Source organism: Cobetia sp. SIMBA_158 (assembly GCF_046566945.1).
Taxonomy (GTDB): Bacteria; Pseudomonadota; Gammaproteobacteria; order Pseudomonadales; family Halomonadaceae; genus Cobetia; species Cobetia amphilecti.
In genome coordinates, this window is the sequence record NZ_JAWJYL010000003.1 from 230,685 (window position 1) to 287,968 (window position 57,284).

A 57,284-nucleotide genomic window follows, 5' to 3' on the forward strand; every position below is an offset into this window, starting at 1 on the left:
TTATCCGACATCAGCTGCATCACGTTGGTGGTGATGAACTGCTGATGCTCATCGAGCTGAGCGAACACCGAACTGCCCCAGTCGATCAATGCCACCTGTTCCCGCTCGACATCGAAGACCAGATTCGACGGCTTGATGTCACCATGCACGACCGGTGGCGTACCCGCTCCCGTGGATGACCCGCGCAGCGACTTGAGAATGTCGGCCAGCTGACTGGCGATCTTGACCACCAGACGCGGCGACATGCGCCCGTGACGCAGTGAATATTCCTCGAGATTGATGCCCGGCGCGCGCTGCATGACCAGAATCGACTGCCGCCGTACCCGCTGATAGCTGACCAGACGCGGAATCAGCGGGTGGGCGACCTGGTCGAGCATGTAGGCCTCTTCCTCCAGGCGGTCCTGCAGGGCCTGGGGCAGAGTCACCCGTGTGAACTTGAAGACATGTTCTTCACGCGTGCTCCGGTCTTCGCCCAGGCGCCAGCCTGCGAATACGAAACCGTAGGCGCCTTTACCGACCAGATGGATATCCCGGTAGCCCAGCCCCTCGAGCTGAGCGATGCACAGCGCCACCCAGTCCTTGAGCTTCTTGGCATCATGATGCGAGAGCAGATAGATCGACTGCTCTTCCGGGATATAGAACTGTTGCAGGCGCTCGTGGGCGCGCGCATCACTCATACAGGATGCTCTCTAGCCGGCCCCTGGATCAGACAGCGCCTCATGACAGCGACAGCAGCATTTCATCAGGGTGCTCGAGATAGTGCTTCCACAGATTACTGAAGCGCGCGATGGTCCCGCCGTCGATGATGCGATGATCCCCCGCCCAGGTGATGGTCATGATGTCACGCGCACAGACATTGCCCTCGCCATCGAAGCGCGGCAGACGCTGAGTGCGCCCCAACGCGACGATGGCGAACTCCGGCTGGTTGATGATCGGCGCGGCATAGGTGCCACCCAGAGCCCCGATATTGGAGATCGACAGGGTGCCGCCCTTGAGGTCCGCCTGGGCAACGCGCCCGCTGCGTGCAGCTTCGGTCAGCCGCCCGACCTCACGCGCGATCTCGAGAATGCTCAGACGTTCGACGCCCTTCACGTTCGGCACCATCAGCCCGCTGGCACTGTCCACCGCCATGCCGATGTTGCAGGCGCCCTGATAGAGAATCTCGCTCTCATCCTCACTGAGACGCGCATTGAGAATCGGCTCCTCGATGACCGCCAGCGCCATGGCCTTCATGATGAACGGCATCAGGGTCAGACGAATGCCCTGCTGCTCGGCGCGCACCTTGAGGCGGGCCCGCAACGCCAGCAGGTCAGTGATATCGAGCTCATCGCCGTAATGGAAATGCGGGATCTGAGTGCTGGACTGCACCATGCGCCGAGCCATCACCGCCGCGACTCCCTTGAGCGGTACCGCTTTCGACTCAAGGCGTGACGATCGCACCTCGTCACTGGCCACAGCACACGCCTGGGCAGGTGCCTTGTCGGCCTCGGCGGCCTCGGCGATCTTGTGAGAGTCATCAGGTGTCACGTCAGTCTCGTGAGCCTCGGATTGCTTGAGATATGCCAGCACATCTTCCTTCAGCACCCGGCCGTTACGCCCCGAGCCTGCGATGGCCCGGATATCGAGCTGATGTTCGCGCAATAGACGGCGCACGGCAGGGGTCGCGGGTATGCGAGGCCGGCTCTCCGCGTGACGCCCGTCTTGCCCACTCTTGTTGTCGCTCTTGTCGTCGCCCTCCTGGCGGTGCTCCGCCAGACGCTCTGGCTGAACCTGCTTGTGTTCAGGCGCGGTGATGTCGCTCTCAGCGCTTTCAGCCTCTGCCTCTTCATCAGGGACGTAGGCATACAGCGGCGTATGCACTCGGGCATTTTCGCCCTGGGCGTAATGGAAGCGCACGATACGCCCGGGCTCCGAGGCGGTGATCTCGACCAGCGCCTTGTCGGTCATCACATCGACGATCGTCTGGTCTTCTTCCACCGTGTCGCCTTCCGCGACGTGCCAGGTGACCACCTCACATTCGACGATGCCTTCGCCGATATCCGGCAGGATGAAATCACGCGAGCGTCGCTCAAGGGCCGCGGCTGTCGGTGTGGCGGCTGCCCCATTGGTAGCTGCCGCCGCAGAAGCTGACGCAGTGACATCCGACTGACTGCTGGTCGCCTGGCTGGCAGCTGACTGAGTCTGTGCCGTCGAGCGAGCAGGCGCTGCAACCGTCATCACATCGCCGGCGTGGTCATCCTCACGCTCGCCGTGTCCGGTCTTTTCACTATCACTGTCACTGCCATCATCCACCGCAAACAGCGGCGCATGGACACGGGCAATCTCGCCTTCCTGACAGTAAAGCTTGACCACGGTGCCGGCGTGGGGCGCGGGGATTTCCACCAACGCCTTGTCTGTCATGACCTCGGCCACCGGCTGATCTTCCTCGATCACGTCGCCTTCCTTGATCAACCACTTGACCAGCTCGCACTCGACGATGCCTTCGCCGATATCGGGCAGGATGAAATCATTCATGGCGCGCATCACTCCCTGTCATCAGTAATTCAAGCTTTGCTTGATGGCCTCGTAGATCTTGAGCTCGTCCGGCAGATGCTCCTTCTCGAGCACCAGCGGGAACGGCGTATCAAGGCCAGTGACGCGTCGGATCGGCGCCTCGAGATACAAAAAGCAACGCTCCTGCACGGTGGCGGCAATCTCGCTGGCAAAACCTCCCGTCAGCGGCGCTTCATGACTGACCACCAGACGCCCCGTCTTGAGCACCGAGTCACACACCGTCTCGATGTCCCAGGGCAGAATGCTGCGCAGGTCGATGATCTCGCAGTCGATGCCATCCTGCTCGGCGAGCGCGGCGGCCTTCTCGATGACCTCCATCTGAGCGCCCCAGCCGAGCAGCGTGATATCGCGGCCTTCACGAATGACGTCGGCCACGCCCAGGGGCAGTTCGTAATCGGCTTCTGGCACCTCGCCCACCGAGGCTCGATAGAGCCGCTTGGGCTCCATGAACAGCACCGGATTGGGGTCGCGAATCGCCGCCAGCAGAAGCCCCTTGGCCTGGTGGGGATTGCGTGGCATCACGATCTTGAGGCCCGGGGTATGCGCGAAATAGGCCTCGGGCGACTGGGAGTGATAGAGCCCGCCTGCGATGCCGCCACCATAGGGCGTGCGAATCGTCAGGCCGCCGACATCGAACAGATCACCGGAGCGATAGCGGAACTTGGCCGCCTCGTTCACGATCTGGTCAAAGGCGGGGAAGATGTAGTCGGCGAACTGGATCTCGGCCACCGGCGTCGAGCCCTGCGCCGCCAGCCCGTTGGCGAATCCGATGATGCCCTGCTCGGTGAGTGGCGTATTGAAGCAGCGCTCTCGACCGTATTTGTCCTGCAGGTGGCTGGTGGCCCGGAAGACGCCGCCGAATACCCCGACGTCCTCCCCGAACAGCACCACACGGGGATTGGCGGCCATGGCGATATCCAGCGCATTGTTGATCGCCTGCAGCATGTTCATCTGTTTCTTGCCCGAGGCCGAGGCTGCTGCATCCTTGCTGCCTGTCGCCGCAGGCGATTCTTTCGCAGCTGAACCCACCGTAGCTGAGTCGCTTGCAGCTGAGTCTGTCACTGGCGTTTTCTCCAACGGCTGTTCACTCATCTGCTCGCTCATGATGTCTGGCCTCCATCTACCGGCTGATGGCTCTGCATGCGCTGCTGACGTTCCTGATACGCCTTGCGACTGTCTTCCAGCTCCTGCGCAGTGAACCCCATGCTGGCGGCGCCCTTGGGATAGGCATGCGGATACTTGCGAATATGCTGTTTCACTTCTTCGAGCTGCTGCGTGAGCAACGGCGTCGGCGTGTCGTAGACATCGCTGATCAGGGTGTCCAGCGCCGGTGGCGCCAGTTTCTCGGCACGCTTCATGGACTCAAGCACTTCGCGACGCAGTTGATCGCCAGTGGCCTTTTCCTCCTCCTCGCTCCACCAGCCTTGCGCCTCTAACCAGTTGCGCATGCGCAGGATGGGGTCCTTGTCACGCCAGATGGCCTCCTCCTTCTTGCTGCGATACCCGGAGGGGTCATCCGACGAGGAGTGCGCCGCCAGACGGTAGGTCATCGCCTCGATCAATACCGGCTGATTGGTCTCGACCGCGATCTTGCGCGCCGCCAGGGTGGCTTCGTAGACGGCGATCACGTCATTACCATCCACCCGGATGCTCTGCATGTGATAGCCGAAGGCACGTGGCGCGATGCCATCGGCGGCGAATTGCTCGCACGACGGGGTGGAAATGGCATAGCCATTGTTGCGACACAGGAAGATGCACGGCACCCGATGCACGGAGGCCATGTTGAGAGCGGCATGGAAATCGCCCTCGGAGGCGGCCCCTTCACCGAAGATGGTGATGGTGCACTGCCCCTTGCCCGCCAGCTTCTGGCCGTAGGCATAGCCGGTTGCCTGGGGAATCTGGGTCGCCAGCGGCGAGGAGATGGTCATGTAGTGCAGGTCACGCGACCCATAGTGGATCGGCATCTGACGGCCCTTGCCGTAGTCGCGCTCGTTGCCGAACATCTGGTTCATGAATTCGTCACAGCTGAAGCCGCGCCAGGCCAGCGCCCCCTGCTCACGGTATTGCGCCATGATCATGTCATCGTCTTGAAGCGCCGCCGCACTGCCGATCACCGTGGCTTCCTCGCCGGTGCATTGCATGTAGAAGCTCAAGCGCCCCTGGCGCTGGGCGGCCAGCATGCGCTCATCCAGCACCCGGGTGAACAGCATCGTCCGGTAGATCTTGAGCGCCGTGTCGCGCTCGATCGGATCGCGGTCGATGGGCGAACTGTCCTGCGACGACTGGCCTCCCTGATAGTCATCTCCCTGCCCCTGTGGCGCATCGACGGGATAAAGGGTGCCGTCCTGACGCAGGCGCTTGAAGATCGGGATGCAGAGCTCATCGCCGGTCATGAAGGCCAGGTGATGCAGCACCGTCGGCCCCTGCGGCGCGATCTGGTCTGCCGTCGGCATGGCGGTCAGGTCATCGAGCTCTGGCTGTGAGCCATCGGGCGGCGCGGTCCCCGGGGATACGGGTCCGCGTGTTGTTGTATCGGACATGCTCAGCGTCCTCTCTTACCGATCAGGCGTTTGAGGGATTACCCAGCCCTCGTGAGGCCGGGCAGGCAATGGCGTACCTTCATGAATGTCGAACCGGAAGCTGTCGAACCGCAAGCTGTCGATTCGGCGATGACAACAGTGCTTACCATCAGACTAGTGGAAAGTCGCTCTGGCGGCCTAACAGTTAACGTTAACGTCAAGGTAACGCAAAGACAGACGATATGCCTGCCTGACAACTACTTCTTTGGTGGAACCTTTTGCGGCATGAGCTCATGCGCGCCCGGCATGGAAAGCTGAATTCGCGTGAAAGGACGATTTTTTGCGACTAAAGGTGCAGAGGGTGAGTGCAGGCTGACTGTTAATCTTCCCGCACCAAAAAAGTGCTTAATGCAGTGCGCAATCGTGACAAGGCATCGAGACGACAGACTCGGGCGCGCCCTGAGCATCATCAGCGATGATCATCGCTAGACACCTAAGGACAGTTCCATGAGTGATTCCTCCCGCCCTAACCTGTGGCGCCGTTTGCCGTTGTGGCAGAAGATCCTGGGCGGCCTCGCCCTGGGGGTACTCGCTGGTGCCCTGATGGGAGAAAGCGCCAGCATGTTCAAGCCGCTGGGCGATATCTTCATCAATGCGATCAAAATGCTGATCGTGCCGCTGGTCTTCAGCACCCTGGTGGTCGGTATCACCTCGATGCGTGACCCGCAGAAGATGGGCCGCATCGGCGGCAAGACCATCGCCCTCTACCTGCTGACGACCGCCTTCGCGATCGCCATCGGCATGCTGGCCTCCAGCATCTTCCAGCCGGGTGCCGGCTTCGAGTTCAACTTCGACAAGGCGATGGAAACCAAGGACGCGCCTTCGCTGGTGCAGATTCTGGTCGACCTGGTGCCGAGTAACCCGATCGATGCGCTGGCCAACGGCAACATCATGCAGATCATCGTCTTCGCCATCGGGATCGGCATCTCGCTGATCATGATCGGCGACAAGGGCGAGCCGGTCGTGCGCGTCTTCGATAGCTTCGCCGAAGTGATGTACAAGCTGACCGAATTCGTGATGGCCTTCGCGCCGTTCGGTGTCTTCGGCCTGATGGCGCATGTCTCCGGCAACTACGGCCTGGATGTGCTGCTGCCGCTGGCCAAGGTGATCGGCGTGGCCTATCTGGCGAGCATCGTGCACGTGCTGGTGGTCTACTCCGGCCTGCTGGCGACGCTGGGCAAGCTGAACCCGGTGCGCTATCTGCGCGGTATCGTCGATGCACTGGTCGTGGCCTTCTCCTCGGCTTCAAGCTCCGGCACCCTGCCGATCTCCATCCGCTGCGCCCAGAAGAATCTCGGCGTCTCGGAAGGTGTCTCCGGCTTCGTGCTGCCGGTCGGCGCGACCATCAACATGGATGGCACCGCCATCTATCAGGGCGTGGTGGCACTGTTCATCGCCCAGATGACCGGCATCGAGCTGTCGATGATGGATTACGGCATGATCGTGCTGACCGGTACGCTGGCCTCCATCGGCACCGCCGGTGTGCCGGGCGCCGGCCTGATCATGCTCTCCATCGTGCTGAGCCAGGTAGGCCTGCCGCTGGAAGCCATCGCGGTGATCGCCGGTATCGACCGTATCCTCGACATGGCGCGCACCACCGTAAATGTCGCGGGCGACCTGATGGTCACCACCCTGGTCGGCAAGTCCGAGAACGAGCTGGACCTCGAGGTCTACAACGCGACCCAGCCCAAGAAGGACGCCTGACGCCAGGCGCAGGCATTCTCGCCAGCGCCTTGCCTTGAAACACGAACGCCCCGCTCAATGAGCGGGGCGTTCGTGTTTCAAGGGCTATGATTCAGGGCTGTGTATACCGTCTGTGATTACGATTCGTGCTTCGGGCTGTCACACAGGGAGAAAACAAAGGCAAGGTCAGGCAGATTCCGGCGGAGAGTCGCGCAACTCACGTCTGAGCACCTTGCCGACGTTGGTCTTGGGCAGCTCGTCGATGAAGACCACCTGACGCGGCACCTTGTAGCTGGCCAGTTCCTTGCGCGACCAGTCTCGCAGCGCATCCGCCTCGAGCTCTGCGCCGTCCTTGAGCACGACATAGAGCTTGATCGCCTCACCACTGCGCTCATCCACCACCGAGACGGCGGCAGCCTCGAGCACGTCCGGGTGACGCACGATGACGTCCTCGACCTCATTGGGATACACGTTGAAGCCGGAGACGATGATCATGTCCTTCTTGCGATCGACGATGCGCATATAGCCATCGTCCTGGAAGACCGCGATATCACCGGTGCGCAGGAAGCCATCGGCAGTGAAGCTGTCTTTCGTCGCCTGCTCACGCTGCCAGTAGCCCTTCATCACCTGCGGCCCCTTCACGCACAGCTCGCCCGGCTCCCCCATCGCGACCAGCGCGCCCTCATCGTCATACAGACGCACCTCGGTGGAAGGCATCGGCCGACCGATGGTGCCGAGCTGAATGGCATCCAGCGGGTTGAACGACACGATCGGCGAGGTCTCGGTCATGCCGTAGCCCTCGGAGATATCGCTGCCGGTGACCCGCTTCCACTCTTCTGCCGCCTTGCGCGTCAGCGCCACGCCCCCTGAGGTGGTGATCTTGAGCTTCGAGAAGTCCAGTGCCTGGAAGCCGGGGTTGTTGCACAGCGCCACGAACAGCGTATTGAGACCGACGAACATCGTGAAGTCGTGCTTTTGCAGCGTCTTGACGAAGCCCGGGATATCGCGCGGATTGGGAATCAACAGGGTGTGATTGCCTTCACTGAGCATGCAGGCCAGATGAATGGTGAAGGCGTAGATGTGATAGAGCGGCAACGGCGCCACCAGCGTTTCATGGCCGGGGTTCAAGCCCTGCGTCAGGGCCATCTTGCCTTGCAGCATGTTGGCGAGCAGGTTGCGGTGGGTCAGCATCGCGCCCTTGGCGACCCCGGTGGTGCCGCCGGTGTACTGCAGCACAACGACATCATCGAGTGCCAGTGTCGGCCGCTCCCAGCGCTCGGCCTTGCCCTGCGAGATGGCCGTGCGCAGCGGGATGGCGTCGGGCAAGTGATAGCTCGGCACCAGTTTCTTGACGTGCTTGACCACGGTGTTGATCAACAGCCGCTTGAAGGCCGGGTGCATGTCGCCCAACTCACAGACCAGCACGTACTCGAGGCCAGTGCGCTCCCGCACGCGTTCGACCTTGTCCGCCATGTTGGCCAGCACCACCAACGCTCGTGCGCCGGAATCATTGAACTGATGCTCCATCTCACGTTCGGTATACAGCGGGTTGGTATTCACCAGCACCAGGCCTGCACGCAGCACGGCGAAGGCCACCACCGGAAACATCAGCGTATTGGGCAGCTGGATGGCGACCCGATCGCCCGGCTTGAGGTCGGTCTCATGCTGGAACCAGTCCGCCAGCTGACGACTGGTGGCATCCAGCTCCGCAAACGTCATGGTGCGGTCCATGCAGGTAAAGGCAGGACGCTCGCCATGCGTCGAGCAGGCCTTCTCCAGCATGTCCATCAGGGAGTCGTAGCCGCTGAAATCCACCTCCTGAGAAGACCGCAGGCACGACATGCCGCTCATGTCGCCTGCCGCTGGCTGTGCTCTCGAAGCGTCGGGCGAGGCATCTGCCACGTGGGAAGGCGCTGTATTGGAATCGGCAGTGGTATCGGTAGTGGACTTGCCTGACTCATCGGGTCGAGCCGCTAGGGGATCATGCATGGCGTTGCTCCTTGATCAGTACGTGGGGCGCTCGGCGTCACTGCCCCCGCTACCTTGTTGTTGTAGACGTCGTTGCAAGACGTCGTCATGAGACCAGGTCGAAAGACATCGTGGTGAGATGCGTGGTGAGGCGCTGTCGGGACTCCGTCGGGTGGGTGTCAGCCTGTGGGCCCTTCACTGTCGACAGCATAGCCGCAAACCGATGCTGCGCGCCGTTGGCGGAATCGATGGACCTGCCAGCATTGGAACATACGTACGTTTGATATTGCCTTGCGACCTTGGTGACATGCGCAGGCCTGCTCTGGAGCAGGGAAACAGCCCTGAGTCCAAGAAGGGAAACAGCCCTGAGCCCAAGGAGGTAAACAGCCCTGTCCCGAAAGCGAGAAACAACGAGGCCCCTGCCCAGGGGGCAGAGGCCTCATGTCTTGCACACCAGACGCATACGTCTGGCAAACGGCAACTCAGGAGAGGTCGCGGACCTCGTTCTCGATCATCTTGCGGATATGCTCCTCGTTCTCGATCATCGATTCGCCATCTTCGCGCAGCGATTTCAACAACCCGATCATCATGGCGATCAGCACGAAGGTGAACGGCAAGGCGCCGGCGATCGAGGCAGCCTGCAGGGACTTGAGCGCCTGATCGCCCCCCAGCAACAGCAGGATCAAGGTCACGGCGCCCAGCATCATGCCCCAGATGATGCGTTGCTGCACCGGAGGACGACGACCGAAGGCCAGCAGGCGTCCCAGCACCAGGGTGCCGGAATCCGCAGACGTGACGAAGAAGATGATCACCACGATCAGCGCGGCCACCTTGGCCACGGTTGCGGCAATGCCGGGCGTGAGCACCTCGAACGAGTGGTAGAGGGTGCCGGCGTAGTCCCAGTTGGTGACCGCAGCCGTGTAGATGCCCATGTCGGCCCCGTACAGGGACTGATAGATCCCCGCCGAACCGATGACGCCGAACCAGACCAGCGCGACGATGGAGGGGATGACCATCACCCCGAGGATGAATTCACGGATGGTCCGGCCGCGCGAGATGCGGGCAATGAACATGCCGACGAAACCGGCCCAGGCGATCCACCAGCCCCAGTAGAAGATGGTCCAGCCGCCCTGCCACACTTGCTCGTCCGGCGTGCGCGCCGTCCACAGTGTCATCGAGACGCCATCGGTGAGGTAATCCCCGAGCGCGGTGATGGAGCTCGCGATCAGATAGTTGGCGTCGCTCACCAGCAGGAAGTAGGCAAGGATGCCGAGGCAGACCCAGGTATTGAAGGTGGAAAGCAGCTTGATGCCACGTGCCACGCCGCTGGTCGCTGATAGAGTGGCGATGACGCTGATCAACACGATGGAGACCACGGTCACCATGCGCGACTTCTCTTCGATGAGGCCCAGTGACATCAGGCCGGAGCCGATCTGCTCGACGCCCAGCCCGAGCGTGGTAGCGATGCCGAAAATGGTACCGAACACGGTCAGGATATCGACGGTGTGCCCGATGGGCCCGTAGATCCGGTTGCCGATCAGCGGATAGAGGGCCGAGCGCATCGAGAGCGGCAGCCCCTTGCGGAAGGCGAAATAGGCCAGTGACAGCCCGACGATGGCATACATGGCCCAGGCGATCGTGCCCCAGTGGAAGACGGTGAGCTTGATGCCACCGGCGGCCGCTTCCGCGACGCGGCTGTCAGGCACCGGGAAGCCTTCGTCCCCCGGCATGAGCCCACTCGCCAGGGCGGCCTGCTTGGCCTCGAAGAAGGCAGCGACGGCCGCCTTGACGTCAGCACTCAGAAACGGATTGCCGCCGCTCCAGTCACTCGCGAAATGGATCATGGGCTCGGACATCGAGAAGAACAGCATGCCCGCGCCGGTCCCGCAGCCGAACAGCATCGAGAACCAGGCAAAATTGCTGAACTCGGGACGCTCATCGTCGCGCCCCAGCCGAATCTTGCCGACACGCGAACACATCACGTAAAGACAGACCACGAAGGTCGAGAACATCACCAGCACGTAGTACCAGCCCAGGGTGCTCTCTATCCAGGACTTGATGCCCAGAAACTGATCGCTGGCCGTCTTGCCCAACAGAATCGCATAGAGAATGAAGAACACGGTCATGGTGATCGCGGTGATACCGAGCGTCGAGTTGAGTCCCTTCAGGACACCTCGCTGCTCGATGAGTGCATCCAGTTCCTTTCCTTTCAACATGTTTCTACCTCGTGACGGGTTTTTATTATCATTTTTCATGATGCCGCTATCGTCGTTCGTGACATTAGTACCGTCGTTCGTGACATCGGTACCGTCGTTCATGACAGCGGTATCGTTGTTCATGACTGCGGGTGCCGGGGTTCAAGGAACCTCAGTCGTCATGGGGACATTGCGGGCAGATCGCGTTCACCTTCGGCCAGTCATGGGCGGGAACCTTGGCAGACGACAACACTAAAGCATGTCATCTGCCCCCCAGCCGATATGCGACTTTGTGGGGAGAGTCCATGCTATAGGCCCCCCGCTTGCGAGACCAATAAGATCTCGACGCCGCCTGGATAAGCAGCGCTAATGCCTGAGCCGAGAAAAAGAGGCCTCACATTGCGGCGTCTTTCGACAGGGGTCCTATCCAGGCCGGTTCCTTCAGGGAACCTCATCCAGACAGACAAAAGCCCCCGGCGGATCTCTCCACAAGGGGCTCTTGCGTCATGGCGATGCGTGAAGCGTCACTGACTGCCCGCTCGGATCATTGACCGACGGACTGACTCAGACGCAGCTGGTGCAGGTAGTGCATATGACGCTCGTACTGCTCGAGCAGATCATTGATGACCTGGTCCTTGCTGTAGCCCATCAGGTCATAGGATTGGCCGCCTTCCTTGAGGAAGACTTCGGCACGACAGTAATCCTCTTCATCCCCCTCGTCTTCCTGATCCAGATTGAGGTCCGGACGCAGGTGAGAGCGAATGCGCACGCCGTAGATGAAGTCATCTTCCTCACCGTGGCGTGCATTGAAGTAGACGCGATCACGACTGGTGGTGACGTCGACTTCCAGCCCCTGGCTGCGCAGCTCTTCGGCCAGTTCCTGCATGCCTTCCGCGACAGTGCCGCGCAGGAAGCCACGTACCATGGCGCGCGTCGGGAAGCTCATCAGGTGCTGGGCACGCTTGCGCCAGTTGCCCTTCTCGCCCATCGGCGTCGCGGCTGCGGTGTTCACCGACAGCGAGCGGCGCTTGACGGACTCGAGATTGAGCTGACGCAGCAGACCGAAGATCGCGGCCAGCAGGATCATGCCGAACGGCAAGGCGGTGGCGATGGTGGCGGTCTGCAGCGCCCCCAGCCCACCGGCCAGCATCAGCACGATGGCCAAAAGACCCACCGCGAAGGCCCAGTAGATACGCTGCCAGGTCGGGGTGTCTTCACGACCACCGGAGGCCAGCATGTCGACCACCATCGAGCCGGAATCCGCCGAGGTGACGAAGAACACGATGACCATCACCAGCGCGATCACCGAGGTGATGGACGACAGCGGCAGCTGCTCGAGGAAGGTGAACAGGGCCAGCGAATAGTTGTTGTTGACGGTATCGACCAGCGCCGTGACGTTCTGCTCCAGAATCATCGAGATGGCGGTGTTGCCGAAGATGGTCATCCACAGAAGGGTGAAACCGGCCGGTACGAACAGCACGCCAATGACGAATTCCCGGATGGTACGGCCACGCGAGACACGCGCGATGAACATGCCGACGAACGGAGACCAGGACATCCACCAACCCCAGTAGAGCAGCGTCCAGCCACCGATCCAGTCATTGGGTTCGTAGGCGTAGAGCTCGAAGGTCTTGCCGACGATATCGGCCATGTAGAAGCCGGAATTCTGGACGAAGGCCTTGAGCAGGAAGGCGGTCGGGCCGAGCAGCAGCACGAACAGCAACAGCACCACGGCGAGGCCGAGGTTGATCTCGGACAGGATGCGGATGCCCTTGTCCAGGCCGGTCACGACCGAGATGGTGGCAAGGCCGGTGATCACGACGATGATCGCGACCTGGGTCCAGTCGTTGTTCGGCATGCCGGTCAGGTGCGAGAGCCCGGCATTGACCTGTGCCACACCGTAGCCCAGCGTGGTGGCGACACCACAGACGGTGCCGACGATGGCGAAGATGTCCACCGCATGGCCGATAGGGCCGTAGATGCGCTTGCCGATCAGAGGATACAAGGCACTGCGCAGCGTCAGCGGCAGGTCATGGCGATAGCTGAAGTAGGCCAGAATCAGCGCGACGATGGCGTAGATCGACCAGGCATGCAGCCCCCAGTGGAAGAAGGTCAGCTTCATCGCTTCACGCGCGGTCTCGACCTGCTCCGGGGTACCCGTCGGCGGGTTGAGGAAGTGCATCACCGGCTCGGCCACACCGAAGAACATCAGGCCGATGCCCATGCCCGCCGAGAACAGCATCGCGAACCAGGTGACGTTGCTGTAGTCCGGCAGTGAGTGGTCCGGCCCCAGGCGAATCTCGCCATGGCGTGAGAAGCCGACATACACCACCGAGATCAGCACGATGGCCACGCACAGGATGTAGAACCAGCTCACGGTGTTGGTGATCCAATGCTGGACCGACTCGAACACGGACATGGCCGTGTCCGAGAACACCGCGGTGAAGATCACCAATAACAGGATGATGGCATTCGCGCCGAAGAAGACCGGCGGGTTGACCTTGGCAAACAAGCCGGTGCGCGGCTCGGCACTGGCATCTTCGCCACCGCCCGCTGCAGGGGTATTGCGCATGGAGATTTCCTTGTGAGTGTCCGGGAGAGACGCCGTGAGCTGTCTCGGCGCCCTGCTGGCAAACAACACTATAATGAAAAAACATGATCAGATTGCGCGCGGATAATATCACCTAATGCCTACATGACCAATGTCTTGTCCAACTACCGTCCAACTTCTCGGCACACACATGGCGCAGGATGCCATTTGTTTTCTTGATGCTTGCACGCTGGCACCCAACGTCATCGGCACACTCAAATGCCATGCTGGTCACACAGGAGTAAACGCATGAGTCGCAATCGTCATTCCGGCAAGGGCCCCCTGCGCTATCTCGCGCTGTCTCTTGCCCTGTTGAGTGCCCTGCCGACCACTTCCGCCATGGCGGGCCCGGGGCATGGGCGCTTCGATGGGCCGGGCTACATAGGCCCCGACATCGTGATCGGGCATGGTGAGCTCGGTCGGCTGATTCGCTGGGCACCGGGTGGCCCTGGGCACGGTCATGGCCTGCCCGCAGGGGCGCGCGGTGTCTGGGTGGGCGCTACGCTGTATTTCCTGGCGGCAGGCACCTATTACCTGTGGGAAGAGAGCCAGCAGCAGTATCTGCCGGTCCAGGCCCCCGCTCAGGCGACACTCACGGCCGCGGCGGTCGATGTCATCGCCTACCCCACCAAGGGCCAGAGCGAAGACCAGCAAGCGCGTGATCGCTATGAGTGCCATCGCTGGGCCAATCAGCAGAGTGGCGCCGAAGCCAATTCCGCGGCGCCGCCCGTGACCGCCAGCAACGCAGACACCTATCGCCGCGCGCTGAGTGCCTGCTTCACCGGTCGCGGTTACAGCGTGCAATAGTCAGCTTGAGCCATGAGCATGAAAAAGCCCCGCCAGCTCGCGATGATTGCGGCCTGGCGGGGCTTTCTTGTGTCTGTCTGCTGGTTGCGGATTTGCCTGCTTGCGGGATTTGCTGCTCGTGGCGATCAGCCGCGCCGCTTCTGGTGCCGTTCGCGATTGTTGTCACGCGCCGCGCGGGATTTGCGCAACATCACCAACGTCGCCCCCAATCCACCATGGCGCGGCGTGGCACTGCTCCAGGCCTGCACCTCGGGCATCTGCTCCAGCCAGTGCACCAGGTAGGCACGAATCAAGGCCGCATGCGATTCGCTGTCACGCCCCTTGCCATGAATCACCAGCAGGCAACGCAACTCGCTGCGCCAGGCGTCCTGGATGAAGCGATGCACCTCACGGCGACACTCGATGAGCGGACGACGCATCAGATTGAGCTGCGCCTCGGGTGGGTAACCGCCCTGTCGCAAGCGCTCCAGCACACCGGTCTGGATGCCATCGCGGCGAAACTCGACCGGGTCATGCGGCGAGAGATGCTCCACGTAGCTGTCGGACAGCCCGTCCAGCTCATTGCCCAGGGTCTTCTGCGCGTCTTCACGCCGTGCCAGCTGAGCCTCGCTGGGGCCCTTGCGGGCCGTGGTGACATCGGCGCGGTCCTTGCCGCGCGTCAGGGGAGCAACGCCTTGCATCTCACGACTGAACAGATCATCCGCCTCGGCACTGCTCAACTCACGGGCATGCGCCGCCGACATCATTGCAGGGGAAAAACGTGACATGGCACCCTCCAGTCTTCACCAGGACGTGTCAATTACGTGGAGCGCGCAGCCAAGGTCGACAAACGACGACGCCCCGAGACAGAGCATGCCTCGGGGCGTCGGTTCAGCTCAAGTCGCTGACGTGATTTCTTGCGTCATCACGCCTCAAGGGCAGGTCAATGCCCGGTCTTGAGCTGCTCCCAGTACTTCTGATAGATCGACAGCGCATCGCCGACATCGGTCTGGAATTCGCCGCGGGCGAGATCCTGCTGAGTCGGGAAGACCACCGGGTTGTCACGCACTTCCGGGTCCATCATGTTCTTGGCCGCCAGGCTCGGCGTGGTGTAACCCACGTATTCGCTGATTTCCTTGCTGACTTCCGGGCTGATCAGGTAATCGATGAACTGATAGGCCGCATCGACGTGACGCGCGTTGGACGGAATCGCCATGGTGTCCATCCACAGGATGATGCCTTCCTTGGGATAGACATACTCGACCGGCACGCCTTCCTGGTTGGCCTGATAGACCTCACCGTTCCAGATCAGGCCGGCATCGACCTCACCCTGCATGAAGGGCACGCGCGCCGCATCGGAGTTGAAGGCACGCACGTTAGGCATCAGCTGGGTCAGCTTCTCGTAGGCCGCCTTGATCTCGTCCGGGTCCGTGGTGTTGCCACTGAAGCCGAGGCTTGCCAGTGCGACATGGAAGACTTCGCGCATGTCGTTGGAGAGCAGCAGCTTGTCACGATACTTGTCATTCCACAGATCGTTCCAGCTGGTCAGTGCGCCCTCTTCGACATAGTCCGGGTTGTAACCGATACCGGCGCTGCCCCACATGTAAGGCACGCTGTACTGGTTGCCCTTGTCGAAGTCACGATCGACCAGGTTGGGGTCGAGATCCTCGAAATGGTCGAGCTTGCTGACATCCAGCTTCTGCAGCAGACCTTCACGCGCCATCTTGTCGATGTAATAGGTCGACGGGAAGACGAGGTCGTAGCTGTTGTCGCTGTCCAGCAGCTTGAGCTTGGCGTACATCGCTTCGTTGGAATCGAAGGTGGAGTAGACGACATCGATGCCGGTCTGCTCTTCGAAGCGCTCGATGACCTCATCGGGCATGTACTCGGTCCAGTTGTAGACGTAGAGGACCTTGTCGCTGTCATCCGCGGCCAGAACGGGAGCGGATATGGCCACGGAAGCCAGGCTGACGGCAGCCATCAGGCCAGCGGCGCGCAGCGGGAAACGGGTACCTTGCATGTTATTTTTTCTCCTTGAGCAACAACTGTGAAATCAACAGCAGACAGAGCGACAGCCCCAACAGCAGGGTTGCCAATGCATTCACTTCAGGTTTGAGCCCCAGTCGCACCATCGAGTAGATGCGCAGCGGCAGCACCTCGAAGGTCGGCCCGGTAACGAAGGTCGAGATCACCACATCATCCAGCGACAGGGTGAAGCTCAGCAGCCAGCCGGAGGCGATCGCCGGCATCAGCGCCGGTACCAGCACGTGCCAGACGGCGCGGGCTTCACTGGCACCAAGATCACGCGCCGCTTCCAGCAACTGCGGGTTGATGCCCGTCAGGCGGGAATAGACGGTGATCACCACGAACGGCAGACAGAAGGTGGCGTGCGAGACCAGCAGCGAGAAATAGCCCAGCTGGATACCCAACGCAATGAACAGCGCCAGGAAGGCGATCGCCATCACGATGTCCGGCATCATCATCACCGTGAACAGCATGCCATTGAGCAGCGGCTTGCCGCGGAAGCGATAGCGATAAAGCGCGGTGGCCGTCAGCGTGCCGATCAGGGTCGCCAGCGTCGCCGCCGTCACCCCGAGCCACAGCGTATTGAGCGCAGCCTCCATCAGATTGCCATTGCCCAGCAGCTTGTCGTACCAGCGCAGGCTGAAGCCGCCCCACACGAAGGGGTTGCGTGAGTCATTGAACGAGATGCCGATCAACACCAGGATCGGCACATACAACAGCGTGAAGATCAGCGTCAGATAACAGCGGCTGAACCAACGCAGCGCGGCGCTCGCCTTCATAGGGTCACCTCACGCTTGAAGAGCTTGACGCTGCGGTAATAGGCCAGCAGCAGGAACGCCATCACCAGCGTCAGCATCACGCTGATCGCCGCGCCGAAGGTCCAGTTGTTGGCCTCCAGGAACTGGCCCTTGATGATGTTGCCGATCAGCGGATGGCGCGAACCGCCCAGCAGGTCCGAGACATAGAACATGCCCATCGCCGGCAGGAACACCAGCAGCACGCCCGCGATGATGCCCGGCATGGTCAGCGGCAGCACGATATGGCGGAAGGTGGCCAGGCCATTGGCGCCAAGGTCGCGGGCCGCCTCCAGCGTCGGGCGGCTCAGCTGCTCGAAGACGGCATACAGCGGCAGGATCATGAACGGCAGCAGCATGTAGACCAGCCCCACGATCACCGCCTCCTCGGTATACAGCAGCCGCAGCGGCGCATCGATCAGGCCGAGATTCATCAGCACGTCGTTGAGCAGCCCGCGCGTCGCGATCAGCGTGCGCAGGGCATAGATGCGGATCAGCGAGTTGGTCCAGAACGGAATGATCACCAACAGCAGCAGCAAGGGCTGCAGGCGCGGGCTGGCCCGCGAGATCATCCACGCGAAGGGATAGCCGAGCAGCAGACAGATCAGCGTCGTGATCAGGCCGATCCACAGCGAATGGCCGAAGACGCTCAGGTACACCGGACTGATCATCTGGCCATAGTTGGTCAGAAAGCCCTGCCACAGCGTGCTCAGCGACAGCTCACCGCCCAGCAGCTGGCCGGTGTTTTCCGGCATCAGACTGACCAGCACCACCAGCAGCGTCGGGGCCAGCACCAGCACGATCAGCCAGCCCCAGATGATGGTCAGGGTGGCGGTCTTGAAGGGATTGCGCACCAGACTCATGCACCCGCCCCCGTCACGGCCGGCTCATCATCGGGCAGGATGATCTCCCAGTCCGGCACCCAGCTGACGCGCACGCGCTCGCCGAGGCGGTAATCGAAGTCAGGGTCATCCTCGTCGAAGAACTCGCTGGCCAACAACTGCTGACCGCTGTCCAGCTCCAGCACCGTGTCCAGGGTCATACCCTTGTAGTTGCGCTCGATGACACGCGCCGGGAAGCCTTCGCTGTCCTCGGCGCCCTTGAGTCGCATGTCTTCCGGGCGCAGCAGCACCTGCACCGCCTCTCCGCCCTGATAGGTGCGACCATGGCTGCTGAGTTCCAGCGTCTGACCGAGCAGCGTTATCTCGATGCGCCCGGCCGTCGCCGCAGGGCGCACGACCTGCGCCGCCAGCTGGTTGATCTCACCGACGAAGCGCGCCACGAACAGCGTGCTCGGCGATTCATAGACCTCACGCGGCGTACCGATCTGCTCGATGCCGCCTTCGCGCATCACCACCACGCGATCGGACATCGACAGCGCCTCTTCCTGATCGTGGGTGACGAACACGAAGGTGATGCCCAGGCGACGCTGCAGGCGCTTGAGCTCGTTCTGCATCTGCTTGCGCAGCTTGTAATCCAGCGCCGACAGCGGCTCATCGAGCAGCAGGACACGGGGACGCTTGACCACGGCGCGGGCAATCGCGACGCGCTGCTGCTGCCCGCCGGAGAGCTGGTCCGGGCGGCGGTCCGACAGATGGGCCAGTTGCACCATCTCCAGCGCTTCGCGCACCCGCTCATGAATCTCGGCCTTGGCGACCTTTTCCATGCGCAGCCCGAAGGCCACGTTGTCATAGAGGTTCATGTGCGGAAACAACGCATAGCTCTGGAAGACGGTATTGACCGGGCGCTGGTGAGCGGGACGCTCATGCAAGGCCGTCGACTCGAGCGTGATGGTGCCGCTATCCGGCGATTCGAAGCCGGCGATCATTCTCAGCACGGTGGTCTTGCCGCAACCGGACGGGCCCAGCAGCGTGACGAACTCACCATCGTTCAAATCCAGGTCAAGGCTGTCCAACACCTTGCGATCACCAAAGGTCTTGGAAATGCCACGCAGCTTGACCAGCGGGGCCTTCTCAGGAGCAGAGCTTTTCATCGGCGGGTTGTCACCTCCAGCGGGCGCCGCGAACGGCACCCTCATGCATGTCAGGCGCGCCAGGGACTGGCACGCCACATCGTCAATTCCATCGTGCCTGGCCACCGGACTGCCAGCTCTCGCCTCGCCGCTCGCTTTGGCGCTGGCGCACAGGTCGCGCAAAGGTCACATCAGACAGCGGGAAGGCGCCGTCGCCAGTCTGGCATGCCAACCTTTCACTTGCGTGTCTGTCCGGCGAGCCGCCGCCAGCTGACCTGCCTTACTCATGCCTCGCCCTTACCTCGCTCATCCCTCAGTCAGGCTCTTCAGCGGGCAGGCCGAATTGCGGCAAGACAGGCGAGCGGTTCCGGGTCATGTGCGCGAGACAAAGGAAAAGGCCCGAACAGGTGTCGGGCCTTTTCATTGGCGTCATCGCTTTCGATATCGGGGCATCGGCATCCGCCTCAACCCCCGTCGGGGTGAGCAGACGGCACAGGGTGCGCATTCTGCCCATTCGGCATCAGACTGTCACCTTGCAATCGCGTTCCAGTGCCGCTCAGGAAGTCGCAAGTCGCGGATCTTGCGGGTCTTTTTCCTCCTGAGTCATGGCCTCATCACCCACCTCACCGACACTGGGCAGCACCTCGACCAGACCGCAGGTCATGCGCTCCTTCTCGGCGGCACGCGCACGCGCCAGCGCCTCACACAGGGGTTCCAGACGCGGATGCGGCGCTTCGCCCGCCTCGCCGGCCGGCAATTCCCATGGCAAGGCGTGCGCCATCTCCCACAGCGAGTATTGACTGAGATCACGCCCGAGCACCCATTGGCCATCCTGGGTCTGGCTGGCGATGTTCTCGGCGATCAGCGGCTTAAGCACACGACGATAACGACTGCCCAGCACTTCCGTGAGGCGATCATCGGACAGCGGCTCACCGCGCTCATGGGCATCCTTGAGCAGCATCACGGCGCCGAGGGTCTGCCAGAACGGCGGCCAGCGATGCCAGTCAGCATTGGAGCGCTCGCCCATCCAGGCCGCGACTTCCGCCCCCAGCAGCACGATGCACCAGGATAGGAACACCCACAGCAGGAAGAGCGGCACGGCCGCGAAGGCACCGTAGATGGCCTGATAGGACGGGAAATGCGTCACGTACAGCGAGAAGCCCGCCTTGGCCAGCTCCAGCGCCAGCGCCGTAGTCAGCGCGCCGACCGCGGCGTCACGCAGGCGTACCTTGCAGTTGGGCACCGCGGCATAGATGAAGGTGAAGGCCGCAGCGCTCAACAGCGGCGGCAACAGACGCAGCAACAGGGCCTTGCCGCCCAGCATCTCGGCGGCCGAGTCGAAGAAGGACAGCGAGGTCAGAAAGGACGACAGCAAAAAGCCCGAGCCCAGCATCAGCGGCCCCAGCGTCAGGACGGCCCAGTACATCAGGAAGCTCGACAGTCCCTTGCGCCCTTCCGGCACCTGCCAGATGGCATTGAAGGCGCCTTCGATGGTGATCATCATCATCACCGAGGTCACGAACAGGAAGATCAGACCCACCGAGGTCAGATTGCGCGCCTGACCGGAGAACTCGTTGAGATACTCGAGCACCGTGGCGCCGGTCGAGGGCAGAAACTGGGAAAACACCGTCGTCTGCAGTTGATCGCCCACGCCGTCGAAACTCGGAATGACGGCGAACATCGCATAGATGACCGTCATCAAAGGCACGATGGCGAACAGCGTCGTATAGGTCAGTGCCGACGCGGTCTTCTTGCCGTCGTGATAGTTGAAACGTGATACCAGCTTGAGGATGACGCCGATGGCGGGCACGACCCGCGAGATCCCTGGCAGTTGTGGCATTCTTGTGCGCCCCTCTACAATGCGTGCCTGATTCATTCGCCACCGCCGGCCATGGCCAGTAGCGCTTGCGTGAAACCCATCACCTGTCCGGAAACGGAGACAGTCATGTCAATATTGAAACTCTACCATAACCCACGCTGCTCCAAGTCACGGGAAACACTGGCGCTTTTGACCGCGCGGCTCGAGGGCGATGCCTTCGAGACCGTCCGCTACCTGGAAGATCCGCTCGATCGTGAGCAGCTCGAGGCCCTGGCCGCCCGAGTGGAAGGCGGCGCGCGGGCTCTGACCCGTGAGAACGAAGCCGAGTGGAAGGCACTGGGCCTTGTAGACCCCAGCGATGCGCAACGCCTTGACGCGATTGCCGCAACGCCGAAATTGATGCAGCGGCCGATTCTCGATGACGGCACCCGTGCCGTCATCGGTCGCCCGCCCGAAAATGTGCTGGTGCTGTTGAGCGACGCCTGATCCCCTGATGACAGAGTGTGCTCACGCAAGCCCCGCTTGCCCCTTTTGATAGATTGTCATCCACCTGAGGAAGCTCATGTCCGCAACGACCTCCGACGCGACGCCGTACGTCCTCGTCCTCTATTACTCGCGCCATGGTGCGACCCGCACGCTGGCCGAGCAGATCGCCGCCGGCATCGAGTCCATCAGCGGTGTCGAGGCACGCCTGCGCCGGGTGCCCGAGATCTCGGCCACCTGCGAGCAGACCGAGCCGGAAATCCCCGACAGCGGGGCCATGTATGTCGAGCTGGACGACCTGCGTCACTGTTCGGGCCTCGCGCTGGGCAGCCCGACCCGCTTCGGCAACATGGCGGCGCCGCTCAAGTACTTCCTGGACTCCACCAGCGAGCTGTGGATGAACGGCGCCTTGATCGACAAGCCTGCCACCGCCTTCAGCGCCTCAAGCTCTCTGCATGGCGGTCAGGAAACCACGCTGATCACCATGCTGATCCCGCTGCTGCATCATGGCATGGTGTATGCCGGTGTGCCCTACAGCGCCACCGAGTTGCTCGAGACCACCCAGGGCGGCACGCCCTACGGCACGACCCACGTCAGCGGCAAGCGTGGCGACAACGATGTCGATGATAACGAACAGCGCCTGGCACTGGCGCAAGGCAAGCGTATCGCTCGCCTGGCACTGGCCATGCAACCTCTCAGGGAGACGAAATAGATGCGCGCCTGGCTTGAACGACTGGAACGTGAGCAGGGCCTCGATACGCTCGAAGCCAAGAGCCGTCGCGGTGTGATCGCAAGTTTTGCGGCCGTCGCCCTGCTGCTGTTGATCGGCGGCATTCAGCTGATGGCACAGAGCGAGAACAGCGGCCTGCTGCCGCTGTTGATCCGCCTGCTACCCATCGCACTGTTTCTGCCCGCCATCTTCACCCGCCGGGCACGTGGTCATGTCTGGCTGGCGTTCGTCAGCCTGCTCTACATCATGCAGGGCGTGATGCTGGCCGGTGTGCCTGGCCACGCCGTCATCGGCGTACTGGAAGCACTGGCGGCGCTGGGGCTGTTCATTTCCAGCATGGCTTACGCCCGTTTCCGCTCGCGCAACCTCAAGCGTCACCCGCAGGCCTGATCAAGCCTTGGCCTCTCCATTGCCCGCCCTTCTCGTCGTGCCTTGTTCGGCTAGAATAGCCGACTAAAATAGGCGACTAGAATAGCCGTAAAATAGCCGACTAGAATGGCGGGTATCGGTTTGCGCCTTCCCACGGCGGCTTGCCGCTTTCCCCGCCGCTACCCACTGCTTTTCCCAGCGTGTCTCCTCAACCATCGCGAGCCGCCCATGCTGTATCGGCTTTGCGAGTTGACCACAGCGAGGCTTTGCCATGATCGGCCTGACAACACACTTGTCTTTTCCGCGCCCTGCGGGCGTATCGCGCAACACCCTGACCACTGGCGTGCTGGCGGCTGGCGTGGTGCTTGCCAGCCTGTTGGCGTCGCCAGCGGCACTGGCTGACAAGACGGAAGATGCCATCCAGTATCGCCAGGCAGTCTTCCAGACGCTGGCATGGCAGTTCAGTCCGATGGGCGCGATGGTCAAGGGCAAGCAGGATTATGATGCCGAGGAGTTTCGCACTCGCGCCGAGCGACTGGCGCTGTTGGCGCAGATGCCATGGGAGGGCTTCATCGCCGGCTCCTACGACGGTGATACCGACGCGCTGAGCAAGATAGAGAGCGACCGTACAGGCTTCGACAAGCGTGCAGAGGCGCTGATGACCCAGAGCCGGGCATTGGCCGACGCCGCCGCCAGTCAGGACCTTGACGCCCTGCGCAGCCAGTTCGTCGAGACAGCCAAGACCTGCAAGGGCTGTCATCAGCAGTATCGCGCTGACTGAGATAGCCAAAGCTCCGTCAAGACGCAAAAGCGCCGCCATGAGATTGCTCGTGGCGGCGCTTTTGCGTCTTGGCATACTTGAGGGCGAAAGTGAGAGTAAAAGTCATAGCGAAAGCATGAGTGAAAGCAAGCAGAGCTTACGGCAACTGCGCCCCCTGCCAGATGACCAGAACGGCAATGCCGATCGCCAACCCCAGCGCGAGCCACTTAGGTGTCCGTGAAGGTGATACTGGCTCGCCCTCATCCACTACCGATTCATCGCGCCTGAAATGCTTGCGGCCATGCACCATCGCCCAGATCAACCACTCACCGCGCAGGCCGTGCCAGACGATGGCCATCAGATGCAGGGCGATCAGCCCCCACAGCAGCGTGATATTGGTGTGATGCACCCAGGCCAGCCCCTCGGCGACACTCGCTGGGACCCGATCATGCAGGGGGCCTTCGAACAGCAGATCATCGGTGAGAAACAGCCCGCTCGACCCCTGAATCGCCAGCACCAGCATCATGGCCAGCGTCATCCAGCCACCCAGGGGGTTATGGCCTGCATGACGTGGCGCGCGCCCCGCCAGAAAGTCACCGGCGTAGCGCCAGGTCATGCGCGGTGACGCCACGAAGCGGCTGAAGCGAGCATGCCCGCTGCCCACCAGCCCCCAGATGACGCGAAACACCACCAGCCCGATCACGCAATATCCCAGCCGTGCGTGCCAGACCATCGGAAAATCGAGCCCTGCGCCCACCTCGGCGGTGTACCACATGCCGATGATCGCCAGAATCAACAGCAGGTGAAACAGCCGGATGGCCAGCCCCCAGATCACGACACTGCGCAGCGGCGAAGACACGCCCTGATCAAGAAGCACCGTCTCAGACGAGGACTTGCGGGATCGGTTCGAACTCATCCTGATGACTCCCTCAGCGAATGGACCTTTGATGGCACGACACGTGGCAAGGCAGCGATAGGCAGCCAATACGTGGCTACAGGCCAGTATAGGTGGACTCGGTCTGGCGACTCACGGTAAATCAATCCATCGCAGCGCCATGAAACATGTGAAATATCAGCAATGGTGCGCTGATTCAGCGCTTTCCACTGCCAGCTGCCACCTTGGCAGCATCGCCTGACGCTTGATGACATTATATGCTGCGTAGATTGTCTGCGGCTTGCCGGGACTCGGCCTCTTGAAGGCCCCCTGCATGTGTCGCCCATCTTCACCCCGCCTGCGCAGAACGGAACTCTCGCCATGTCATCGCCTTCCACGGCCAGTACCTCGCACGCCTCCCGGGGCTACACCGCCGGTGCGGGCTCGCCCCCCCGGCATCCCGTCAGCGGTCGTCACCTATGGCAACAGGCACTCAACCAGACCCTGCCAGTGATGTTCGGCTATATCCCGCTGGGCGCTGCCTTCGGCGTGCTGTTCACCCAGCTGCCGTTGAGCCCCTGGCTGGGCCTTCTCATGTCACTGGTCATCCTGGCCGGGGCCGGCCAGTTTCTGGCGGTGGCATTGCTCGGTGCGGGCGCCGGCATCACCGAGGTCTTCGTGGCCACGCTGCTGCTCAATTCGCGTCACCTCTTCTACGGCCTGTCGCTGCTGGAGCGCTTCCGCGCGGCGGGCCTTGGCAAGCTCTACCTCATCTTCGGGCTGACCGATGAAACCTACTCACTGCTGGCCAGCCTGCCGCGCAGCGGCGAGCGCGATGATCCTGTGGCGCGCCGTGATGACCAACGCCTGATGTTGCGCATCACCTTCCTCAACCAATCCTGGTGGGTACTGGGGACGCTGCTGGGTCTGGCAGCCGGACAGCTCAGCTTTGACAGCAGCGGCATCGAGTTTGCGTTGACGGCGCTGTTCGTGGTGCTGGGCATCGAACAGTGGTTCGCCCTGCGCGAGCGCTGGCCCTTCATGCTCGGCCTGCTGGTCACGCTCGCGGGCCTGTGGCTGCTGCCGGAAGACCAGCTGTTGCTGGGCAGCATCGCGGCAGCCTGCGCTCTCCTGCTCGGGCAATATCATTACCAGCGTGGCAAACAACAGCCACACGTCACGCCTGCCTCGCGTGACGATCATCACCATCAAGGCAAGTCTGGCGCGTGCCAGACTGAGCACAATCAAGCCTCGGAGCACACCACCCCATGACGACCCTGCAGGCCTTGCTGTTGATCGCCGTGTCAGCCGTTGCGACCTTCGCCACGCGCGCGCTGCCCTTCGTGTTTCTGTCCCGCCATTCGGCCCATCCGCTGATTCTGCATATGGGCCGCTATCTGCCGGCCATCGTCATGGTCGTGCTGATCATCGTCTCGCTGTCGGCCATGCAACTGCCTGACATGTCAGAGTCCGCGCACCGCATCTCGGCCTGGCAAAGCTGGCTTGAGAGCGCCGAGGGCGCCGGCATGCTGGTCGCGGCCTTCTGCGTGGCGGGACTGCATCTGTGGCGACGCAATGCGCTGCTCTCGATTGCCGTCGGGACCGGGCTTTACATGGCGTGGCTGCAGCTGGGCGGTGTCTGAGGCTTGCGATCCAGCACGTGAGCGGTCACAGTCATGTCATTACATGAGCAATTCATCAAGGGAGCCCACCATGAACCGCGATATCGCCGATGTGCGCAGAACCTATTCCGGTGATGGCCTGAGCCTTGCGCACACACCGCTGGAGCCCTTCGAGCTGTTTCAGGAGTGGTTGACCAGCGCCCTGTCCGCCGATGACAACGACGCCAATGTCATGACGCTCTCCACCGTCGACAGCCAGGGCAAGCCGCATGCGCGCATCGTGCTGCTCAAGGGCTGCGACAGTGAAGGCTTCATCTTCTATACCAACTATCAGAGCCACAAGGGCAGCGAACTGGCCAATGTGCCCTTCGCCGCGCTGACCTTCTGGTGGCCCGCGCTGGAGCGCCAGGTGCGCATCGAAGGCAGCGTCGAGAAGGTCGCGGATGCCACCTCCGATCAGTACTTCGCCTCACGCCCCAAGGAAAGCCAGCTGGGCGCCTGGGTCTCGCAACAGAGTGTCGAGATTCCCGATCGCGAATGGCTCAGCGAGCGCCAGGGTCGCTTCGAGCAGGTCTATGCCACCACCGAAGTGCCGCGTCCGGAGCATTGGGGCGGCTATCGCGTGGTGCCGGAAATGATCGAATTCTGGCAGGGGCAGCCCTCTCGCCTGCACGATCGCGTACGCTACCAGCGCCTGGACACCGAAGACGGCGAATGGCACAAGCAACTGCTGGCGCCCTGACCCGTTAGCCAGGCTGCACCGATAGCCAGTCTGCGCCAACACAGCGCTCTTCTCGAGGCTCCGCTCATGCGGGGCCTCTTGCGTTGCCGTTCGGGTTACCGGCCGGGGGCCGTCCGGGTTGCCGTTTGTGTTATCGCTTGCGCTATCCATTGAGACCCCACGGTGCAGTTTCACGCGGTCAGCGGCTTGCTCTCGCCGGGCACAAGCCGGACAATGGCCGCCCTTTCGGCCTCTCGAACGCCAGTCAGCCTGCGCCCTTCATAGCGCATCCGACATGGCCTGCGATGCCAGACACGCTCAGATTGGAGGCTTCATGGCCTGGGATGACAGCGGCACCCCCAAGGTGGCACGTCAGACACTGGTAGACCGTCTGCTGGCCGGTTATACGCCGTCCGACAGTCATGGCATCTCGCTGGTCGATCACGCCGTGGTCGGCAATGTGCTGTATACCGTGCTGGAACACCCTCACGGCCATACCTTCATTCGCCAGCACCTGATGCAGGCCCCCAAAAATGGTGACCCCAGCCGCTGGGAATACCATATCCGTGACGAGGGCACGCCAGACATTCCGCTGCAATGCCCGGAAGAGCTGCTTGAACAGTCGACGGCGCCCGGCGAGATTGCCGCCCAGTGGCGCGCCGACACCCGCGCGGCGCGTGATGCTGCCGCAGCACGCAAGCGCAAGATCAAGAAGCTCAAGAAGGGTGAGCTGCTGACCGCCCTGGATGGCAGCCGGGTGATCTTCGTACGCGCATTCACCGCCAGCCTCTTCATCGGTCGTGCGCCAGAGGATGGTGAGGACGACGAGTACGAGTATCACTGGCAGGATATCTTGCTCTAGACCACGCCAGCGCTTGCGCCCACTTGCCGTTTCGCCCCGCCCCCCCTTTACGTCACTGACGAGCCTTTATGCAGCCACAAGCCGACCCGTTCATCGTTCCCGTCTGCCACGAAACCTACGCGGTGCTGTACGCCGACGATGACATCCTGCTGATCCACAAGCCCAGTGGCCTGCTCAGCCTTTCCGGCAAGCATCCGCTCAATCTGGATTCGCTGCATCATCGCCTGGTCAAGGAATACCCCAGCGCCAAGTTGCTGCATCGGCTGGATTTCGGTACCTCCGGCATCATGCTGGTCGCGCTCAACAAGCCGGCCAACGGCAACCTGACCCGCCAGTTTCAGGACCGCAACATCGGCAAGTCCTACACCGCGATCCTGCATGGCCATCTGGAGGAGGACAGCGGGCGCATCTCGCTGCCCATCGCCAAGGACGTCGACCAGTTCCCGCTGCAGAAGATCTGCCACGAGACCGGCAAGACCGCCATCAGTGATTTCCGCGTCATCGAACGCCTGGAGAATCCGGCGCGCACGCGAGTGGAGTTCACGCCGGTGTCAGGTCGCACGCATCAGTTGCGCATCCATAGCCAGCAGATCGGCCACCCGATCCTGGGCTGCGACCTCTATGCGACGGATGAGGCCTTCTTCATGGCCGAGCGCCTGATGCTGCATGCCGAGATGATCAGCTTCGATCACCCGGTGAGCGGTGAGCGCATGGAAATGCGCAGTCCCTGTCCTTTCTGAGCCCGCCCGTTCTGATCGAGTCAGGCTGAGCCCGCCCGGTGTGGGTGACGCGTCATTTGCAGGCATACAACGAAACGCCCCCACAGGAGACCCTGCGGGGGCGTTTCGTCATTCATGACTCAGCGAGTCATGCGTCAGGCATCACTCAGCCGCGGCCGGCAGCCATTGCTTGACGATATCCTGATGGCTTTCCACCCACGCCTTGGCGGTTTCGTAGGGGTCGGCGTCATCTTCCTGGTTGTTGAGCATCACTTCGCCCATGTGAGCCGGCGTCCAGGCGAAGTTGTCGAGAATCGCGTAGACCTCCGGCATGTCTTCCTCGAGTCCCTTGCGCGCCAGGGTGTGAATCTCCTCGGCACCGCCGTAGACGCCCTTCGGGTCATCCAGGTACTTGAGGTCCCAGCGGGCGAACATCCAATGCGGTGTCCAGCCGGTAACGACGATCTCACGCTCACCCTTGATCGCATTGCTCAGCGCGGCGGTCATGGTCGCGCCGCTGCCGGTGGTCAGATCGATGTCCTCGAGATCATAGTCCTCCAGCACCTGCTCGGTCAGACGCGTCAGTCCTGCGCCCGGCTCGATGCCGACGATGCGCTCATCGATATCCTCGGCGTGGATCTTGATGTCGTCGATGGTCTCGAGCTTGCTGTAGGAAGGCACGACCAGCCCGAGCTTGGTGCCTTCGAGGTTGACGCCCAGGTCATCGACCTTGTCGGCGATCTTGGCCATGTAGTCTTCGTGGGTGGTGGGGAGCCACGCACCGACCATGCCATCGGCATCGCCGAAGGCGACTGCCTGGAACATCGCCGCCGCAGACAGCGCCTTGAGTTCGACGTTGTAGCCTTGTGATTCGAGCACCGCCTTGACCACATTGGTGGAGGCGACTTCAGAGGACCATTCGACGTAGGCCAGCGTCACATCGCCCTTGTCACCAGCGGCATACACGGCGCTTGCCCCGGCCAGTGAGGAGGACATGACAGCGCCGAGCAGCAATGCCTTGGTGGCGGCATTCATCTTCGCGGTGACGTTCAAGGTAGTGCGGGAGGCATCTTGCTTGTTCATCATTTTCCCCTTTATTCGAATTTACTCATTGTTTATCGAAGCACGTCTGTCGAAAAACGCGTGTCGACGGCCAATGGCGCGTCGTCATCTCGACAGTCAAACGTTGAGTCGGGTATGGAAGTGCTCGAGGCGGCCTCCGCATGGGCCAGGCAATACAGTCAGGCAATACACGGAGGCCGCCGGTGAATCCCCTCATGAGCGGGGCTTCTTTTCCTTGCTGAAGGTCTGGGTCAGGCGGTCGAGCAGCATGGCCAGGATGACCACCGCGATGCCCGCTTCGAAACCATCTCCCGGACGCAGGCGCTGGATGGCTTTCCAGACCTCATTCCCCAGGCCATCGGCGCCGATCATGGCCGCGATCACCACCATCGAGAGTGCCAGCATGATGGTCTGGTTGATGCCGGCCATCACGGTGGGCAGTGACAGTGGCAGCTGCAGCTTGAAGAGCTTCTGGCTGCGGGTGGCACCGAAGGCATCGGCCGCTTCGATCAGGTCATTGGGCACCTGACGGATGCCCAGCGTGGTGAAGCGAATCGCCGGCGGCATCGAGAAGATCACGGTGGCGAAGATGGCGGAGACCGAGCCGATGCCGAAGAAGGGAATCGCCGGAATCAGGTAGACGAAGGCCGGCATGGTCTGCATGAAATCCAGCACCGGCATGATGACCTTGTAGAAGCGGTCCGAGAGTGCCGCCAGTATCCCCAGCGGTACCGCGATGACCACGGCGACCAGGGTGGCGATCACCACCAGGGTCAGCGATTCGATCATCGGGTCCCACAGATCCAGGTTCCAGATCAGTCCCAGCCCCAGTACGGAACCGATGGCAAGGCGCGTGCCGGCCAGCCGCCAGCACAGCAGCGTCACCAGGGCGATCAGCGCCCACTCGGGCAGCCACATCAGCGCATCGTTCAGGACGTCGATGCCGGTCTCGGTGAACTTGGAGATACCGCGCGTGATGCTGGAGTAGTTGGTCGTCAGGTAATCAAGCCCCGTCTCGATCCAGTCACCCAGCTCTATCTTCGGGATGGTAAAACCGGTTGCGTCGCTCATGCGTGTGCCTCCCCTGCTTCCGCCAGTTCTGCGAGTACGGACCCTTTGATCACCACGCCCAACAGGCGGGATTGCTCATCGACCACCGCCAGCGGATGGTGATGACCGGCAAACATCGCGAACAGGTTGTGCAGCGGTTCTTCCGGCGAGACCTGACAGCAATCGGAGTGGATGATGCTCGAGAGATCGGTGAGATTCTCGCGCACGGCACGTTCGGTATCCTCGGCGGTGATGATCCCGAGCACGGTGCGATCGCGACGTACCACGAACAGGCTGTCGAGGCCGTTGTCGCCCATCTTGCGCAGCGCCGTGCGCGGGCCATCATCATCACGTGCGGTGGCCCGCACATCGGTCATCGCCGAGCGGGCAGTGAGGATGCGTGACATGTCGACGCCTTCGACGAAGCGCGCCACATAATCATTGGCCGGGGAAGTGAGGATGCTTTCGGGGGAGCCGATCTGCACGATCTCGCCATCCTTGAGCAGGATGATGCGGTCGCCGATGGAGAGGGCTTCATCAAGGTCGTGGGTGATGAAGATGGTGGTCTTCTTCATCTTGTGCTGCAGCGCCAGCAATTCCTGCTGCATGTCCTTGCGGATCAGGGGATCAAGCGCCGAGAAGGCCTCATCCATCAACAGCACCGTGGAGTCGTTGGCCAGCGCTCGTGCCAGGCCGACACGTTGTTGCATGCCGCCGGAGAGCTGGCTGGGGTAGGCATCTTCCCAGCCATCAAGGCCGACCTGCTTGAGCGCATCGCGACCGCGCTGATAACAGACTTCCTTCTCCTCGCCGCGCACCTCAAGCCCGAACTCGGCATTCTGCTGCACGGTGCGATGTGGGAAGAGCGCAAAATTCTGGAACACCATCGAGAAATGCTTGCGACGACAGCGCAGCAGCGACTTGTCATCCAGCTTGGCGACATCATCGCCGTCGATGAGGATCTCGCCCTCCGTCGGCTCGATCAACCGGTTCAGGCAGCGGATCAGGGTCGATTTCCCGGAGCCGGACAGCCCCATGATGACCAGCAACTCGCCTTCCATCACATCAAAGTCCACGTTGGAAAGCCCCAACGTCTGGCCAGTCTTCTCGAGAATCTCGGGGCGTTTCATGCCCTCATCACGCAATTTGAGCGCCTTGTCAGGCTGGTTGCCGAACACCTTGCTCAGATTGCGCACTCGAATCTTCACGTCGCGAGTGTCAGTCATTGGCTTTCCTGTCGTCAGCGGGCAGGAAATATCCACGGATTCTGTCCATTACGCACTCAATCCGGCAGGGAGAATGGCTCGCCCTGCCGCTGACATCGCGCAATCTGGCCGCAAGCATCGCTTGCCGACCTGCTGACAGAATACTGTGTCATCCCCTGCGCCATTATCCATAAAGGATTCTTATATTTGTAATTACAATACAGTTTTATTGATAAGCGCTCAAACACGAACAGACGTTTATACGACCAAGGTGGTATGCCCTTGACGCTTCTTGCTGATACCTCCCTGAATCACGACATTGCATGTTGTTATTGGTCTATTGCTCTCCATTCCCTGACGCATTGCGTGTTGCCGAGAACCGCCTGGCAAGCCCGCGCACGCGCCCTTGAACAACCTCCACACACGCCTATCAACAAGCCCAGGCACACGCCTATCAACAGGCCCTTGCATCATCAAGGCGCATCAGGCCTTGGCTTCCAGCCTCAGGCGCTGCCAATCACTGACTGGCTCGTTGAGACGTATACTGGCATCGATGACCTGCTCCTCCATGTTGTAGCGACAGGTGAAGCCAAGGTGCTTCATCAAGGCACGCATCGGGTGGTTGTCGATCATGATCTTGCCGACCATCTCCAGCGTGCCCAGCGAGCGGCAATAGCGCAGCATCTTCTCCATCAACAGACTGCCGATCCCCTCGCCTTGCATGTCATCCCGGATGATGACGGAGAATTCGGTGCGAATGTTGTCCGGGTCATTCCATACCCGCACCACCCCCAGCATCTCGCGCTGCGGCGACTCGCCTGGCTGGGCTTCCACTTCACGCTCGGCGATGAAGGCCATCTGACGGTCGTAATTGATCTGGGCGAGCAACGCGAGGTCTCGCTGCGTCAGCGCTGCCTTGTGATGGAAGTAGCGGAAACGAATGCTTTCCTCTGAGAGCCGCGCATGGAAGGCCGTGATCAAGGGCGCATCCTCGCCGCGTATCGGGCGCACCTCGACGTGCATGCCATTGTCCAGCGACACCCATTCACGCAGCTCCTCCGGATACGGCATGATCGCGAAACGAGCCGGTTTGCCGAGATCCAGCGCGAAATCCACCGCCACGGCTTCCTCGCGGTTGAGCAACAACGGATTGATTTCCAACCCTCTTATGTCAGGCAAATCCGATGCCAACTGTGAGAGCTTGATCAACAGCGTGCTGACGCGCTCGAAATCGCGCTCCGGGTCCGGCGAGTGCTCGGCGATCAGGCGGGAGGCATGGCTGCGTGAGATCAGCTCACGCGCCAGTGTCATGTTGAGGGGCGGCAAGGCGACCTGGCGGTCTGCCAGCACATTGACCTTGTAACCGCCGATGCCGAACACGATCACCGGGCCGAATTCGTCATCGCGCGTGATGCCTGCGCTCAACTGCAGCGAGTGTTTGCCACGCTGCATCGGCTGCAGGCAGAACTCATGAATGCGCGTGCGCTCGTGGTCACTGCGGTCGCGCTCGGCATCGCCCTCCGCCACCTTCTGGGTGATGCGGCGGATCGCCAGCGCGATATCCTCCGGACCGGAAAGGTCCTGCACCACGCCGGAAGACAGACGCTGTGGGTAGCGGCGATAGCGGAACGGCTGGCTGTTGTGTTCATGCACCACGCGCAGCGCATAGGGGCCCTGGGGGGAAGGCTTGTCGTCATCCGTGGCAGAACGCTGCAACTCGACGATGGCGCGCGCGCCTTCGGCAGCGTCGAGCACATAGCGGCTGGGCGCGGTCGCGATGCCGTAGGTATCGAGCACCTGCGCCGTCTCCGAGTGGGTCAACCATTCACGACCCGCACGCCGCGCGCTGTGCACCAGATCATGGGCGCGGGCGCGGATCTCGGCACTGGTCGAGAAGGCCAGGCTCGGCGGCGTCTGCTGCAACAGTGTCTGCACACGGTGGTAATCGACCATCTGCAGGAAGGCCTTGACGCCCTTCTCCGGCGACAGATAGGTCGGGATGCCGGCCAGATGGCATTCATGGCGGGCCGAAAGTGCCTGCTCGAGCCCCATCCAGCTGGTCAGCAGGTTGCGTCGGAATTGCTTGCGATGCGCCACCAACGCCTCGGCCGTCGCCCGCGAAGGAGCAAGGCGTGTCGGCGCATGCACGACCAGCACGGCGTCCACGCCACGGTCATTGGCCACGATGTTGACCGCGGCCAGGAAGTCTTCCGGCGTGGCATTGCCGCCCAGATCCACCGGATTGCGCCCCGGCAGGCTGACATCCAGCTCGGCCTTGAGCAGCGCCTGGCGGCTCTCCTCGCTCAGCTCGGCCAGCTTGCCGCCGCCCGCCATCAGCTTGTCGATGGCCAGCAAGGCCGGGCCCAACCCATTGGAGACGATCGCCAGCCGATCACCGCGCAACGGCTTCATGCGATTCAGCGTCTCCAGCGCATCGAACATGTCTTCGCTGTCATTGACGCGCACCACCCCGGCACGCGCGAGGGCAACATCGACGATCCGGTCGCGATTGGGCACGCCACGTGTGACATGTGTGCCGAACAGGTCGGCTTCTGGGGTACGGCCACTCTTGATCGCCAGCACCAGCCGATTGCGGGACGCCTCGCGCAGCGCGGTCATGAAGTGCATCGGGTCGTGAATGCGCTCCAGGTGCAACAGCAACGCTTGCGACGGCCCGTACTGGTTCAGATAGTCGATCAGATCGGGCAGCATCACATCGACGCTGTCGCCCAGGGTCACCAGATGCGAGAAGCCGATGTCGCGCCCCGCCGCCCAGTCGATCATCGCATTGCCCAGCATCCCCGACTGGCCAAGATAGGCGACCTTGCCCTTGGCGACAGGTTGCCCGCTGAAGGAGGCGTTCAGGTGACGGTTGGGCACGCAGATGCCCATGCATTCCGGCCCGAGCAGGCGAATCCCACTGCCTCGGGCAGCCTTGAGCAACCGACTGTTGAGGCTTTCCTGATCACGGTGGATACGCGGGACTTCGACACCCGGCTCTCGTGCCTGCGAGGCGTCCAGCACGTCGTCCGTGCTGTCGGCGATCCGCGGGTAGCGCTCGGCGCTCGACGCGGCAGGCTCGCCGGCCTCATCCAAAGGCGACGTCTCGGTGGCGGAGGGTTCGGGGACTGGCTTGCCAGTAGTGGACCTGTGAATGCCGGGCAGACGCGGGGCAGAGAAGTTCAGCCCGTCGCGGCGTGACAGCATCTCAAGCCCCTTGCCGGTGACGCGAGCCAGCGAGCTGACCGGCGTCGGCGCGACCCCTCCCGAAATCAGCAACGCCGCCTTGACGCCGCGCCGACCCAGCTTCTCGACCACACGCGGCAAGGTATCCGGCGGTGAGCACAGAATGGCCAGGTCCGGCACCTGCTCCAGCTCACTGACTCGCTTGACGCACGCCACGCCATGCACCGTCTCATATCCCTTGGGGTTGACCACCGTCAGGGCGCCCTTGAAGCCCCCTTCAAGCAGATTGCGCAGTACCTGCCCGCCCAGTGAATGCGGCTTTTCCGAGGCGCCGATCACCACGATACTGGCGGGCTCGAAGAAATTGCGCAGAAATCGCGTTCCCATAGGTTTGTCCTGTCAGCGGTTGCGCCTCGTCAGCGCGATATGAGCAGCATGCCGCGAAAGCGCAGGTCTGAACAGCCATCCTCGCGCCCTTCATGCGTGAAACAAGGTAGACCATCGGCGACTGGCTCATGCCATTGACGACTCTTACTGTTACGTCATGGTGCAGACCATTATGACCCGCACACTCACGCAGGCATGCCGATGATCACCTCCTACATATCCCATCGCGACTGCGGTCAGCATTTCATGGGCCCCACACATCCCGAGAGCCCACTGCGTCTGCAGGCCATCGAGCGTCAGCTGGCGCTGAGCGGCGTGATTCAGCATGTCCAGCAATACAGTGCACGAGCGGCAACGCTTGAGCAGCTGGCGCGCGTGCACCCCATGCGCCACCTGCAGGCGCTGGAGAAATGTCCGCCCCAGGCCGGGCAGCTGCTGACCATCAACGAAGACACCGTGATGTGTGCCGATAGCCTGGTCGCGGCGCGACTGGCCGCCGGCGCGGTGGTACGCGGGGTCGACCAGGTGATGCGCGATCAGGCCGACAACGTCTTCTGCGCCGTGCGGCCACCGGGCCACCATGCCGAACGCGCCGATGCGATGGGTTTCTGCTTCTACAACAACGTGGCGGTGGGCGCCCTGCACGCCCGCCAGCATTACGGCGTGAAGCGGATCGCGATCCTCGATTTCGATGTGCACCAGGGCAACGGCACCGTCGATATCTTCAAGCATGACCCCGATACGCTGGTGTGCTCCTCCTTTCAGGACGCCATGTACCCGTGGCGCTACCTGGAGAGCCGCTGGGAGCACATCCACAACACGCCCCTGAGCGAAGGCAGCGGCTCACTGGCCTTCCGGCGCGCCATTGAAGCCCAGTGGCTCAAGAAGCTTGATGACTTCAAGCCGGAGTTGATCCTGATCTCGGCGGGCTTTGATGCACACCGCGAAGACCCGATGGCGGAACTGTGCCTGGAAGATGACGACTATTACTGGGTCACCCTGCTGGCAATGGATGTCGCGCGGCGTCACTGCCACGGGCGTATCGTCTCCGTGCTGGAGGGCGGGTATTGCCTGGAGGCGCTGGGGCGCAGCACCGAGGCGCATCTCAAGGCGCTGGCGGGCTTGCCGATGCAGGATGGCCTCGATGCACGTGCCGGCAGCCATCGCCCCGACCAGCACCCATCAGACCAGCTCGATCTCGCGCCTCCCCCCGTGGATGCCCTCCCGCCCCGCTCCGCCTCTGGCACACCAGACGGCGTCCAGCCGCCGCTTGCCAAGCCCGCCGAGGATGAGCGTGACCACCCGCTGTTCTAGCGTCTGGCTGCTCTAGTGCCCGGCTGTTCTAGCGCTGGGCATCCCCCGCACCGGTAACTTTTCCCCTGGCGCACTCCACACCTCACGACAGGTTTCCCGCAGCCAGGAAACCTGTCGCTGCATCAAGGGAGTACCAGCGAGCCTTCGGTGTCGCGGACAGCCATGTTGGCTGCGTGTCGGGATGATGCGCGCTTGCCATGCTGTGATAAGCTGGCGATAAAGTTTCCGATAGTAAACTTTATCGCCAGCTGACAGCGCTGCGACACCCAATGTCGTGCGCCGCCAATATCACGCCCATAGCGAAGCCACTCTCATGAGCACACCGACAGACAAGGACGCCGCCGTCCGGATCGCCTCCGGTCGCAAACCCTTCGTTGAGCCCCTGAAGCTTGGCGAACGCGTGAAGCAGATCCGCCTCTCCCATCATTGGACGCTGGAAGATGTCAGCCAGCGCACGGGGCTGGCACGCTCGACATTGTCCAAGATCGAGAACGAGCAGATCTCGCCGACCTTCACGGCGGTCCAAAAGCTGATTCATGGTCTGAACATCGACCTGCCGCAGCTGCTGAGCCCGCCCAAGCGCCAGAGTGGCACTCTCGGGCGTCGCGACCTGACGCGCGTCGGTGATGGCAAGTCACACCCGACACCGACCTACGAGCACGAGCTGCTGTCCTGGCAGCTGGCGCAGAAACGCATGATTCCCTTCAAGACTCGCGTGCGCGCGCGCAGCTTCGATGACTTCCCCGACTGGGTGCGTCACGACGGCGAGGAGTTCCTGATGGTCTTGGCGGGCAGCATTCTGCTCTATTCGGAATTCTATGAACCCTTGCCGCTGGGCGATGGCGACAGCATCTATTTCGACTCCGACATGGGTCATGCCCTGGTTTCTACCAGCGAAGAAGATGCCATCGTGCTGTCGGTGTGCACTCGCAATGATTCGGATCCGAGCTGAGCTGATTTGAAATGAGCTGGGCTGTGTTGAAGTGAGATAAGCCAAGTAACGTGCTGGCAGGAAGCTAAACCGGAAAGATAGCCTTAACGCGAGCGCCACCTGGCCGGCCCATTCGAAACAACGACTTGCTTGACCATGCTCGCCGTCAGCCCGAAATAAAAAAATCGCCCACTAGCCATGCGCTAATGGGCGATTTTTTTGGATGTCGCAAAGACGCTCATGGCTTCCGCCGAGTCCTGACCGCCAGCATCCGCTAGGCTTTCAGTTTATCGAACGTCTCAATACTGAGCGCCTCAATCGTGCTGTGCGGCATCGCCGCGCCAGATCAACTGACCGCATTCGCGCAGATCATAGCCACCGAGGGATTGCGCCAGCTGGATACCATTCGGTGTGGCCAGATAGTCCAGCAATCCCTGGAAGAGGTCGCGGAAGTAGACATTGCGCGGTACCACCAGGTCGAAGGCCTCTTCACAGACCGGCACGAAGCCGAGGCCGAACTCATTGGCGGCCGACAGCGTGCCGGGGCCGACATCCACCTCGCCCCGCGCCACCATCGAGGCCACCTCACGCTCGGAATAGGCGATCGCCAGGGTGTTGAGCTGCTCGGCACGCATCTGATGGCCGGACAGCCACTCTTGCAGGAAGCGCTGCGACCCCGCCCCCTCCTGTCGCACCGCCCAACGCCGCTGCGAACCGAACAGGCCGCTGGGGTCGATGGACAGATGGCGATCATCATTGCGGATGATCAGCCCCTGGGTACGACGCGCAAGCCGCACCATCACCCACTGACGATAGCCATCGTGGCCGCGAATCAGCGCCGGATGACGCAGCGCCGCCTCTTCCGCGCGCCCCCAGTGAATGGCGCAGACATCAGCACGCCCCTGGCTGAGCAGATCAAGCCCCAGACGCGTACCGGTCACACTCATGCCATAGAAGGCGCTACCGGCATGCTGCTGATTGAGACGCATGGAGAGCGCAGCCAGCAGCGGGTCGTCACTGCCGGTGATCATCAGGCGATCCGCCAGCACACCATGATGGCTGGACTCGAGAATCCATTGCTCCACCAGGCGCCGCGGAAACAACCACTTGCCGGTCACCTTGGTCGCCGGCATGGTCCCGTCACTGGCCAGCTGATAGATCTTCTTCTCGTTGAGGTGCAGCAGGCGCGCGACTTCCTGCACCGTCAGAAAGGGGTTGTCGTGGGGGACCGGAGCCTGCCGGCCGGTGGCCGCATTCAGTGCCTCGCCTGTAGACTCAGCGGTAGAGCCACCCGCAGGTGCGCCGAGTCCAGAGGAAAAGCCCTGTGAGGGTATGACGCCCAGAGGCGAAGAAAGACGACTCATCACTGCGCCCCCTTGTCATGTCCGGCTGCGCCATCTGCTGAAGATGGCTTTCCTGACGCGTCATGGCGAGATGACTTGAGAGCGTCGCCGGCACGCAGCGGCGGGATGGCGTCCAGCACCAGCCGCCCGGCAGGGTCCACCGCCTGGAAGTGGCGCCCCTTGGCGCGCGCGATCAACAACACGCCAAAGCGTTCCGCCAGCTCCACTCCCTTCTGCGTGACACCTGAGCGTGAGACCAGCACCGAGATCCCCGCCTGAGCCACCTTTAGCACCATCTCGGAAGTCAGACGACCGGTGGTGTAGAAGATATTGGCCCCCTGATAATCACTGGCATCATCACTCAAAGGCGCCAACCAGCTCAGCCCCGCCAGCGTATCGACGGCGTTGTGGCGGCCGACATCCTCGATGAACGCCAGCACTTCATCATCCCGACACAGGGCGCAACCATGCACCGCACCGGCCTTGCGATAGGTCGCGTTGTGCGCCGCCAGCGCCTCCAGCAGGCGATACAACAAGGCCTGGCTAAAGGGGCCTGCGTCCAGCGCAGCCAGCGATTGACGCTCCAGCAGATTGCCGAATACCGTGCCCTGCCCACAGCCGGTGGTCACGGTGCGCTTGCCGAGGCGCTGCTCGATATCCTCGGGCAGATGACGCGTCACCACCGAGGCGCTCTCGACTTCCCAGTCCACCTGCAGCGCCTCGAGGTCCTCAAGCTCACCCAGTAGGCCCTGGTTGCGCAGATAACCGGCCACCAGCGCCTCAGGTTCGGCGCCCAGAGTCATCAAGGTGACGATCTCGCGCCGATTGAGATAGATGGTCAGCGAGCGCTCGGCGGCAATGGACTGCTGATGGCGTTCACCGCGCTCATCCATGACTTCGATGTCCAGCGTGGTGGGTAGTGTGGCGCGACTGATCGCTGGCCGTGCAGAGGGCATCATGAACTCGGGTCTCCCTGATCGAGCCGGTTGGAATGGCAATTCTTGCGCTGAATCGCCGTAGAGTACCAGTCTGATGGCTAAGCTGTCCCCGCACTGACTGACGGTAACCCTGATATCGCGTGCGCCGGCATGTATCTTGCACACTAGCACCATCGCAGCATTCTTTTCAGACCCGCTTGCGGGTACAGCAGTGAACAAGGAAGCCATGTCTGAATCCATCCCTCCCCGCAGTGACGACACCCGCTGGTTGAGCGTCACCCTGGCGCCCACAACGCAGAAGCTGGGGCGCTTCAGCATCGACACCTGGCGCATTGCTGACCTCTCGCCCTCTGCAACGCCAGAGACGGAATCGCACGTAGCGGAGCCTGCCACCGCTGATGAAGTAGCGCATCGCCGCATCCTGCCGCTGCAGCTTCACCTGACAGAGCGCACCGATTACCGCTACAACCTGCGCTGCGAGCAGCCGCGTCTGTTCGTCCAATGCGATGAGCGCGAAGCCGACGGCATGCAGCCCCGCGTGGTGACGGCCTGTCAGGAGGTAGCATCGCATTGGATGGATGGCGACCAGCTGGTGCTGGACGTGCCGATGCCCCCGGCCTTGATGGTGTGGCTGGAAGCCTACCTCGCGCGTCACGGCGAACGACTCGATGAAGGCAAGAAGAAGAAACGCAAGGGCGCCGGGCGCGCCAGTCAGGCAGAGCAGCACGCCGCGACGCCCAACAAGACTCATCAGCCCGGTGATGGTACGGAAAGCACGTCATGAGCCAGCACGACGATAACGCAAGCCGGGCCAATGAAGGCCTGTTCTCGCGCTGGTCACGCCGCAAGCAAGGCGACAGCCGCCGTGAAGACCAACTGTCACAGGTGGACAGCGCCGAGGTGACCAAGGGCGACAGCCTCCCATCCTCACAGGTGGGAGTCGTCTTTGACAACAGCGTTGACACCCCTGCAGCGCGCGTCTCGCAGCACGAAGCCCTGGGCGGCGACAGCCCCTCCTCGACAGCAGAGCAGGCAGCAGAGCAGGCATCAGCCGAGAGCGATCAGCAGGCAGCAGACGCTGACAACGCTGAAGTGCCAGTCATCGAGCTGCCAGACCTCGACACCCTGACCCCAGACGCCGACATCAGCGCCTTCATGCAGAGCGGCGTGGACCCGGCGCTACGCCAGCGTGCGCTGCGACGCATCTTCATGGGGGGCGAGCACTCGGTGCGCGATGGGCTGGATGACTACGACCAGGACTTCTCCCAGATGCGCCCGCTCGCCGAAGGTGTCGCCGACACGCTGCGCAGCTGGACCCGCAAGGTCGAAGAAGGCCTGGAAAAGCTCGATGAGGCAAGCGAGACACCCCAGGCGGATACGGCGCAGGAGACAGACGACCAGATCGCTGAGCAGGCGCCTGACGGTGAGGCGCCAGTGGGCGAGTCACACGCGACGCCCAGCGACGAGATACTCGAGTCGCCTGACCCGCAAGCGATACCAGCAGAAGACTCGCGCGAGCCAGCTCCCGCGCCAGATGATGTCGACGGCGTCCGCCACAAGCCGTGAGCCGGGGCTGGCCCCACAAACGGCTCCAGTGCCAGGGCTGAGCGCGTCAGGGCTCAGGACACCAGAGCGTCAGGATGACGCGCCGCACAATCAACATGCATCATTATGACCCACGAGTAAGCCGAATACGTCTGACCGAGGTCATCCTGATGCCTCATGAGTCACCCTGACGCGCCTCATCAAGGCGCACTGACTGCAACGCACATGCAAGATTCAGCATGACATGCCAACCCTTGAAGATGATGACTGGCGTCAACCGCCTGCGCTGATGAGTGCCTGCGCGACCTGACCGCGCCTCTCTTCTCCCCGGGCGTGAAAACGGCAATGTTATCAACAGCAAGCAAAGATGGTTGGCCTGTCATGACCCCCCCACTGAACGACTGTCGATCGCCGACCCGGCTCTGACCGCGAGAGACCGCGAGAATCAGCGACGACCGGGACCTGCATCATCCGCCTGCCACCTGACGGCAGCTTGCATGCAAGGTCCGCCACGACCGAATAAGGATGAGGATGCTCAGCTCAAGCCTCGAGAGCGCTCAGCGCGCCCTCAATCAACAAGCACGCCAACGCGCCCTGTCATCCGCCATGGGTGGCTCGCCTGCCTCAAGTCTGCCGCTGTTGGCGACGGATGCCGGTAGCGCGCCCATCCGCTATCACAGTCAGGGACGCACCGTGATCATCGGCAGCGAAGCGCGAGTGCGAGCACTGGCGAGTCTGCTGACACGCCTGCCGGCCACCGCTCAGCTGCCGATGGCACTCTTGATCAGTGAGCAGGACAACAGTGCGCTGGTGACGATGGATGAACAGCATCTCGCCGCCAGTGAGTCGCTGCCTGCGCACAGTGCTCCGCGTGACATGCTCGCGTTGAGCGGTTACCTCGGCCAGTTCAGCCTTGCCAGTGATGGCGTCAATCTGGCCGCCGCGCTGATGCCGGCAGGTGCTGGCAGCGCGACCCATTTCGACCTGATCGCCGACCTGTCCAGCCAGCCGCTCAACCAGGCGGAACTGCCACCGCCCGGCTATCTGCAAGCCGGCTCGGACGTCATCGCCGAGCTGGATCAGCTGATCGCCGATGCTGAGGCCTCTCAGGAATCACTGTCACAGCTGACCGCCTGGGCGATGCAGTTCGCGGGCCTGATCGGCAACTTCGACAAACCGAATTACGTGACCGTCAATCTCGATACCTGCGCGCATTCCAGTGCCGGCAATATCGGCTGCACGCGTTGCCTGTCATCGTGCAGCGCCGATGCCATCTTCTCGGTGGCCGGTCGTCGCAATGCGCATATCGAGATCGATCCTTACCTGTGCCACGGCGCGGCCAGCTGCGTCAGCGCCTGCCCGACCGGCGCGCTGAGCTTCACCCAGCCCCCGGCCGAGCAGCGCATGGAGCAAATCCAGCGCCTGCTGGAGCGCTATCAGGATGGCGGTGGCCTCTACCCGCTGCTGCGCTATCGCCTGGAGCAACCCCCTGCCTCCCAGACTGCCCTGGCGAGTGTCGACCAGGAGCGCTGCCTCGATATCACTCTCGAGGAAATCTCCGCCACCGGGCAAGACGAGTGGCTGGCCGCACTCGCACTTGGCGCGACGCAGGTCATCGTCGAACTGCCCCACGACCTGCCTGCAGGCCAGCTCCAGCAGCTCGATAGCGAACGGCGCCTGGCACTGACCTTGCTCGACAGCATGGGGCTTGCCACTGCGGCCAGTGGCGAGCCGCGCATACGCTTCGTCTCGCTGCCATCCGCTCTGCCACAAATGGATAGCTACGAGGCTGCCCCCCTGCCCCTGATCACGCCGCTGTGTGTCGCTCTGGCGCCGGGCGCGGACAGTGAAGAAGAGCAGCACCCCAGCCAGCCGATCGCCCGTGACTGGCTGCTGGGTCAGCCGCAGGCACGCCCCGGCAAGCGCGAACGCCTCAATCGGGTGCTCGATCACCTGGCGACCCTGTCGGTCGCGGACCTGGCGCAGGACAGCGTCGCCGTGCCGACAGGCGCGCCCTTCGGCGTGGTGAACGTCGACAGCGACAACTGCACGCTGTGCCAGGGATGTGTCGCCGTCTGCCCGACCAGCGCTCTCTCGGCCAATCGCACGTCACCTGCACTATCCTTCACTCAAGGTGACTGCGTGCAGTGTGGCCTGTGCGAGCAGGCATGCCCGGAGCAGGTCATCACCCTGACGCCTGGCTTTGCCCCGCAGCCCGACGTGCGCCGCGAACCACAGCTCATCAAGCAGGATGTGCCCTTCCCCTGCATCAGCTGTGGCACGCCGTTCGGCTCCACCGCCACCATCACGGCGATGCAGACCAAACTGGCCTCGCATGCCTACTTCCAGGGCGATGGCGCACTGCGCCTGAAGATGTGCAGCGACTGCCGCGTCAAGGACATCTGGCACGAAATGGCACGCAATCCCGATGCCCAACTCAAGGTTTGAGCCAATGACATCACCCACGTCGACTCCCGACGACTTTGCAGCAGGTGGGACTGACGATCGTGCACCTGACACCACTGCGGCCGACTCTCTGATAAGCCATAGTGAAGAACAGCAGGCATTGCGCGCCGACCTCTACCGGCTGCTGGCGCGACTGTTGCGCGCGGCACCGGATGCGGAACTGATCGACTTTCTGGCCGAACTCGACCATGACGCCATCAGCCTGCCCGGGGCCGCCGAGCAGCAACTGCCGCGCGCGCTGGCATCGTTGTCATTGGCCGCCCGCGTCAGCGACTCGCGCCGGCTGGAAGACGACTTCTTCCAGAGCCTGGTAGGCGTGGTGCAGGGCGAGGTAGTGCCCTACGCCAGCTGGTACCTCACCGGCTCGCTGATGGAGATGCCGCTGGTCGCCCTGCGCCAGGACCTGAAACGCCTCGGCTTCGAACGCCAGAGCGATGTGCATGAGCCCGAAGATCATCTCGGCGCGCTGTGCGAAGTGATGGCCATGCTGATCGATGAGGTACCCGGCGAGCAGGTCAATTTCTTCCGCCGCCATGTGGCCAGCTGGGGCGAGCGCTGCTGCGCCGACCTCGCGGGACGCGAGAGCCCCTTCTATGCCGCCGTCGGCTACCTGGGGCAGGCCTTCCTGCGAGCGGAGCGCCTGAACCTCGGTGACTCGATCCCGCTGCATGCGGCGACCGAAAACAACTCTGGCGAGCAGGTGACGACCGAGGCCGTCCAGCTCGTCACGCCAGCCAGTGTGGCACCCGACGCAAGACACTGATGTCACGCATGACGTGAAGCAACATTCGAGACTGCAACGCTATCCATCTCGCATCACCCAGCAGCATTGCCGACAGGAGATCAGCATGAAGACTGATGACGCAAAAGACAGCCATAACCAGGCGCGCCAGGGGCGCCGCAAATTCCTGCGCGTACTGGGCGCCAGCACCGTAGGGGTTGCCGCAGCAGGGTCATTGGCCGGTGCCGTGATTCCGGACCAGGCCGCGCCAGAGGCACCCGTCAAGGACAAGGGCACTGACAATTATCGCGAGAGTGATCACGTCAAGGCCTTCTACGCAACGCTGCGTGACTGAATGCTAGACAGACAGTGCCCTGAGCCTGCGCCATGCGCGCGGCCAGCGGCCTGAACAACGGGCAGCGCGGAGAGGTTTCCGCCCGCCATCGACAGTGACAAGTCGGCACGGATCAGGACTGCCCCTGATCTGAAAGACCGCCGCTCCCGACATTGCCCCCTGACCCGCTCACGCGGCCCGGGCAATGATTCGGGTGACGAGGAGAGATGATGTCATGCGACTGACCCCCACCCCCTCTGCCAAAGAGACCTCAGGACTCGGTATCAACCGCCGCCAGTTCCTGAAACGCAGCGGTGTCGCCACCGGCGGCCTTGCCGCCGCGAGCTTCATGGCCGCCCCGATGATGAAACGCGCCGAAGCCAAGACCGAAGTGTCTGATGCGCCGGTCGAGACGAAGCGCACCATCTGCTCACACTGCTCCGTGGGCTGCGGCGTCTATGCCGAGGTCCAGGAAGGTGTCTGGACCAAGCAGGAACCCGCCTTCGATCACCCCTTCAACCGTGGCGCACACTGCGCCAAGGGCGCATCCCTGCGTGAGCATGGTCACTCTGACCGTCGCCTCAAGTACCCGATGAAGCTCGAAGGTGGCAAGTGGAAGAAGCTCTCCTGGGAGCAGGCCATCGAGGAAGTCGGCGACAAGGTGCTCGAGCTCACCAAGGAGCACGGCCCCGATAGCATCTACTGGCTGGGCTCGGCCAAGTTCAGCAATGAACAGGCCTACCTGATGCGCAAGTTCGCGGCCCTGTTCGGCACCAACAACGTCGATCACCAGGCGCGTATCTGCCACTCCACCACGGTGGCCGGGGTCGCGAATACCTGGGGCTACGGGGCGATGACCAACTCCTTCAACGACATGCACAACTGTCGTTCGATCCTGTTCATCGGCTCCAACCCGTCCGAAGCGCACCCGGTGGCCATGCAGCACATCCTGCTGGCCAAGGAGCGCTCCAACGCCGAGATCATCGTCGTCGATCCGCGCTTCACGCGGACCGCCGCCAAGGCCAACAAGTACGTGCGCCTGCGCCCGGGCACCGATGTCGCCTACATCTGGGGCCTGCTGTGGCACATCTTCGAGAACGGCTGGGAAGATGAGGCCTACATCCAGCAGCGTGTCTACGGCATGGATGAAGTGCGTGCCGAAGTCGCCAAGTTCCCGCCGGCGGAAGTCGAGCGCATCACCGGCGTAGCCGAGGCCGACATGCTCGACGTCGCGCGCCGGCTGTCCCAGAACCGTCCAGGCAGCGTCGTGTGGTGCATGGGCGGCACCCAGCACACCACCGGCAACAACAACACCCGCGCCTACTGCATCCTGGAACTGGCGCTGGGCAACATCGGCAAGTCCGGTGGCGGCGCCAACATCTTCCGTGGCCACGACAACGTCCAGGGCGCCACGGATCTGGGCCTGATGTCCCACTCCCTGCCGGGCTACTACGGCCTCTCCGAAGGCGCGTGGAAGCACTGGTCCAAGGTCTGGAACGTCGACTTCGAGTGGATCCAGAACCGCTACGACCAGACCGAATATCACGACGGCAAGCCGATGCACACCAACGGCATCACCGTCTCGCGCTGGGTCGATGGCGTGCTCGAGAACCCGGACCGCATCTCCCAGCGCACCGCGCTCAAGGCGATGTTCTACTGGGGCCATGCCGTCAACTCCCAGACCCGCGGGCCGGAGATGAAGAAGGCGATGGCCAAGCTGGACATGATGGTGGTGGTCGACCCCTATCCGACCATCGCCGCCGTCATGCACGACCGTACCGACGGCGTCTACCTGCTGCCGGCCGCGACCCAGTTCGAGACCACCGGCAGCGTGACCAACTCCAGCCGCTCCCTGCAGTGGCGCGATCAGGTCATCGAGCCGATGTTCGAGTCCAAGCCCGACCACGAGATCATGTACCTGCTGTCTCGCAAGCTGGGCTTCGCCGACGAACTGTTCCGCAACATCAAGGTCGAGGGCAGCGTGCCCGTCGTCGAGGACATCACGCGCGAGTTCAATGCCGGCATGTGGACGGTGGGTTACACCGCCCAGAGCCCTGAGCGCCTGAAGGCACACCAGCAGAACTGGCACACCTTCGACTTCGAGACGCTCAAGGCGCGCGGCGGCCCGGCCAACGGCGACTTCTACGGTCTTCCCTGGCCGTGCTGGGGCACGCCGGAGATGGGTCACCCGGGCTCGCCCATCCTGTATGACACCTCCAAGACGGTGGCCGAGGGTGGCGGCAACTTCCGCGCACGTTATGGCGTGGAGCACAACGGCACCAACATCCTCGCGGAAGGCTCCTGGTCCAAGGGCGCCGAGATCGAGGATGGCTATCCGGAATTCACCGACAAGCTGCTCAAGCAGCTGGGCTGGTGGGATGACCTGACGGCCGAGGAAAAGCAGGCGGCGGAAGGCAAGAACTGGAAGACCGATCTCTCCGGCGGCATCCAGCGCGTGTGCATCAAGCATGGCTGCATGCCGTATGGCAACGCCAAGGCGCGCGCCCTGGTGTGGACCTTCCCGGACCCGATCCCCAAGCACCGCGAGCCGCTCTACACCGCGCGTCGCGACCTGGTGAAGGACTACCCGACCTGGCCGGATTCCGAGTCCATCTATCGCCTGCCGACGCTCTACGCCTCCATCCAGGAGAAGGACGTCAGCGCCAAGTACCCGATCACCCTGACCTCGGGCCGCCTGGTGGAATACGAAGGGGGTGGCGAAGAGACACGCTCCATTCCGTGGCTGGCCGAGCTGCAGCAGGAGATGTTCGTCGAGATCAATCCGGCTCTGGCCAATGATCAGGGCATCAAGGACGGCGACATGGTGTGGGTCGAGGGTGCCGAGGGCGGCCGCGTCAAGGTGATGGCGATGGTCACCGAGCGTGTCGGCCCGGATGTCGTCTTCATGCCCTTCCACTTCGGTGGGCATTACGAGGGCGAATCCCTCGAGTCCCGCTATCCGGAAGGCACCGTGCCCTATGTGCTCGGTGAATCGGCCAATACCGCGACCACCTACGGCTACGACCCCGTGACCCTGATGCAGGAAACCAAGGTCACCTTGTGCCGCGTCAGCCTCGCCTGACTCGAGTGACGGCCGCGTCCCGGTGACGCGGCCCGGACGCAGCGCAAGACACGATCGGACGTATCCGTTACCAGAATCATCCGGCCTGTTGACCGAGGAATCCGGCGACAGGCCGTGAAGGAGAAGCACCATGGCCCAGATGAAATTTTTGTGTGATGCAGAGCGCTGCATCGAGTGCAATGGCTGCGTGACAGCCTGCAAGAACGCCAACGAGACCGAGTGGGGCGTTCAGCGCCGCCGCGTAGTGACCCTGGACGACGGCAAGCCGAGTGAAGTCTCCATCTCGGTGGCGTGCATGCATTGCGATGACGCGCCGTGCATGGCGGTCTGCCCCACCGACTGCTTCTACAAGACCGATGACGGTATCGTCCTGCACGACAAGGACATCTGCATCGGTTGCGGCTACTGCCTGTACGCCTGCCCGTTCGGCGCCCCGCAGTTCCCGCAGCAAGGCGCCTTCGGCGAGCGCGGCAAGATGGACAAGTGCACCTTCTGTGCCGGCGGCCCGGCCGAGAGCCCGGAAGAAGAGTTCGAGAAGTACGGCGCCAACCGCATCAGCGAAGGCAAGCTGCCGCTGTGCGCCGAGATGTGCTCCACCAAGGCCCTGCTGGCCGGCGATGCCGAGACCGTCTCCGACATCTTCCGTCAGCGTGTGGTCTACCGTGGCCATGAAGACGGCGCCTGGTCGCCGGTCGACAAGGCCAGCCATCCGGAAACCTCTGCCAACCTGACCACCAGCAGCGTTCAGCAGGCGGACCACCTGGCCTACGACGCAGCCCGCAAGGGGTAAGGAGGCGACATGCGCGCGCACTTTACAGCTTCACGGTTGACCGTGGTCGCCATGTTCCTGTGCCTGATGCTGGCCAGTCTCTGGCTGGCTCCTCAGGCACTGGCCGCGAACCCTGACGGCGAGATCGGTCAGGCGGTCGGCACGGTGGACGCCGATACCTGGCGGCAGGTCAAAAATGGGGGCAACTCTATCGACAGCCGTCATGACTCCAACTACAGCCTGATCAACCAGAGCGGCGAGACCTGGCGTCAGATCCGCAATCGCTGGATCTCACCGGGTGGCCTGATCGCGCTGGGTGGCATGCTGGCCGTGCTGGCGATCTTCTACCTGCTGGTGGGACGCAACAATCTGGACCACCCGCGCAGCGGCAAGCTGATGCTGCGCTGGACGGCGCTGGAGCGTGCCATGCACTGGACGCTGGCGACGCTGTTCCTGACGCTGGCCATCACCGGCATCAATCTGCTGTGGGGCAAGTTCGTGTTCCGCAATGTGTTCGGGGATGTGTTCTGGGCCAACATGATCATGGCGACCAAGGTGATCCACAACTATGTGGGCCCCCTGTTCTCGATCATGCTGATCCTGGTGCTGGCCAAGTGGCTGAAGCTCAATCTTCCCAAGAAGCATGACCTTGACTGGTTCCGTCAGGGTGGCGGCATGATGAAGGGCAAGCATCCGGACGCCGGCTTCGCCAATGGCGGGGAAAAGGCCTGGTACTGGATTCTGGCGACGGTCGGCCTAGTAGTGATTGCCAGCGGGCTGGTGCTCGACTTCCCGATCTTCGGCCAGACGCGTGACAACATGCAGTGGGCCAATGTCTTCCACGGCATCGCCTCGCTTATGCTGATCGCGGTGTCCTTCGGCCACATCTATATCGGCACCGCCGGTACCGAGGGCGCCTTCGAGGGCATGAAGACCGGTTATGTCGATGAGACCTGGGCCAAGCAGCACCACAATCTGTGGTACGACGAGGTCAAGCAGGCCGAAGCGGCAGACCCGGCAGCAGACCCCGCCACGGCGCCTGACGATAGCCTGGCACGTCAGCAACGTCCGAATTAGCGCGGCGTCAGACATCCGCTGGATGAGTGAAGATACGCCCGGTCAGGTTCGCCTGCCGGGCGTTTTCGCTTGCCAGCACAGACGCTGCCACCCACTAGCGTTCCACCGGCCAATCCGTCTGCCAATCCGTCTGCCAAACCACAGACCGAACCACAGGCGTGCAGCGCTGGTTCACAGCCCTGCATTAGTTGCGTAAAGTTTCAGATATCCGGCCTGGGCCCACTAGGCACCCCGACAGCATGAAGGCTGGCGCTTAGCTGCGCCTTCTCAGGAGAATTCGATGAGCGACCCGACCCCTCAAGCCGTACAAGACCTGAGCCAACTGGACGAACAGACCCGCACCGAACTGGAAGCGGCCGCTTTCCGTCGTCTGCTCAAGCATCTGGATGACAACAAGGATGTCCAGAACATCGATCTGATGATCCTCGCCGACTTCTGCCGCAACTGCCTCTCCAAGTGGCTGATGGCCGCTGGCGAGGAGCGTGGCGTGAGTTTCGATTACGACGCGGCGCGCGAGCATGTCTACGGCATGCCCTATTCCGAGTGGAAGACACATCACCAGGCGAAGGCGACCCCTGAGCAGCTGGCAGCGCTCGAGGCACGTCAACAAGGCAAGAAGGACTGATCATGAGCGGCAATAACGAACAGATCGGCCTCACCATCGCGGTATTGACCGTCTCGGATACACGTACCGCAGAGAATGACCGCTCCGGTGACGCTCTGGTCGACAACCTGACGGCGGCTGGCCATACCCTGCATGAAAAGCGCATCGTGCCCGATGACGTCTACCAGCTGCGCGCCGTGGTCAGCGAGTGGATCGCGGACCCGGCCGTGCAGGTCATCCTGACGACGGGGGGGACAGGCTTCACTGGGCGTGATTCCACGCCGGAAGCCATTCGCGTGCTGCTCGACAAGGAAATCCAGGGCTTCGGCGAACTCTTCCGTCAGCTTTCACACCAGGAAGTCGGCAGCTCGACAATCCAGAGCCGCTGTCTGGGCGGGCTGGCCAACCGTACCGTGGTGTTCTGTCTGCCCGGCTCCACCGGCGCCTGCAAGACGGCCTGGAACGGCATCCTCAGGGAGCAGCTCGACAGCCGTCATCGCCCCTGCAACTTCGCCAACCTGGTGATTCCGGAGCGCGGAACCCATGCCCACTGACGCCAGTAAAGACCCGCATTCTCGCCCGTCGCCTTCCGCGGCGGCAGAGTGTGGCTGCGACGCCGTACCTGTCGGCGCCAAGGGGCTGGCGCCCCTGGCCAGTGCACTCGCAGCGCTACGTGACAGCTGCCCGCTGATGCCTGCCGAGCGCGTGGCAGTCAGTGACGCTGCCGGGCGCGTGCTCGCCGAGGACGTGCATGCCGAGCTGGACGTGCCGCCTGCCGACAACTCCCAGATGGATGGCTACTGCGCCCGCGTGGCAGACATTGGTGACGGTGCCTGGCTGCCGATCAGTCAGCGTATCGCGGCAGGTCAACCTGCCACGCCGCTGGCCGTGGCGAGTTGCGCGCGCCTGTTCACCGGAGCGGAAATCCCCGACGGTGCCGACGTGGTGGTCATGCAGGAAGAGGTGACACTGCGTGAAGGCGAAGATGGCACCACCCTGGCCTGGCTGCCCGGACCTCGCACCCACGGCGACAACATTCGGGTTCAAGGCCGGGATGTCAGCAAGGGCAATCGATTGCTCGCCGCGGGCACGCGACTGGACGCTGCCGCGCTGGGCCTTCTGTGTGGCCAGGGGGCAAGTCACGTAATGGTGCGCCGCAAGGTACGGGTGGCCTTGTTCGCGACCGGTGATGAACTGATCGAACCCGGCCAGCCGCTCAAGCCCGGCCAGATCTACAACTCCAATCGCGTGATGCTCAGCCAGATGCTCAGCGACTTCGGGGCTGAGGTGGTGCTGGCGCCACTCAATGTGGCCGATACCTTCGAGGCCACCCGTGACGCCCTCGCTTCGGCGGCGCAACAGGCTGATCTGATCGTCACCTGCGGTGGAGTCAGCGTCGGCGAGGAAGACCACGTCCGCCCCGCCATCGAGGCGCTCGGCAGCTTGGATCTGTGGCGTCTGGCCATCAAACCGGGCAAACCACTGGCGCTGGGGCGCATCAACAGCCCCCGGGGTGACGCGGTGCGTGTCGTGGGCCTGCCGGGCAATCCGGTCTCAAGCTGGGTCGGAGGCTGGCTGTTCCTTCGTCCGTTACTGGGCGAGATGACCGACTGCACTGCATTGCGCGAGCTTAAACGTCTCACGGTACGCGCGGCCTTCTCTGCCCGCACCGCCATCCGTCAGGACCATCTGCGCGTCACCTTGGCGCCCGGCAGTGATGGACAGCTTGAGGCACATGCCTTCCCGGACCAGAACTCGGCGGTACTCTCCTCCTGCGCCGGTGCTCAGGCACTGGCCGTGATTCCGCCCCACGCACAGCTCAACCACGGCGACAGCGTGGAATGCCTGTGGCTCGAGCGCTGACACCGCTCTCCCCTCCCTTTTTCACAATTGTCTTTACAAATGTCGTGAGTACTACCGCGACAACTGACGCTGGAATGCGACACCCTAGTGATACTCCAGCGTCATCTTGACCTCGCCCCTGAGTCCGGCACACTGATTGCCTTCATTCATCTGAGTTCTGACTGCCTAGGGCGGCTCAGGACACTGATCGGTTACGGACTCTTGAGCAAGGACACCTCAATGCCAGCCTCTTCCTCGTCGCCCCGCGCGCTGTTACGCCCACTTGCCATGGCTGTGCTGCTTGCCACCACGTCGTCACCCTTGCCAGCGCTCGCCGATGACATTGCCACGTCGCCTGCGCCGGGCACGTCGGTCACTGAATGGAGCTATGCGAGTGAATCCGCGGATGACACCAACGCCGGAGCCAATGGCCCCGAGCATTGGGGAGAGCTCACCCCGGGCTATGCCGAGTGCTCAGCCGGCAGCCAGCAGTCGCCGATCGATATCGACAGCCAGTCACGCACGCTGAATGAAGCGGGCCCGAAACTCGACTACCACTCGCCGCTGCTCGTCACGCGCGATACGGGCCACACCCTGCAGATCGAAGGGGCCAGCGGCAATACCATGACGCTGGATGGCACCCAGTACACCCTGTCGCAGGTGCACCTGCATGTGCCGTCAGAGCACGCCATCGACGGCAAGCGTGCCGCCATGGAAATCCATCTGGTGCACAGCACGCCGGAAGGCAAGCTGGCCGTGCTGGCCGTAATGGTCCAGGAAGGGCATGACAACCTAGCTCTCAGCCGCCTCTTGAGCCGCCTGCCCCAGCGCGGTCTCTCCGAGACCCTGACAAGTGGCCTGTCTGCCAATCTGCTGCTGCCACGCGAGCATGCCGGCTGGCAGTACTCCGGCTCGCTTACCACTCCCCCATGCTCTGAGCCCGTCACCTGGTTTGTCATGCAGACGCCGATCGAAGCCTCCCAAGAACAGATCGACGCCTACCATGAATGGCAAGGCGGAGAGAATGCCCGCCCCCTTCAGCGCTGATTGACAAAAGCACGTCTACTTAGGCCGGCTGGCGCAATGCCAGCATGTCCGGCCACAACCGCGCGAAGCTGTCCTCGAGCATCGCGCGGTTATCCGCCAACCACGGCGTCATGTCCGCCAGCGGATTGGCTTCTGCATCCAGATCCCCCACCTTGTGCGTATGCCTTCCGCTGCGTGTATCACTTTGCTGGCGTAAGCGGCGTCTGGCCGTCATGCGCTCGCCGATGCTGGCAATGGTCGCGAGTGTGAACTCCAGCTCCTGATAGCGCCTGAGTGCATCGCGCACCTGAATCCATTCGATCAGGCTCGACAGACGTGACGGCATCTCCTCACGCGCCAGCAGTCGATAGAGGCGCTCGATATCGTCATCATGCATCTCGGCGGCCAGCAGGTGATCCCACATCATGTCGAAGGCGATGCCGGCGACACGTCGCGACGAAGGCGGCACCTGGGTCAACAACCAGCGTGTCTCGGGATGAGCGTCGATCACCGCGTCGCAGTGGCGGTGAAAGCGGATGCCCGCCTCTACCTCCGGCGACCAGTCGCTCAGGTCACTGCCGCGCACGCCATCGGCAATCAGGTTGCCAAACAGGAAGTTATCGCTGCCCGCCAGACTCAGGCGTGCATGACCGAGAAAGTTCAAGTTGCTAGACTCCTGCTTTTGCGAATCCTGTCGCCGGTCTCATCTGGCGCGCCCTGGCTCTGCATACCCTGCTCCTGTTTCCCTACTCTACTGACTATCGAGATTCACGATGCCGTCCGCCTCCATGCCAGTCAAAGCGCCTATCGTGCGTGATATCGTCCTGATCGGCGGTGGGCACAGCCACGTCGGCGTGCTGATGCGCTTTGCCATGCAGCCAGAGCCCGGTGTCCGCCTGACCGTCATCTGTCGCGACACCGACACGCCCTATTCCGGCATGTTGCCGGGCTACGTCGCCGGTCATTATACGTTCGACGATGTGCATATCGACCTGCGCCGGCTGTGTCAGTTCGCCGGCGCCCGCTTCTATCGCGATCAGGTGATCGACATCGACCGCCGCGAGCGCCGCGTGATCTGCGCCGAGCGCCCGGCGGTGGACTACGACCTGCTGTCGATCAATATCGGCTCCACGCCTCGCCTGTCCCACATCGACGGTATCGGTGACCCTGAAGCCGCAGACGCCCCCGTGGTGGCGGTCAAGCCGATCAGCACCTTCCAGCAGCGCTGGCTGAGTCTGCTCGAGCGCGCCAGAAGCGCCGAGCGCCCGCTCGATATCGTGCTGGTCGGCGGCGGTGCCGGCGGGGTCGAGCTGCTGCTGGCCATCCAGCAGCGCCTCGCCACCGAGTTGCCCGATGCGCTCGCGCCGAACCTGACGCTGATCACACGTGGTCAGCGTCTGTTGCCCACCCATGCGCACACGGTCAGTGAGGCGCTTGCCACTACCCTGCACGCGCGCGGTGTCCAGGTACATTTCGGCGAGGAGATCACGGCCGTCGAACGCGCATCCTCGACCGCCCAGCGCCAGCTGATCAGTGCCAGCGGTGCCTGCCATCAGGCCGATGAGGCCATCTGGGTGACACGGGCCGGTGGTGCGCGCTGGCTGGAGAAGACCGGACTGAGCCTGGACGAGGATGGCTTCCTCAAGGTTCGCGATAGCCTGCAGACGCTTGAGGATGACGCCATCTTCGCCGCGGGCGATATCGCGCATCAGCTCAACCATCCCCGCGAGAAGGCCGGCGTGTTTGCCGTGCGTCAGGCGCGGCCACTGGCCGACAATCTGCGACGGGCCGTGCGCGGCGAGCCACTCAAGGACCATATCCCGCAGTCGCGCTGGCTGGCGCTGATCAGCACCGGGGATCGCGATGCCATCGCCTCGCGCGGCAGCCTGGGGCTGGTCGCGCCGCGTCTGCGCCCGTGGCTGTGGCGCTGGAAGGACCATATCGATCGCCAGTTCATGGCACGCTTCAATGAACTGCCCAGCATGCAGGACGCCGCGGACACCGGCGGCCTTTCCGGGCTGTATCAGCGTATCAGCGCTGCTTGGCAGGCGCTCAAGGGCAGCGATGGCAAGCTGCATCCGCGCCTGACCGCCGAGCTGGATGAGCAGGAGGCGCATCAGGCCCTGTCCGCACTGGCGATGCGCTGCGGCGGCTGCGGGGCCAAGGTCGGCGCCAGCGTGCTGTCGCGAGCGCTGCAGAGCCTCGCCCCGCGCGAGAACCCGGACGTGCTGGTCGGGCTGCATGCCCCGGATGATGCCGCCATCGTGCGCGTACCCGATGGACAGGCGCTGGTGCACAGCGTCGACTTCTTCCGCGCCTTCATCGATGACCCCTATCTGTTCGGGCGCATCGCCGCCAATCACGCGCTGGGCGATCTCTACGCCATGGGCGCGACGCCGCATACGGCGACGGCGGTGGCCACGGTGCCACAGGGGGTCGAGCGCAAGGTCGAACCACTGGTGCGCGAGCTGATGCAAGGCGCGACCGAGGTGCTCAACGAGGCAGGTTGCAGTCTGGTCGGCGGCCACACCGGCGAAGGTCAGGAGCTGGCGCTGGGCTTCGCGCTCAATGGTCTGGTGGAGGAGGGTCTGGCCGGCGTCACCTGCAAGGGCGGCATGCAGCCGGGTGATGTGCTGCTGCTTACCAAGGCCATCGGCACCGGCACGCTGTTGGCGGCGCACGCACGCCTGGAAGCCCGCGGCCGCTGGATCGACGCCGCGCTGGACAGCATGCAGCAATCCAGTCAGCGCGCGGCGGATATCCTGCGCGCGCATCAGGTGAGCGCCTCCACCGATGTCACCGGCTTCGGTCTGCTCGGCCATCTGGTGGAGATGACCCGCGCCAGCGGCGTGGATGCCGAGCTCGAGATCGATGCCCTGCCAGTGCTCGACGGCGCCGAGTACTGTGTCGCCCGCGGCGTGGTCAGCTCGCTGCAACCGGCCAATCTGCGCCTCAAGCGTGCCCTGAAGGACCAGGCCGGCGTCATCGATCATCCGCGTTATCCGCTGCTGTTCGATCCACAGACCGCCGGTGGCCTTCTGGCCAGTGTGCCAGCCGGTGAGGCCGAGGCCTGCCTGGCCGCGCTCAAGGCTGCCGGCTATCACGCCAGCGCCATCATCGGGCGCATCTCCCCCCAGGGCGATGCACTGGCGCCGATCAGCATCAAGCACTGAGCACGGTAGAACACTCGCACGGAGAGCCAGCCAGCCGGCGGTGAATGACAACCGGCGATTCCCAGCGATGCTTCACAAGCGTTGTGATATTCAGATGGCAAGACGCCCGCCAGAGAATTCTCTGGCGGGCGTCTTCATGACTGCCGACTCATGCGCGGGGCAACTGGCGACAAGCGTCAGACTGACCGGCTATCTCAGGCTTCGGCTTCGCGCTTGAGCGCCTCGAAGGACTCCACGAACGCATCCATGGTCTCGGCGCAGTAATCCCGCAGCCCACTGACGACCAGCTTCTTGGAGCCACTGCCGATGCACTGCTCGCCATCATGGATGCTGAACTCGAGCAGGGTATCGCCACGCTTGCCGTTGACCTCGAGCGAGGACCCCACGAAGTCGAGGTGCAGGTCGGCGATATCCAGGCGCTCGAAACAGAAGCCCATGCTGTCGTAGATCACCAGCGGGCGGGCCGGGTTGAACATCACGCCCTTCTCCAGCATCAACGGCTGCAGGAAGTGCGGGAAGTTGCGCCCGGAGAAGGCGATGTACTGGCGGGTGAAATTGGCGACCACTTCCTCGTCATGGGTGGTATCGCCGCTGCGCTCGACCGTCAGGTAGACCTTGCCGGCTTCATCGCGCACCAGCAGGGACACGCCATTCTCGTCGGGGGCGTCCAGCGCTTCGAAGATCAAGGGCACATCGTTGCCGACCATGCCGCAGAAACGGATGGTCATGCACTGCGACAGACCGAATTTCGCCAGCAACAGGGAGAACAGCAGGTCGCCGGGCACACAGAAGCGTCGCGCGTCCGGGTCATGAATGGGGTTGTAATCCCCCGCCATCTGCTTGGCGAAACGACTTGCCTGCTCGGCGGTGATCCGCACGCGGCCATCTTCGACCCGGTGAAACTGATCAAGAAACATGGACTGCCTTCCTGCCCTGCTTGAATAATGATCGATGGCCCATCCTGAACCATCGCGGAAATGCCTCCGAGGGGAGGAATCGCGGTCGACGCGCTGTCACGCCTGCCCACCTGTCGTGTCATGAAGCTTTCAAGACATGCAGATGAAACGATTTTACCACTGGATGACAGTCAGGTGGTGACTCGTGACAGGCTTTGCAAGAGATTGC

At 62.7% G+C, this 57,284-nt stretch carries 48 protein-coding genes and 2 pseudogenes (1 of these 50 only partly in view); 27 read left to right on the top strand and 23 right to left on the bottom strand.

The genetic code is table 11. The features are described from left to right. The 5 genes and pseudogenes from R2R70_RS06950 to R2R70_RS06970 all read right to left on the bottom strand — a co-directional run. Positions 1–677: the 5' portion of a protein kinase domain-containing protein gene (locus R2R70_RS06950; RefSeq protein ID WP_410977669.1), read on the bottom strand. 1,222 nt of this gene lie to the left of the window's left edge; only the first 677 of its 1,899 coding nucleotides appear in the window; it begins with the start codon at positions 675–677; its stop codon lies beyond the left edge, outside the window. Between the two features lie 40 nt (positions 678–717). Beyond that, on the bottom strand, positions 718–2,049 hold the full coding sequence (locus tag R2R70_RS06955; RefSeq protein ID WP_410977738.1) for a 2-oxo acid dehydrogenase subunit E2: 1,332 nt from the start codon (positions 2,047–2,049) through the stop codon (positions 718–720). 306 nt (positions 2,050–2,355) lie between these two features. Next, a pseudogene (locus tag R2R70_RS06960) lies at positions 2,356–2,523 on the bottom strand (biotin/lipoyl-containing protein); the annotation flags it as partial. Between the two features lie 12 nt (positions 2,524–2,535). Continuing rightward, positions 2,536–3,504, bottom strand: coding sequence for an alpha-ketoacid dehydrogenase subunit beta (locus R2R70_RS06965; RefSeq protein WP_043333588.1), 969 nt, complete (start codon positions 3,502–3,504; stop codon positions 2,536–2,538). Between the two features lie 149 nt (positions 3,505–3,653). Then, complete coding sequence (locus R2R70_RS06970) at positions 3,654–5,006, bottom strand: thiamine pyrophosphate-dependent dehydrogenase E1 component subunit alpha (protein WP_410977739.1); 1,353 nt, start codon at positions 5,004–5,006, stop codon at positions 3,654–3,656. A gap of 168 nt (positions 5,007–5,174) precedes the next feature. Here R2R70_RS06970 and R2R70_RS06975 point away from each other — a divergent pair, with 168 nt between their 5' ends. After that, positions 5,175–5,390 (top strand): hypothetical protein, encoded by a 216-nt coding sequence (locus R2R70_RS06975; RefSeq protein WP_410977670.1) that lies wholly within the window; start codon positions 5,175–5,177, stop codon positions 5,388–5,390. 189 nt (positions 5,391–5,579) lie between these two features. Beyond that, positions 5,580–6,836, top strand: a complete 1,257-nt coding sequence (locus R2R70_RS06980; RefSeq protein ID WP_054556697.1) for a dicarboxylate/amino acid:cation symporter — start codon at positions 5,580–5,582, stop codon at positions 6,834–6,836. 165 nt (positions 6,837–7,001) lie between these two features. Here R2R70_RS06980 and R2R70_RS06985 read toward each other — a convergent pair whose 3' ends face one another. From R2R70_RS06985 to R2R70_RS06995, 3 genes are all read right to left on the bottom strand, one after another. Beyond that, positions 7,002–8,666 (bottom strand): AMP-binding protein, encoded by a 1,665-nt coding sequence (locus R2R70_RS06985; RefSeq protein WP_410977740.1) that lies wholly within the window; start codon positions 8,664–8,666, stop codon positions 7,002–7,004. Positions 8,667–9,265: 599 nt separating this feature from the next. Beyond that, positions 9,266–10,999, bottom strand: a complete 1,734-nt coding sequence (locus R2R70_RS06990) for a BCCT family transporter (protein ID WP_107334823.1) — start codon at positions 10,997–10,999, stop codon at positions 9,266–9,268. A gap of 523 nt (positions 11,000–11,522) precedes the next feature. Next, a complete protein-coding gene (locus tag R2R70_RS06995; protein WP_410977671.1) occupies positions 11,523–13,550 on the bottom strand; it encodes a BCCT family transporter in 2,028 nt (675 codons plus the stop codon). 267 nt (positions 13,551–13,817) lie between these two features. On the opposite strand from R2R70_RS06995, the gene R2R70_RS07000 reads away from it, so the two are divergent. Beyond that, positions 13,818–14,375, top strand: coding sequence for a hypothetical protein (locus R2R70_RS07000; RefSeq protein WP_410977672.1), 558 nt, complete (start codon positions 13,818–13,820; stop codon positions 14,373–14,375). Between the two features lie 125 nt (positions 14,376–14,500). On the opposite strand, the gene smrA is transcribed toward R2R70_RS07000, so the two are convergent. The 6 genes from smrA to R2R70_RS07030 form a co-directional block, all read right to left on the bottom strand. Continuing rightward, complete coding sequence (gene smrA, locus R2R70_RS07005; protein WP_347421393.1) at positions 14,501–15,142, bottom strand: DNA endonuclease SmrA; 642 nt, start codon at positions 15,140–15,142, stop codon at positions 14,501–14,503. Positions 15,143–15,297: 155 nt separating this feature from the next. Continuing rightward, a complete protein-coding gene (locus tag R2R70_RS07010) occupies positions 15,298–16,374 on the bottom strand; it encodes an extracellular solute-binding protein (protein ID WP_410977673.1) in 1,077 nt (358 codons plus the stop codon). Position 16,375: 1 nt separating this feature from the next. Continuing rightward, positions 16,376–17,158: a spermidine/putrescine ABC transporter permease PotC gene (potC, locus tag R2R70_RS07015; protein ID WP_043333579.1), complete on the bottom strand. Its 783-nt coding sequence runs from the start codon at positions 17,156–17,158 to the stop codon at positions 16,376–16,378. Continuing rightward, complete coding sequence (potB, locus tag R2R70_RS07020) at positions 17,155–18,036, bottom strand: spermidine/putrescine ABC transporter permease PotB (protein WP_043333577.1); 882 nt, start codon at positions 18,034–18,036, stop codon at positions 17,155–17,157. Before potB ends, potC begins: the two co-directional genes overlap by 4 nt. Then, positions 18,033–19,166 carry a spermidine/putrescine ABC transporter ATP-binding protein PotA gene (gene potA / locus R2R70_RS07025; RefSeq protein ID WP_107334825.1) on the bottom strand — a complete coding sequence of 378 codons (1,134 nt, stop codon included), beginning with the start codon at positions 19,164–19,166 and terminating at the stop codon, positions 18,033–18,035. The genes potB and potA overlap by 4 nt, the downstream gene beginning before the upstream one ends. Before the next feature lie 535 nt (positions 19,167–19,701). Further along, on the bottom strand, positions 19,702–20,985 hold the full coding sequence (locus R2R70_RS07030) for a YihY family inner membrane protein (RefSeq protein WP_410977674.1): 1,284 nt from the start codon (positions 20,983–20,985) through the stop codon (positions 19,702–19,704). A 105-nt stretch (positions 20,986–21,090) separates the two neighbouring features. Between R2R70_RS07030 and R2R70_RS07035 the strand changes: the two genes are divergently transcribed. From R2R70_RS07035 to R2R70_RS07050, 4 genes are all read left to right on the top strand, one after another. Continuing rightward, the gene (locus tag R2R70_RS07035; protein ID WP_410977675.1) at positions 21,091–21,450 is read left to right on the top strand and encodes an arsenate reductase family protein; all 360 of its coding nucleotides are present in this window, start codon (positions 21,091–21,093) and stop codon (positions 21,448–21,450) included. 76 nt (positions 21,451–21,526) lie between these two features. Continuing rightward, entirely contained in the window at positions 21,527–22,159 is a 633-nt protein-coding gene (gene wrbA, locus R2R70_RS07040; protein WP_410977676.1) for an NAD(P)H:quinone oxidoreductase, read from the top strand. Beyond that, entirely contained in the window at positions 22,160–22,567 is a 408-nt protein-coding gene (locus R2R70_RS07045; protein ID WP_410977677.1) for a DUF2069 domain-containing protein, read from the top strand. Between the two features lie 271 nt (positions 22,568–22,838). Then, positions 22,839–23,327 (top strand): c-type cytochrome, encoded by a 489-nt coding sequence (locus R2R70_RS07050; RefSeq protein ID WP_410977678.1) that lies wholly within the window; start codon positions 22,839–22,841, stop codon positions 23,325–23,327. A 136-nt stretch (positions 23,328–23,463) separates the two neighbouring features. Here R2R70_RS07050 and R2R70_RS07055 read toward each other — a convergent pair whose 3' ends face one another. Continuing rightward, positions 23,464–24,222 (bottom strand): cytochrome b/b6 domain-containing protein, encoded by a 759-nt coding sequence (locus R2R70_RS07055; protein WP_410977679.1) that lies wholly within the window; start codon positions 24,220–24,222, stop codon positions 23,464–23,466. A 339-nt stretch (positions 24,223–24,561) separates the two neighbouring features. On the opposite strand from R2R70_RS07055, the gene R2R70_RS07060 reads away from it, so the two are divergent. The 5 genes from R2R70_RS07060 (at position 24,562) to R2R70_RS07080 (ending at position 28,125) form a co-directional block, all read left to right on the top strand. Further along, positions 24,562–25,452, top strand: coding sequence for an AzlC family ABC transporter permease (locus R2R70_RS07060; RefSeq protein WP_107334832.1), 891 nt, complete (start codon positions 24,562–24,564; stop codon positions 25,450–25,452). Continuing rightward, positions 25,449–25,823, top strand: a complete 375-nt coding sequence (locus tag R2R70_RS07065) for a branched-chain amino acid transporter permease (RefSeq protein ID WP_410977680.1) — start codon at positions 25,449–25,451, stop codon at positions 25,821–25,823. Before R2R70_RS07060 ends, R2R70_RS07065 begins: the two co-directional genes overlap by 4 nt. A 70-nt stretch (positions 25,824–25,893) precedes the next feature. Beyond that, the gene (gene pdxH / locus R2R70_RS07070) at positions 25,894–26,544 is read left to right on the top strand and encodes a pyridoxamine 5'-phosphate oxidase (protein WP_410977681.1); all 651 of its coding nucleotides are present in this window, start codon (positions 25,894–25,896) and stop codon (positions 26,542–26,544) included. A gap of 313 nt (positions 26,545–26,857) precedes the next feature. Then, positions 26,858–27,385, top strand: coding sequence for a hypothetical protein (locus R2R70_RS07075; RefSeq protein ID WP_410977682.1), 528 nt, complete (start codon positions 26,858–26,860; stop codon positions 27,383–27,385). A gap of 68 nt (positions 27,386–27,453) precedes the next feature. Continuing rightward, positions 27,454–28,125 (top strand): RluA family pseudouridine synthase, encoded by a 672-nt coding sequence (locus R2R70_RS07080; RefSeq protein WP_107334835.1) that lies wholly within the window; start codon positions 27,454–27,456, stop codon positions 28,123–28,125. Between the two features lie 141 nt (positions 28,126–28,266). On the opposite strand, the gene R2R70_RS07085 is transcribed toward R2R70_RS07080, so the two are convergent. The 4 genes from R2R70_RS07085 to R2R70_RS07100 form a co-directional block, all read right to left on the bottom strand. Continuing rightward, entirely contained in the window at positions 28,267–29,187 is a 921-nt protein-coding gene (locus R2R70_RS07085; RefSeq protein WP_410977683.1) for a glycine betaine ABC transporter substrate-binding protein, read from the bottom strand. Positions 29,188–29,379: 192 nt separating this feature from the next. Continuing rightward, positions 29,380–30,237, bottom strand: coding sequence for an ABC transporter permease (locus R2R70_RS07090; protein ID WP_043333557.1), 858 nt, complete (start codon positions 30,235–30,237; stop codon positions 29,380–29,382). Further along, on the bottom strand, positions 30,234–31,442 hold the full coding sequence (locus R2R70_RS07095; RefSeq protein WP_043333554.1) for a glycine betaine/L-proline ABC transporter ATP-binding protein: 1,209 nt from the start codon (positions 31,440–31,442) through the stop codon (positions 30,234–30,236). Before R2R70_RS07095 ends, R2R70_RS07090 begins: the two co-directional genes overlap by 4 nt. A gap of 462 nt (positions 31,443–31,904) precedes the next feature. Continuing rightward, complete coding sequence (locus R2R70_RS07100) at positions 31,905–34,994, bottom strand: GNAT family N-acetyltransferase (protein WP_410977684.1); 3,090 nt, start codon at positions 34,992–34,994, stop codon at positions 31,905–31,907. 201 nt (positions 34,995–35,195) lie between these two features. Between R2R70_RS07100 and R2R70_RS07105 the strand changes: the two are divergent. Together R2R70_RS07105 and R2R70_RS07110 are read left to right on the top strand one after the other, a co-directional pair. After that, a pseudogene (locus R2R70_RS07105) lies at positions 35,196–36,128 on the top strand (histone deacetylase family protein); the annotation flags it as partial. A gap of 493 nt (positions 36,129–36,621) precedes the next feature. Continuing rightward, positions 36,622–37,260: a helix-turn-helix domain-containing protein gene (locus R2R70_RS07110; RefSeq protein ID WP_043333550.1), complete on the top strand. Its 639-nt coding sequence runs from the start codon at positions 36,622–36,624 to the stop codon at positions 37,258–37,260. Between the two features lie 293 nt (positions 37,261–37,553). Here R2R70_RS07110 and R2R70_RS07115 read toward each other — a convergent pair whose 3' ends face one another. Together R2R70_RS07115 and R2R70_RS07120 are read right to left on the bottom strand one after the other, a co-directional pair. Beyond that, positions 37,554–38,603: a substrate-binding domain-containing protein gene (locus R2R70_RS07115; RefSeq protein ID WP_410977685.1), complete on the bottom strand. Its 1,050-nt coding sequence runs from the start codon at positions 38,601–38,603 to the stop codon at positions 37,554–37,556. Then, complete coding sequence (locus R2R70_RS07120; protein WP_131432980.1) at positions 38,603–39,538, bottom strand: formate dehydrogenase accessory sulfurtransferase FdhD; 936 nt, start codon at positions 39,536–39,538, stop codon at positions 38,603–38,605. Before R2R70_RS07120 ends, R2R70_RS07115 begins: the two co-directional genes overlap by 1 nt. Before the next feature lie 208 nt (positions 39,539–39,746). Here R2R70_RS07120 and R2R70_RS07125 point away from each other — a divergent pair, with 208 nt between their 5' ends. The 12 genes from R2R70_RS07125 to R2R70_RS07180 all read left to right on the top strand — a co-directional run bounded on the left by R2R70_RS07125 (position 39,747) and on the right by R2R70_RS07180 (position 53,007). Continuing rightward, positions 39,747–40,304 (top strand): DUF3305 domain-containing protein, encoded by a 558-nt coding sequence (locus R2R70_RS07125; protein ID WP_410977686.1) that lies wholly within the window; start codon positions 39,747–39,749, stop codon positions 40,302–40,304. Beyond that, positions 40,301–41,086, top strand: a complete 786-nt coding sequence (locus R2R70_RS07130) for a DUF3306 domain-containing protein (RefSeq protein ID WP_410977687.1) — start codon at positions 40,301–40,303, stop codon at positions 41,084–41,086. Before R2R70_RS07125 ends, R2R70_RS07130 begins: the two co-directional genes overlap by 4 nt. Positions 41,087–41,596: 510 nt before the next feature. Next, on the top strand, positions 41,597–43,513 hold the full coding sequence (locus R2R70_RS07135) for a 4Fe-4S dicluster domain-containing protein (RefSeq protein ID WP_410977688.1): 1,917 nt from the start codon (positions 41,597–41,599) through the stop codon (positions 43,511–43,513). Positions 43,514–43,517: 4 nt separating this feature from the next. After that, entirely contained in the window at positions 43,518–44,294 is a 777-nt protein-coding gene (locus R2R70_RS07140; protein WP_410977689.1) for a molecular chaperone, read from the top strand. Between the two features lie 85 nt (positions 44,295–44,379). Then, positions 44,380–44,607 carry a twin-arginine translocation pathway signal gene (locus R2R70_RS07145; RefSeq protein WP_107334842.1) on the top strand — a complete coding sequence of 76 codons (228 nt, stop codon included), beginning with the start codon at positions 44,380–44,382 and terminating at the stop codon, positions 44,605–44,607. Between the two features lie 214 nt (positions 44,608–44,821). Continuing rightward, positions 44,822–47,668, top strand: coding sequence for a molybdopterin-dependent oxidoreductase (locus tag R2R70_RS07150; RefSeq protein ID WP_082388779.1), 2,847 nt, complete (start codon positions 44,822–44,824; stop codon positions 47,666–47,668). A gap of 130 nt (positions 47,669–47,798) precedes the next feature. Further along, a complete protein-coding gene (fdh3B, locus tag R2R70_RS07155) occupies positions 47,799–48,458 on the top strand; it encodes a formate dehydrogenase FDH3 subunit beta (RefSeq protein WP_043333544.1) in 660 nt (219 codons plus the stop codon). 9 nt (positions 48,459–48,467) lie between these two features. Then, positions 48,468–49,514, top strand: coding sequence for a formate dehydrogenase subunit gamma (locus R2R70_RS07160; protein WP_084589385.1), 1,047 nt, complete (start codon positions 48,468–48,470; stop codon positions 49,512–49,514). 280 nt (positions 49,515–49,794) lie between these two features. After that, positions 49,795–50,139, top strand: a complete 345-nt coding sequence (locus tag R2R70_RS07165) for a DUF1244 domain-containing protein (RefSeq protein WP_054556717.1) — start codon at positions 49,795–49,797, stop codon at positions 50,137–50,139. 2 nt (positions 50,140–50,141) lie between these two features. Beyond that, entirely contained in the window at positions 50,142–50,672 is a 531-nt protein-coding gene (gene moaB, locus R2R70_RS07170) for a molybdenum cofactor biosynthesis protein B (RefSeq protein WP_410977690.1), read from the top strand. Next, positions 50,662–51,981 carry a gephyrin-like molybdotransferase Glp gene (gene glp / locus R2R70_RS07175; protein WP_107334845.1) on the top strand — a complete coding sequence of 440 codons (1,320 nt, stop codon included), beginning with the start codon at positions 50,662–50,664 and terminating at the stop codon, positions 51,979–51,981. Before moaB ends, glp begins: the two co-directional genes overlap by 11 nt. 219 nt (positions 51,982–52,200) lie before the next feature. Next, the gene (locus R2R70_RS07180; protein WP_131432007.1) at positions 52,201–53,007 is read left to right on the top strand and encodes a carbonic anhydrase; all 807 of its coding nucleotides are present in this window, start codon (positions 52,201–52,203) and stop codon (positions 53,005–53,007) included. A 19-nt stretch (positions 53,008–53,026) separates the two neighbouring features. On the opposite strand, the gene R2R70_RS07185 is transcribed toward R2R70_RS07180, so the two are convergent. Next, the gene (locus tag R2R70_RS07185) at positions 53,027–53,650 is read right to left on the bottom strand and encodes a DUF479 domain-containing protein (protein WP_410977691.1); all 624 of its coding nucleotides are present in this window, start codon (positions 53,648–53,650) and stop codon (positions 53,027–53,029) included. Positions 53,651–53,795: 145 nt separating this feature from the next. On the opposite strand from R2R70_RS07185, the gene selD reads away from it, so the two are divergent. After that, a complete protein-coding gene (gene selD, locus R2R70_RS07190) occupies positions 53,796–56,159 on the top strand; it encodes a selenide, water dikinase SelD (RefSeq protein ID WP_410977692.1) in 2,364 nt (787 codons plus the stop codon). A 194-nt stretch (positions 56,160–56,353) separates the two neighbouring features. Here selD and R2R70_RS07195 read toward each other — a convergent pair whose 3' ends face one another. Further along, positions 56,354–57,076 carry a DUF3581 family protein gene (locus R2R70_RS07195; protein WP_054556084.1) on the bottom strand — a complete coding sequence of 241 codons (723 nt, stop codon included), beginning with the start codon at positions 57,074–57,076 and terminating at the stop codon, positions 56,354–56,356. Positions 57,077–57,284 lie beyond the last annotated feature (208 nt).

Bases quoted from the DNA above. Each gene is read 5' to 3' on its own strand.
- R2R70_RS06965 (WP_043333588.1), bottom strand. From the start codon at position 3,504: ATGAACATGCTGCAGGCGATCAACAATGCGCTGGATATCGCCATGGCC.
- R2R70_RS06970 (WP_410977739.1), bottom strand. From the start codon at position 5,006: ATGCCGACGGCAGACCAGATCGCGCCGCAGGGGCCGACGGTGCTGCAT.
- R2R70_RS06975 (WP_410977670.1), top strand. From the start codon at position 5,175: ATGAATGTCGAACCGGAAGCTGTCGAACCGCAAGCTGTCGATTCGGCG.
- R2R70_RS06980 (WP_054556697.1), top strand. From the start codon at position 5,580: ATGAGTGATTCCTCCCGCCCTAACCTGTGGCGCCGTTTGCCGTTGTGG.
- R2R70_RS06985 (WP_410977740.1), bottom strand. From the start codon at position 8,666: ATGAGCGGCATGTCGTGCCTGCGGTCTTCTCAGGAGGTGGATTTCAGC.
- R2R70_RS06990 (WP_107334823.1), bottom strand. From the start codon at position 10,999: ATGTTGAAAGGAAAGGAACTGGATGCACTCATCGAGCAGCGAGGTGTC.
- R2R70_RS06995 (WP_410977671.1), bottom strand. From the start codon at position 13,550: ATGCGCAATACCCCTGCAGCGGGCGGTGGCGAAGATGCCAGTGCCGAG.
- R2R70_RS07000 (WP_410977672.1), top strand. From the start codon at position 13,818: ATGAGTCGCAATCGTCATTCCGGCAAGGGCCCCCTGCGCTATCTCGCG.
- smrA (WP_347421393.1), bottom strand. From the start codon at position 15,142: ATGTCACGTTTTTCCCCTGCAATGATGTCGGCGGCGCATGCCCGTGAG.
- R2R70_RS07010 (WP_410977673.1), bottom strand. From the start codon at position 16,374: ATGCAAGGTACCCGTTTCCCGCTGCGCGCCGCTGGCCTGATGGCTGCC.
- potC (WP_043333579.1), bottom strand. From the start codon at position 17,158: ATGAAGGCGAGCGCCGCGCTGCGTTGGTTCAGCCGCTGTTATCTGACG.
- potB (WP_043333577.1), bottom strand. From the start codon at position 18,036: ATGAGTCTGGTGCGCAATCCCTTCAAGACCGCCACCCTGACCATCATC.
- potA (WP_107334825.1), bottom strand. From the start codon at position 19,166: ATGAAAAGCTCTGCTCCTGAGAAGGCCCCGCTGGTCAAGCTGCGTGGC.
- R2R70_RS07030 (WP_410977674.1), bottom strand. From the start codon at position 20,985: ATGCCACAACTGCCAGGGATCTCGCGGGTCGTGCCCGCCATCGGCGTC.
- R2R70_RS07035 (WP_410977675.1), top strand. From the start codon at position 21,091: ATGTCAATATTGAAACTCTACCATAACCCACGCTGCTCCAAGTCACGG.
- wrbA (WP_410977676.1), top strand. From the start codon at position 21,527: ATGTCCGCAACGACCTCCGACGCGACGCCGTACGTCCTCGTCCTCTAT.
- R2R70_RS07045 (WP_410977677.1), top strand. From the start codon at position 22,160: ATGCGCGCCTGGCTTGAACGACTGGAACGTGAGCAGGGCCTCGATACG.
- R2R70_RS07055 (WP_410977679.1), bottom strand. From the start codon at position 24,222: ATGAGTTCGAACCGATCCCGCAAGTCCTCGTCTGAGACGGTGCTTCTT.
- R2R70_RS07060 (WP_107334832.1), top strand. From the start codon at position 24,562: ATGTCATCGCCTTCCACGGCCAGTACCTCGCACGCCTCCCGGGGCTAC.
- R2R70_RS07065 (WP_410977680.1), top strand. From the start codon at position 25,449: ATGACGACCCTGCAGGCCTTGCTGTTGATCGCCGTGTCAGCCGTTGCG.
- pdxH (WP_410977681.1), top strand. From the start codon at position 25,894: ATGAACCGCGATATCGCCGATGTGCGCAGAACCTATTCCGGTGATGGC.
- R2R70_RS07075 (WP_410977682.1), top strand. From the start codon at position 26,858: ATGGCCTGGGATGACAGCGGCACCCCCAAGGTGGCACGTCAGACACTG.
- R2R70_RS07080 (WP_107334835.1), top strand. From the start codon at position 27,454: ATGCAGCCACAAGCCGACCCGTTCATCGTTCCCGTCTGCCACGAAACC.
- R2R70_RS07085 (WP_410977683.1), bottom strand. From the start codon at position 29,187: ATGAACAAGCAAGATGCCTCCCGCACTACCTTGAACGTCACCGCGAAG.
- R2R70_RS07090 (WP_043333557.1), bottom strand. From the start codon at position 30,237: ATGAGCGACGCAACCGGTTTTACCATCCCGAAGATAGAGCTGGGTGAC.
- R2R70_RS07095 (WP_043333554.1), bottom strand. From the start codon at position 31,442: ATGACTGACACTCGCGACGTGAAGATTCGAGTGCGCAATCTGAGCAAG.
- R2R70_RS07100 (WP_410977684.1), bottom strand. From the start codon at position 34,994: ATGGGAACGCGATTTCTGCGCAATTTCTTCGAGCCCGCCAGTATCGTG.
- R2R70_RS07110 (WP_043333550.1), top strand. From the start codon at position 36,622: ATGAGCACACCGACAGACAAGGACGCCGCCGTCCGGATCGCCTCCGGT.
- R2R70_RS07115 (WP_410977685.1), bottom strand. From the start codon at position 38,603: ATGAGTCGTCTTTCTTCGCCTCTGGGCGTCATACCCTCACAGGGCTTT.
- R2R70_RS07120 (WP_131432980.1), bottom strand. From the start codon at position 39,538: ATGCCCTCTGCACGGCCAGCGATCAGTCGCGCCACACTACCCACCACG.
- R2R70_RS07125 (WP_410977686.1), top strand. From the start codon at position 39,747: ATGTCTGAATCCATCCCTCCCCGCAGTGACGACACCCGCTGGTTGAGC.
- R2R70_RS07130 (WP_410977687.1), top strand. From the start codon at position 40,301: ATGAGCCAGCACGACGATAACGCAAGCCGGGCCAATGAAGGCCTGTTC.
- R2R70_RS07135 (WP_410977688.1), top strand. From the start codon at position 41,597: ATGCTCAGCTCAAGCCTCGAGAGCGCTCAGCGCGCCCTCAATCAACAA.
- R2R70_RS07140 (WP_410977689.1), top strand. From the start codon at position 43,518: ATGACATCACCCACGTCGACTCCCGACGACTTTGCAGCAGGTGGGACT.
- R2R70_RS07145 (WP_107334842.1), top strand. From the start codon at position 44,380: ATGAAGACTGATGACGCAAAAGACAGCCATAACCAGGCGCGCCAGGGG.
- R2R70_RS07150 (WP_082388779.1), top strand. From the start codon at position 44,822: ATGCGACTGACCCCCACCCCCTCTGCCAAAGAGACCTCAGGACTCGGT.
- fdh3B (WP_043333544.1), top strand. From the start codon at position 47,799: ATGGCCCAGATGAAATTTTTGTGTGATGCAGAGCGCTGCATCGAGTGC.
- R2R70_RS07160 (WP_084589385.1), top strand. From the start codon at position 48,468: ATGCGCGCGCACTTTACAGCTTCACGGTTGACCGTGGTCGCCATGTTC.
- R2R70_RS07165 (WP_054556717.1), top strand. From the start codon at position 49,795: ATGAGCGACCCGACCCCTCAAGCCGTACAAGACCTGAGCCAACTGGAC.
- moaB (WP_410977690.1), top strand. From the start codon at position 50,142: ATGAGCGGCAATAACGAACAGATCGGCCTCACCATCGCGGTATTGACC.
- glp (WP_107334845.1), top strand. From the start codon at position 50,662: ATGCCCACTGACGCCAGTAAAGACCCGCATTCTCGCCCGTCGCCTTCC.
- R2R70_RS07180 (WP_131432007.1), top strand. From the start codon at position 52,201: ATGCCAGCCTCTTCCTCGTCGCCCCGCGCGCTGTTACGCCCACTTGCC.
- R2R70_RS07195 (WP_054556084.1), bottom strand. From the start codon at position 57,076: ATGTTTCTTGATCAGTTTCACCGGGTCGAAGATGGCCGCGTGCGGATC.